48 protein-coding genes (2 of these 48 cut by a window edge) are annotated in these 57,671 nt (G+C 61.3%); 19 read left to right on the forward strand and 29 right to left on the reverse strand.

The window, feature by feature from the left end:
• Together NHF53_RS19815 and NHF53_RS19820 are read right to left on the reverse strand one after the other, a co-directional pair.
• On the reverse strand, positions 1–432 hold the start of the coding sequence (locus NHF53_RS19815; protein ID WP_252835723.1) for an alkaline phosphatase. 1,149 nt of this gene lie to the left of the window's left edge; 432 of the gene's 1,581 nt are visible here — the first part of the coding sequence; it begins with the start codon at positions 430–432; its stop codon lies off the left edge, out of view.
• Positions 433–558: 126 nt separating this feature from the next.
• A complete protein-coding gene (locus NHF53_RS19820) occupies positions 559–2,646 on the reverse strand; it encodes a M3 family metallopeptidase (protein WP_252835724.1) in 2,088 nt (695 codons plus the stop codon).
• Positions 2,647–2,917: 271 nt separating this feature from the next.
• Between NHF53_RS19820 and NHF53_RS19825 the strand changes: the two genes are divergently transcribed.
• Positions 2,918–4,111, forward strand: a complete 1,194-nt coding sequence (locus NHF53_RS19825) for a multidrug effflux MFS transporter (protein ID WP_252835725.1) — start codon at positions 2,918–2,920, stop codon at positions 4,109–4,111.
• A gap of 52 nt (positions 4,112–4,163) precedes the next feature.
• Here NHF53_RS19825 and NHF53_RS19830 read toward each other — a convergent pair whose 3' ends face one another.
• Complete coding sequence (locus NHF53_RS19830) at positions 4,164–5,387, reverse strand: argininosuccinate synthase (protein WP_252835726.1); 1,224 nt, start codon at positions 5,385–5,387, stop codon at positions 4,164–4,166.
• 203 nt (positions 5,388–5,590) lie between these two features.
• On the opposite strand from NHF53_RS19830, the gene NHF53_RS19835 reads away from it, so the two are divergent.
• Both NHF53_RS19835 and NHF53_RS19840 read left to right on the forward strand, forming a co-directional pair.
• On the forward strand, positions 5,591–6,454 hold the full coding sequence (locus tag NHF53_RS19835) for an SDR family NAD(P)-dependent oxidoreductase (protein WP_252835727.1): 864 nt from the start codon (positions 5,591–5,593) through the stop codon (positions 6,452–6,454).
• A gap of 78 nt (positions 6,455–6,532) precedes the next feature.
• Complete coding sequence (locus NHF53_RS19840; RefSeq protein ID WP_252836011.1) at positions 6,533–7,174, forward strand: LysE family translocator; 642 nt, start codon at positions 6,533–6,535, stop codon at positions 7,172–7,174.
• 65 nt (positions 7,175–7,239) lie between these two features.
• Here NHF53_RS19840 and NHF53_RS19845 read toward each other — a convergent pair whose 3' ends face one another.
• The 8 genes from NHF53_RS19845 to NHF53_RS19880 all read right to left on the reverse strand — a co-directional run bounded on the left by NHF53_RS19845 (position 7,240) and on the right by NHF53_RS19880 (position 14,290).
• On the reverse strand, positions 7,240–8,034 hold the full coding sequence (locus NHF53_RS19845; RefSeq protein ID WP_252835728.1) for an ABC transporter ATP-binding protein: 795 nt from the start codon (positions 8,032–8,034) through the stop codon (positions 7,240–7,242).
• Entirely contained in the window at positions 8,031–8,912 is an 882-nt protein-coding gene (locus NHF53_RS19850) for an ABC transporter permease (RefSeq protein WP_114362850.1), read from the reverse strand. The genes NHF53_RS19845 and NHF53_RS19850 overlap by 4 nt, the downstream gene beginning before the upstream one ends.
• Positions 8,913–8,997: 85 nt before the next feature.
• Positions 8,998–9,951 (reverse strand): ABC transporter substrate-binding protein, encoded by a 954-nt coding sequence (locus NHF53_RS19855; RefSeq protein WP_252835729.1) that lies wholly within the window; start codon positions 9,949–9,951, stop codon positions 8,998–9,000.
• 133 nt (positions 9,952–10,084) lie between these two features.
• Positions 10,085–11,323, reverse strand: a complete 1,239-nt coding sequence (rlmN, locus tag NHF53_RS19860) for a 23S rRNA (adenine(2503)-C(2))-methyltransferase RlmN (protein WP_252835730.1) — start codon at positions 11,321–11,323, stop codon at positions 10,085–10,087.
• A 279-nt stretch (positions 11,324–11,602) separates the two neighbouring features.
• The gene (locus NHF53_RS19865; protein WP_114362847.1) at positions 11,603–12,106 is read right to left on the reverse strand and encodes an invasion associated locus B family protein; all 504 of its coding nucleotides are present in this window, start codon (positions 12,104–12,106) and stop codon (positions 11,603–11,605) included.
• Between the two features lie 303 nt (positions 12,107–12,409).
• Positions 12,410–12,796, reverse strand: a complete 387-nt coding sequence (locus tag NHF53_RS19870; RefSeq protein ID WP_252835731.1) for a YkvA family protein — start codon at positions 12,794–12,796, stop codon at positions 12,410–12,412.
• A gap of 178 nt (positions 12,797–12,974) precedes the next feature.
• Positions 12,975–13,568 carry an RNA 2',3'-cyclic phosphodiesterase gene (gene thpR / locus NHF53_RS19875; protein WP_252835732.1) on the reverse strand — a complete coding sequence of 198 codons (594 nt, stop codon included), beginning with the start codon at positions 13,566–13,568 and terminating at the stop codon, positions 12,975–12,977.
• 68 nt (positions 13,569–13,636) lie between these two features.
• On the reverse strand, positions 13,637–14,290 hold the full coding sequence (locus tag NHF53_RS19880) for an arylesterase (protein ID WP_374591228.1): 654 nt from the start codon (positions 14,288–14,290) through the stop codon (positions 13,637–13,639).
• An 85-nt stretch (positions 14,291–14,375) separates the two neighbouring features.
• Between NHF53_RS19880 and NHF53_RS19885 the strand changes: the two genes are divergently transcribed.
• The 3 genes from NHF53_RS19885 to NHF53_RS19895 all read left to right on the forward strand — a co-directional run bounded on the left by NHF53_RS19885 (position 14,376) and on the right by NHF53_RS19895 (position 18,545).
• Entirely contained in the window at positions 14,376–15,086 is a 711-nt protein-coding gene (locus NHF53_RS19885) for an ABC transporter ATP-binding protein (RefSeq protein WP_252835733.1), read from the forward strand.
• Positions 15,083–17,629 carry an ABC transporter permease gene (locus tag NHF53_RS19890; RefSeq protein ID WP_252835734.1) on the forward strand — a complete coding sequence of 849 codons (2,547 nt, stop codon included), beginning with the start codon at positions 15,083–15,085 and terminating at the stop codon, positions 17,627–17,629. Before NHF53_RS19885 ends, NHF53_RS19890 begins: the two co-directional genes overlap by 4 nt.
• 175 nt (positions 17,630–17,804) lie before the next feature.
• Positions 17,805–18,545, forward strand: a complete 741-nt coding sequence (locus tag NHF53_RS19895; protein WP_252835735.1) for a Bax inhibitor-1/YccA family protein — start codon at positions 17,805–17,807, stop codon at positions 18,543–18,545.
• Between the two features lie 86 nt (positions 18,546–18,631).
• Here NHF53_RS19895 and NHF53_RS19900 read toward each other — a convergent pair whose 3' ends face one another.
• On the reverse strand, positions 18,632–19,807 hold the full coding sequence (locus NHF53_RS19900; RefSeq protein WP_252835736.1) for a capsule biosynthesis protein: 1,176 nt from the start codon (positions 19,805–19,807) through the stop codon (positions 18,632–18,634).
• Between the two features lie 226 nt (positions 19,808–20,033).
• Between NHF53_RS19900 and NHF53_RS19905 the strand changes: the two genes are divergently transcribed.
• Positions 20,034–21,332: a capsule biosynthesis protein gene (locus NHF53_RS19905; RefSeq protein WP_252835737.1), complete on the forward strand. Its 1,299-nt coding sequence runs from the start codon at positions 20,034–20,036 to the stop codon at positions 21,330–21,332.
• Here NHF53_RS19905 and NHF53_RS19910 read toward each other — a convergent pair.
• The 7 genes from NHF53_RS19910 to NHF53_RS19940 all read right to left on the reverse strand — a co-directional run bounded on the left by NHF53_RS19910 (position 21,319) and on the right by NHF53_RS19940 (position 36,237).
• Positions 21,319–22,116, reverse strand: a complete 798-nt coding sequence (locus NHF53_RS19910) for an SDR family oxidoreductase (RefSeq protein ID WP_252835738.1) — start codon at positions 22,114–22,116, stop codon at positions 21,319–21,321. The two genes, NHF53_RS19905 and NHF53_RS19910, sit on opposite strands and share 14 nt — an antisense overlap.
• A gap of 48 nt (positions 22,117–22,164) precedes the next feature.
• Positions 22,165–23,544, reverse strand: a complete 1,380-nt coding sequence (locus NHF53_RS19915; RefSeq protein ID WP_252835739.1) for an aminotransferase class I/II-fold pyridoxal phosphate-dependent enzyme — start codon at positions 23,542–23,544, stop codon at positions 22,165–22,167.
• Positions 23,545–23,586: 42 nt separating this feature from the next.
• Positions 23,587–31,104: a type I polyketide synthase gene (locus NHF53_RS19920; RefSeq protein WP_252835740.1), complete on the reverse strand. Its 7,518-nt coding sequence runs from the start codon at positions 31,102–31,104 to the stop codon at positions 23,587–23,589.
• 263 nt (positions 31,105–31,367) lie between these two features.
• The gene (locus NHF53_RS19925; RefSeq protein WP_112686364.1) at positions 31,368–31,940 is read right to left on the reverse strand and encodes a CarD family transcriptional regulator; all 573 of its coding nucleotides are present in this window, start codon (positions 31,938–31,940) and stop codon (positions 31,368–31,370) included.
• Between the two features lie 387 nt (positions 31,941–32,327).
• A complete protein-coding gene (gene fdxA, locus NHF53_RS19930; RefSeq protein WP_252835741.1) occupies positions 32,328–32,666 on the reverse strand; it encodes a ferredoxin FdxA in 339 nt (112 codons plus the stop codon).
• A gap of 198 nt (positions 32,667–32,864) precedes the next feature.
• Positions 32,865–33,281 carry an RNA-binding S4 domain-containing protein gene (locus tag NHF53_RS19935; protein ID WP_252835742.1) on the reverse strand — a complete coding sequence of 139 codons (417 nt, stop codon included), beginning with the start codon at positions 33,279–33,281 and terminating at the stop codon, positions 32,865–32,867.
• Positions 33,282–33,285: 4 nt separating this feature from the next.
• Positions 33,286–36,237, reverse strand: coding sequence for a helicase-related protein (locus tag NHF53_RS19940; RefSeq protein WP_252836013.1), 2,952 nt, complete (start codon positions 36,235–36,237; stop codon positions 33,286–33,288).
• 313 nt (positions 36,238–36,550) lie between these two features.
• On the opposite strand from NHF53_RS19940, the gene NHF53_RS19945 reads away from it, so the two are divergent.
• Both NHF53_RS19945 and NHF53_RS19950 read left to right on the forward strand, forming a co-directional pair.
• The gene (locus NHF53_RS19945) at positions 36,551–36,706 is read left to right on the forward strand and encodes a DUF3309 family protein (protein WP_114362834.1); all 156 of its coding nucleotides are present in this window, start codon (positions 36,551–36,553) and stop codon (positions 36,704–36,706) included.
• A gap of 34 nt (positions 36,707–36,740) precedes the next feature.
• Positions 36,741–36,992 carry a glycine zipper domain-containing protein gene (locus NHF53_RS19950; protein ID WP_252835743.1) on the forward strand — a complete coding sequence of 84 codons (252 nt, stop codon included), beginning with the start codon at positions 36,741–36,743 and terminating at the stop codon, positions 36,990–36,992.
• 291 nt (positions 36,993–37,283) lie between these two features.
• Here NHF53_RS19950 and NHF53_RS19955 read toward each other — a convergent pair whose 3' ends face one another.
• Positions 37,284–38,009, reverse strand: coding sequence for a beta-ketoacyl-ACP reductase (locus tag NHF53_RS19955; protein ID WP_252835744.1), 726 nt, complete (start codon positions 38,007–38,009; stop codon positions 37,284–37,286).
• A gap of 123 nt (positions 38,010–38,132) precedes the next feature.
• Positions 38,133–39,314: an acetyl-CoA C-acetyltransferase gene (locus tag NHF53_RS19960; RefSeq protein WP_252835745.1), complete on the reverse strand. Its 1,182-nt coding sequence runs from the start codon at positions 39,312–39,314 to the stop codon at positions 38,133–38,135.
• Between the two features lie 238 nt (positions 39,315–39,552).
• Here NHF53_RS19960 and phaR point away from each other — a divergent pair, with 238 nt between their 5' ends.
• On the forward strand, positions 39,553–40,128 hold the full coding sequence (phaR, locus tag NHF53_RS19965) for a polyhydroxyalkanoate synthesis repressor PhaR (protein ID WP_114363006.1): 576 nt from the start codon (positions 39,553–39,555) through the stop codon (positions 40,126–40,128).
• A 32-nt stretch (positions 40,129–40,160) separates the two neighbouring features.
• On the opposite strand, the gene NHF53_RS19970 is transcribed toward phaR, so the two are convergent.
• The 4 genes from NHF53_RS19970 to mtgA all read right to left on the reverse strand — a co-directional run bounded on the left by NHF53_RS19970 (position 40,161) and on the right by mtgA (position 42,486).
• The gene (locus NHF53_RS19970; protein ID WP_252835746.1) at positions 40,161–40,568 is read right to left on the reverse strand and encodes a hypothetical protein; all 408 of its coding nucleotides are present in this window, start codon (positions 40,566–40,568) and stop codon (positions 40,161–40,163) included.
• Positions 40,569–40,709: 141 nt separating this feature from the next.
• Positions 40,710–40,895, reverse strand: coding sequence for a 50S ribosomal protein L32 (gene rpmF / locus NHF53_RS19975; protein WP_112686348.1), 186 nt, complete (start codon positions 40,893–40,895; stop codon positions 40,710–40,712).
• A gap of 162 nt (positions 40,896–41,057) precedes the next feature.
• Positions 41,058–41,705: a glutathione S-transferase family protein gene (locus NHF53_RS19980; RefSeq protein WP_252835747.1), complete on the reverse strand. Its 648-nt coding sequence runs from the start codon at positions 41,703–41,705 to the stop codon at positions 41,058–41,060.
• Positions 41,706–41,781: 76 nt separating this feature from the next.
• On the reverse strand, positions 41,782–42,486 hold the full coding sequence (mtgA, locus tag NHF53_RS19985) for a monofunctional biosynthetic peptidoglycan transglycosylase (protein WP_252835748.1): 705 nt from the start codon (positions 42,484–42,486) through the stop codon (positions 41,782–41,784).
• Between the two features lie 169 nt (positions 42,487–42,655).
• Between mtgA and NHF53_RS19990 the strand changes: the two genes are divergently transcribed.
• From NHF53_RS19990 to NHF53_RS20000, 3 genes are all read left to right on the forward strand, one after another.
• On the forward strand, positions 42,656–43,570 hold the full coding sequence (locus tag NHF53_RS19990; RefSeq protein ID WP_252835749.1) for a polyprenyl synthetase family protein: 915 nt from the start codon (positions 42,656–42,658) through the stop codon (positions 43,568–43,570).
• Position 43,571: 1 nt separating this feature from the next.
• Positions 43,572–44,627: a histidinol-phosphate transaminase gene (gene hisC / locus NHF53_RS19995; RefSeq protein WP_252835750.1), complete on the forward strand. Its 1,056-nt coding sequence runs from the start codon at positions 43,572–43,574 to the stop codon at positions 44,625–44,627.
• Positions 44,628–44,714: 87 nt separating this feature from the next.
• Positions 44,715–45,356: a LysE family translocator gene (locus tag NHF53_RS20000; protein WP_252835751.1), complete on the forward strand. Its 642-nt coding sequence runs from the start codon at positions 44,715–44,717 to the stop codon at positions 45,354–45,356.
• 64 nt (positions 45,357–45,420) lie between these two features.
• Here the strand turns inward: NHF53_RS20000 and NHF53_RS20005 are convergent, their stop codons facing one another.
• Both NHF53_RS20005 and ispG read right to left on the reverse strand, forming a co-directional pair.
• On the reverse strand, positions 45,421–46,086 hold the full coding sequence (locus NHF53_RS20005; protein ID WP_252835752.1) for an OmpA family protein: 666 nt from the start codon (positions 46,084–46,086) through the stop codon (positions 45,421–45,423).
• 81 nt (positions 46,087–46,167) lie between these two features.
• Positions 46,168–47,418, reverse strand: a complete 1,251-nt coding sequence (gene ispG, locus NHF53_RS20010; protein ID WP_252835753.1) for a flavodoxin-dependent (E)-4-hydroxy-3-methylbut-2-enyl-diphosphate synthase — start codon at positions 47,416–47,418, stop codon at positions 46,168–46,170.
• A 218-nt stretch (positions 47,419–47,636) separates the two neighbouring features.
• On the opposite strand from ispG, the gene NHF53_RS20015 reads away from it, so the two are divergent.
• Both NHF53_RS20015 and NHF53_RS20020 read left to right on the forward strand, forming a co-directional pair.
• Complete coding sequence (locus tag NHF53_RS20015; protein ID WP_308218687.1) at positions 47,637–48,098, forward strand: 2Fe-2S iron-sulfur cluster-binding protein; 462 nt, start codon at positions 47,637–47,639, stop codon at positions 48,096–48,098.
• On the forward strand, positions 48,095–50,371 hold the full coding sequence (locus NHF53_RS20020) for a molybdopterin cofactor-binding domain-containing protein (RefSeq protein ID WP_252835754.1): 2,277 nt from the start codon (positions 48,095–48,097) through the stop codon (positions 50,369–50,371). Before NHF53_RS20015 ends, NHF53_RS20020 begins: the two co-directional genes overlap by 4 nt.
• A gap of 10 nt (positions 50,372–50,381) precedes the next feature.
• Here NHF53_RS20020 and NHF53_RS20025 read toward each other — a convergent pair whose 3' ends face one another.
• Complete coding sequence (locus tag NHF53_RS20025; RefSeq protein WP_114363003.1) at positions 50,382–51,554, reverse strand: MFS transporter; 1,173 nt, start codon at positions 51,552–51,554, stop codon at positions 50,382–50,384.
• Positions 51,555–51,813: 259 nt separating this feature from the next.
• Between NHF53_RS20025 and NHF53_RS20030 the strand changes: the two genes are divergently transcribed.
• Genes NHF53_RS20030 through NHF53_RS20040 form a run of 3 tightly spaced genes read left to right on the forward strand, consistent with a single transcriptional unit; the run spans position 51,814 to position 56,217 of the window.
• Entirely contained in the window at positions 51,814–52,014 is a 201-nt protein-coding gene (locus tag NHF53_RS20030; protein WP_112686328.1) for a DUF2892 domain-containing protein, read from the forward strand.
• Positions 52,015–52,039: 25 nt separating this feature from the next.
• Positions 52,040–53,020 (forward strand): efflux RND transporter periplasmic adaptor subunit, encoded by a 981-nt coding sequence (locus NHF53_RS20035; protein WP_252835755.1) that lies wholly within the window; start codon positions 52,040–52,042, stop codon positions 53,018–53,020.
• Positions 53,017–56,217, forward strand: a complete 3,201-nt coding sequence (locus NHF53_RS20040) for an efflux RND transporter permease subunit (protein WP_252835756.1) — start codon at positions 53,017–53,019, stop codon at positions 56,215–56,217. The genes NHF53_RS20035 and NHF53_RS20040 overlap by 4 nt, the downstream gene beginning before the upstream one ends.
• An 83-nt stretch (positions 56,218–56,300) precedes the next feature.
• Here the strand turns inward: NHF53_RS20040 and NHF53_RS20045 are convergent, their stop codons facing one another.
• Positions 56,301–57,464 carry a M20 aminoacylase family protein gene (locus NHF53_RS20045; protein ID WP_252835757.1) on the reverse strand — a complete coding sequence of 388 codons (1,164 nt, stop codon included), beginning with the start codon at positions 57,462–57,464 and terminating at the stop codon, positions 56,301–56,303.
• A 183-nt stretch (positions 57,465–57,647) separates the two neighbouring features.
• Between NHF53_RS20045 and NHF53_RS20050 the strand changes: the two genes are divergently transcribed.
• A protein-coding gene (locus NHF53_RS20050; protein WP_252835758.1) for a TetR family transcriptional regulator C-terminal domain-containing protein crosses the window boundary here: on the forward strand, positions 57,648–57,671 show its start. Its footprint extends 678 nt past the window's final position; the window shows 24 of its 702 coding nt (coding positions 1–24); the start codon lies at positions 57,648–57,650; the stop codon falls past the right edge of the window.

Raw genomic sequence — 57,671 nt, forward strand, 5'->3', positions numbered from 1 at the left:
ACGCACCGACCGCTTCGAGGCGGGCGCCGTGCGGAAGCGACCCGTAACAGGCTCGGAAAGCGTATTGATGGAAGAGAGGTCAGCCGCGACGAAACGGTAGAAGATGTCTTGATCGGAAGGCAGTTCCGTCAACAGGCGCTTCACGGCGAAGTCACTCTCCGGCAACGCGTCGAGCGGCGCCAGCTTGACGGCGTTGGAGAAGCTCTCGTTCGTCGCATACTCCATGAAGATGCGCGAGGGACGATCGACCCGGGTCCAGATCATGCCCGAGGACATGTCGACGTCGCCGGACTGGACGCCGTGGATGAAGAGCGGTCGCTCCGCGGCACGAGCATAGAACGGAAGTGACAGGCCCGACGCGGCGACGACGCCGGTCGCACCTGCGGACAGAAGAAACGAACGACGCGACAGCGCCTTCAGTGACTGTGTCATGAAACCTCTCCTCGTTTGGCTGGCGGACGACCATCGCCCGCCGGCGGAAACAATCAGAGCTTCATGTCAGTCGCTTGATCCGGATATGAAAGTTACGTCACCGTTCTGTGACACTCTCGGGGTGATCTAGGCGTCACTGCCGTGGATCTCCTCCATCATCGCCAACCCCTTCTTGCGCAGCATCGCGTCGGGGTCCGGCAGTTTGCCCCGGAAAGCCCGATAGGCGTCCTCCGGATCAACCGAACCGCCGACCGAATAGATGTTGTCCTTCAGCTTCCTGGCCATCACCGTGTCGAAGGCGTCGCCGGTCTCCTCGAAAGCCGAGAAGGCATCCGCGTCGAGAACTTCCGACCACATGTACGAGTAGTACCCGGCGGAATAGCCGCCGGCGAAGATGTGCTGAAAGTGCGGTGTGGCGTGACGCATGACGATGGAACGCGGCATGCCGATCTCCTTCAAGACTTCCTCCTGCACCGCCATCGGATCGTCGACCGAGATCCGCGTGTGAAACGCCATGTCGACCAGCGCAGAGGATGTGAACTCCACGGTGCTGAAGCCGGCATTGAAGGTGCGCGCCGCCAGCACCTTGTCGAGGAGTGCCTTCGGCATCGGCTCGCCGGTCTCGTAGTGGATCGCATAGCGTTCCAGAATAGCCGGTACGGTCAGCCAGTGCTCATAGAGCTGCGACGGCAGCTCCACGAAATCGCGCGACACGCCGGTGCCGGCGACAGAAGGATAGGTGACGTTTGACAGCATGCCATGCAGCGCGTGTCCGAATTCGTGAAACAGCGTGCGCGCGTCGTCGAGCGAAAGCAGCGCCGGCTTGCCCTCTGCAGGCTTCGCGAAGTTGCAGACATTGTAGATGATCGGCATTTCACCCGTGGTGCCGTTTTTCATCGTCAGCTTGTGCTGGGAGCGGAAGGCGCTCATCCAGGCTCCCGACCGCTTGGAGGGACGGGCGAAATAATCACCGAGGAAGAGCGCGACGAGCGTCCCGCTCCGGTCGCGGATCTCGAAGACGCGAACATCCGGATGATAGGCGGGAATGCCCTTTTTCTCGACGGCGATGATGCCGAAGAGCCGGCTGGCAACATCGAAGCAGGCATCGATGATCTTCTCGAGCTGGAGATAGGGTTTCAGCTCGGCTTCGGAGAAATCGAACTTCAGCGCCCTGATCCTTTCGGCGTAATAGCGCCAATCCCAAGGCATGACTTCGTGATTGTGACCCTCTCCGGCGATCAGGCGGGCAATGTCCGCCTCCTCTTCTCCGGCGCGGCGGACGGCCTTCTCCCAGACGGTCATCAGGAGGTGGTTCACGGCACCCGCCGTCTTCGCCATCGTATTGTCCAGCTTGAACTCGGCGAAATTCGCGTAGCCGAGCAGATCGGCCAGTTCCTGCCGAAGCGAGAGCGTCTCCCGCACGATGCCGCGATTGTCGGTTTCGCCCTCGTTCATTCCACGAGCGGTCCAAGCTCTGAAGGCCTGCTCGCGCAGGTCTCGCCGTTCGGAAAACGTGAGAAACGGCTCGATGATCGAGCGTGAAAGAGTAACGGCGTACTTGCCCTCGGCGCCGCGGTCGCGAGCGGCTGCCGCCATCGCGTCCTTGAGGAAATCCGGCAGGCCGGAAAGCTCCGCATCGGAAGAAAGCAGCAGTGACCAGTTCTTCTCGTCGGCGAGCACGTTCTGCCCGAACTTGGCCCCCATGCCCGCCAGTCGTTCGTTGATCTCGGCAAGCCTCTGCTGCTGTGGCTTCGCGAGCAAGGCACCGGACTTGACGAAACCCTTCCAATGCCGCTCTAGGACACGCATCTCCTCCACCGACAGGCCGAGCTTGTCGCGCTGCTGCCAAAGTGAATCGATGCGCGCAAAGAGTGCCGCATTCATCCCGATCTTCGAATAGTGGCGCGACAGCTTCGGCGCGATTTGCCGCTCGAGCGCCTGAATCGTTTCGTTGGTGTGGGCTCCGGCGCGATTCCAGAACAAGGCCGAAGTTCGCGACAGGCTTTCGCCGGCGATCTCCAGTGCCGAGACGGTGTTCGCAAAAGTCGGAGGCTCCGGATTACCGGCAATCGCCTCGATTTCCGCGTCATGCTCCAGGAAGGCCGCCTCGAAGGACGGCGCGAAGTCGTCCTCGGATACCGCCTCGAACCGGGGCAGCCCCTGGAAGCCGTTCCATTCGGTGAGCGCTGGGTTGAGTGTGGAAGCTGCGGCCATCTCGTATTCCCTTCATCTGGTCGCGACCGACCGGCGGGTTGGACATGGCTACCGATATGGGGCGCCGAGCGCGGACTTGGCAAGGACCGGCAGGGCAAAACTCGGCACGGTCCATGATTCTTCAAAGCCACGGCATGAATCCGGTCCCCGGGGTCGCTGCTTTGCCTCTCGTCAAATCTGGGCGGGAGGCTTATGGTCCGCGCACCTGCGCCGCACCTGCTCTTCCTCGCGGCGCGCCTCCCAGGCAGACTCGAACATCGGACAGACAACGATGGCACCACAGCGGATGAGCGAGAGCCGAACGTCATTGATCGGCGCGCTGCTGACGACCATCGGCCCCGTTTCGATGGCGATCTACACGCCGGCCATGCCTGAACTCGTGCATGCCTTCGGCACGTCGGATGCGGCCATCAAACTCAGCCTTTCGCTCTATTTCTTCGGCTTTGCCTTCGCGCAGCTTCTCGCTGGCCCGTTCTCCGACGCCTTCGGACGCCGGATCGCCACGCTGTCCTTTCTCGGCGTCTACCTGCTGGGAAGCCTGCTGGCGGCCTTTGCGCCGTCTGTCGAACTGCTTCTTGCCGGCCGCCTGGTGCAGGGTGTCGGCGCCTCGGTTGGCATTACCGTCTCCCGCGCCATCGTCCGAGACCAATTCACAGGTGCTGAGGCAGCGCGCATCCTCAACATGATCGGCATCATGCTGGCTGTCGGCCCGGCAGCCGGCCCGACGCTCGGAGGCCTCGCCCTTGCCCTTTCCGGATGGCAGGCCGTGTTTTTCGCAATGGTGGGCTTCGGTGTCTTCAGCTGGCTCGTTGTCGCCTTCCTGATGCGCGAGACGACGAAGCCCGACCACGCGCTCATCAAACCGTCACGCCTGCTTGACGCCTATGCAACGCTTGTCACCGACATGCGGGTACTTCTCGCAGCCTTCGTGCTCGCCGGCACCGTCGGGGCCCTCTACGCCCAGTCGACGATGCTGCCCTTCATCCTGATCAAGAGGGTCGGTCTGAGCCCGGCCGAATTCGGAGTTGGAATGCTGATGCAAACCGGTTCCTTCTTTTTCGGCTCGGTTGTTCTGCGGATGCTGTCGCCTCGTCTCGGTGAAAAGTGGGCGCTTCTGACCGGCCTGGCACTCGCCGGAACCGGAGGTGCATGCATTGCCCTTTCGGTCGCTTTTGTCGACCCGAGCTTCCTTTCCATCATGGTACCGGTCGCCATATGCGCCTTTGGCATGGCCTTCGTGATTCCCTACATCACGACCGCGGGGCTACAGCCGCATCCGACGATCGCCGGTTCGGCCGCGGCCCTGATCGGCTTCGTGCAGATGGGCTCCGGCTTTCTCGGTGGTCTTGCAGGAGCGTTGATCGGCGATCCGCTGCGGGCGTTCGGGATCGTCATTCCGGCAATGGAGTTTGTAGCAATCCTCGCCTATCTTGGCTTTCTCCGCGCCAGCCGCAGAATGGCATGAAAAAAGCCTGCCACGCTCCCGCGCGACAGGCTTTTCACAGAATCGGAACCTGTCAGTTGCCGAGGTTACGCTTGGCCAGCGTGCGCAGACGCAGTGCGTTGAGCTTGATGAAGCCGGCAGCATCCTTCTGGTCGTAGGCGCCCTGGTCGTCTTCGAAAGTGACGAGCTTGTCGGAATAGAGCGACTTTTCGCTCTCGCGGCCGATCACCATGACATTGCCCTTGTAGAGCTTCAGGGTTACCTCGCCCTCGACATTCTTCTGGCTGAGATCGATCGCCGCCTGCAGCATTTCGCGTTCGGGCGAGAACCAGAAGCCGTAATAGATGAGCTCGGCGTAGCGCGGCATCAGTTCGTCCTTCAGGTGCGCTGCGCCACGGTCGAGGGTGATCGATTCAATTGCGCGGTGAGCGGCCAGCAGGATCGTGCCGCCGGGCGTTTCATAAACGCCGCGCGACTTCATGCCGACAAAGCGGTTTTCGACGAGATCGATGCGTCCGATGCCGTTGTCGCGGCCGTAGTCGTTGAGCTTCGCAAGAATCGTCGCCGGGCTCATGCGCACACCGTTGATCGAGACCGCGTCGCCCTTCTCGAAGCCGATCTTGATGACGGTCGGCTTGTCCGGGGCAGCTTCCGGCGAAATCGTGCGCATATGCACGTATTCCGGTGCTTCCTGCGACGGGTCCTCGAGGACCTTCCCTTCGGAAGACGAGTGCAGCAGGTTGGCATCGACCGAGAAAGGAGCCTCGCCCTTTTTGTCCTTGGCAACCGGGATCTGGTTCTTCTCGGCGAATTCGAGAAGGTCCGTGCGGCTCTTGAACGACCAGTCGCGCCACGGCGCGATGATCTTGATGTCGGGATTGAGTGCGTAGGCCGACAGCTCGAAGCGGACCTGGTCGTTGCCCTTGCCAGTCGCGCCGTGGGCGATGGCGTCGGCGCCGGTCTTCCTGGCGATCTCGATCAGGTGCTTGGAGATCAGCGGACGGGCGATCGAGGTGCCGAGCAGATAGACACCTTCATAGACGGCATTGGCGCGGAACATCGGGAAGACGAAATCGCGGACGAATTCCTCACGGACGTCCTCGATGAAGATCTCCTTGATGCCCAGCATCTCAGCCTTCTTGCGTGCGGGCTCGAGTTCCTCACCCTGGCCGAGGTCGGCGGTGAAGGTGACGACTTCAGCGCCGAGTTCGGTCTGCAGCCATTTCAGGATGATGGAGGTGTCGAGGCCGCCGGAATAGGCGAGAACGACCTTCTTGACGTCTTTCGGAAGTGCCATGTCGAGTTCCACTTTTACAGGATAGCGGTGAGCAGAGTGCGTGTTTGGCGGCACTTTTAGCGAGATTGTCGCCGCGTGCAAGGGGAAGCGGTGCCGGAAGAGGAGTGTCAGCCTCGAACCGGACACGCGTCAAATTGGAGATTTGACCTTCCCGCCGCCATAGGCCATATCACCCCTTCACCCGATGAGCTGAGGAGATTTGCATGACAAGACTTCACCCGGCATTCAAGAAGGGGAATCTCGCTGTGGTCACCGGCGGGGCATCCGGGATCGGTTTGGCCGCCGCCAAGTACTTTGCACGCCTCGGCATGTGCGTGGTAATCGCCGATCTGGTCGGCGAGCGACTGGCCGAAGCTGAAGCCACAGTCGCCGCGCTCTCCCATAGCGGCGCAACCGACGTGGTTGCCATTCCGACGGATGTGTCGAAGCGGGAAGAGCTCGAGGCGCTGGAGCGCACCGTCGTTCAGCGTTTCGGTCGCGTCCACGTGCTGATGAACAACGCCGGAATACAGCCGGGCAGCGCCATATTCGGCCCCCAGGCCAACTGGGAAAATGTGCTCGCCGTCAACCTGATGGGTGTCGTTAATGGTAGCCGCACCTTCGGACCCGGCATGATTTCCCACGGAGAACCGGCGCTCATCATCAACACCGGCTCGAAGCAGGGCATCACCACGCCGCCCGGCGATCCAGCCTACAATGTCTCCAAGGCCGGCGTGAAGGTCTTTACCGAAGCTCTGCAGCACGAACTGCGAAATACGCCGGGCTGCCAGGTCTCGGCCCATCTACTGGTCCCTGGCTTCGTCTTCACCGCGCTTACAGCGAACGGAAGGACTGAGAAACCGGCCGGTGCCTGGACACCGGAACAGACGGTGGACTTCATGATGGAAAGCCTCTCGAAGGGCGATTTCTACATCCTGTGCCCGGACAACGAGGTTGATCGCCGCACCGACGAATTGCGCATGCTCTGGGCGACCGGAGACATCGTCGAGAACCGCCCACCGCTCTCTCGCTGGCATGCCGACTACGCTGACAGTTTCAAGGCCCACCTCGTCGAGAAGCAAGGCTGATTGGCAAGCCGTCGCAGGCCCGGTATGGATGATGCAACAGCGTCGCCCTTCCGGGCTTTCTTCATTACGGACCCCTCCATGGATTTCATCCCGAACCTTCCGGTCATCCTCGCCTTCAGCCTGGCGATTTTCCTGCTCGCCATCACGCCCGGACCCGATATGACGCTCTGGATCAGTCGTTCGTTGCGCGACGGACGAGCGACCGGATTGATGACGCTCGCCGGTACGAGCTTCGGGATTTCGATCCATACGATGCTGGTCGCCTTCGGCATTTCCGCGTTGATCGTTGCCTCGCCGACGGCGTTCACCATCCTGAAGACGGGCGGTGCGGGCTATCTGCTATGGCTTGCCATCCAGGCGGTGCGCCATGGTTCAAATTTCGTCGTTCGCGCCGACGGCCAGCGCCAGTCGGCTCCGGTACAGGCCTTTCTGAACGGGCTCTGGGTCAATTTGCTGAACCCAAAGGTCATCATTTTCTTCATGACCTTCCTGCCGCAGTTCGTCAGCGCCAGCGACCCGCATGTCACAGGCAAGCTGCTGTTTCTCGGCATATGGTCGATCATCCTGTCCTTGCCGATCGGGCTTGCGATCATCTTCATGGCCGACGGGCTGTCGGCATGGCTGCAAACGAACCGAAAGGTGCTGCGCGCCATCGACTATACTTTTGCCGGCGTCTTCTCGATCTTCGCCGTCAAAATCTTCTTTACGCAGCCGCGTTGAGGAACAAATGAAAATGGCACCGGGCGAAAGCCGGGTGCCATTTTCGGGAAAACAACTGCTGTAGATCAGCCGATCAGCAATTCATCGTCATCGAGTGTCTGCCCGCGAATCTTGCGGAACATCGCGATCAGATCTTCAACCTGCAGGTCCTTGCGGCTGTCGCCTGAGACGTCGAGCACGATCTCACCGGCATGCAGCATGATCGTCCGGGTGCCGTAGTCCAACGCCTGACGCATGGAGTGAGTAACCATCAACGTCGTGAGCTTCCGTTCCGCAACGATCGACTGGGTGAGCTCCATGATGAACTCGGCCATGCCCGGATCAAGCGCCGCCGTATGCTCGTCGAGCAATAGGACTTCCGAGCCGGCGAGCGTCGCCATGACCAGCGAGACGGCCTGCCTCTGCCCTCCGGAGAGCAGATCCATACGGTCGCCCATGCGGTTTTCCAAGCCGAGATTGAGTGCGGCGATGCGATCCCTGAACTCGGCCCGGCGATTACCACCGAGAGCGTCCGCCAATCCCCGGCGCTTCCCGCGCATGGCCGCAAGGGCCAGGTTCTCGGCAATGCTGAGTGCCCCGCAACTTCCTGCCAGCGGATCCTGAAAGACGCGTGCGACCAGCCCCGCACGCTGCGCCGTCGTTTTTCGCGTCACCTCGGTATTGCCGATCGTGACGCGGCCGCCGGTCGGAAGGACATCTCCGGCGAGCACGCCGAGAAGGGTCGACTTTCCTGCACCGTTTGAGCCGATGACGGTGACGAACGAGCCCGTCTCGATGGCGAGGCTGACGCCCGAAAGCGCCTGCTTCTGAAGCGGCGTGCCGCGACCGAAAACGACCTGGATGTTTTCGAGCGAGATCATGACGAGGCTCCTCCGCGACGCAGTCTCGGAAGAACAAGCGCGACGGCGACGAGAACGGCGGTGACGAAATTGAGGTCAGACGCCTTCAGACCAAGCACGTCGGAGGACAGCGCGAGCTGAATGGCGAGGCGGTAAGCGATCGAACCGACGATGCAGCCGATGAGGGCGATCAGCAGACCACGGTTCCCGAACAGGGTCTCGCCGATGATAACGGCAGCGAGGCCCACCACGATGGTTCCCACACCCGAGGTGACATCGGCAAAGCCGTTGGTTTGCGCGAACAGCGCTCCACCGAGCGCGACGAGCGCGTTGGAGATCGCCATGCCGAGATAGATCTGGCTACCGGTCGAGACACCCTGCGCCCGCGCCATGCGCGGATTGGCGCCTGTCGCACGCATCGCAAGTCCCGCGTCACTCTCCAGAAAACGCCAGACGAGGAAAACCGCGAGGCCGACCAAGACGAAAAGGAACAGTGGGCGAACGTGGTAGTCGGAGAGGCCGAGCCCGTAGAAGGGCGTGAGCATCGTGTCCTGATTGAGCAGCGCGACGTTCGGCTTGCCCATGACGCGCAAATTGACCGAGAACAGCGCGATCATCGTCAGGATCGAGGCAAGCAGGTTGAGGATCCTGAACCGGACGTTGAGCACCGCAGTCACCAAGCCGGCAATAGACCCGGCCACCATCGCAATGGCCGTCGCCAGCCAGGCATTCAGCCCCGCAATGATGAGAACGGCAGCGACGGCTGCCCCGAGAGGAAACGATCCGTCGACGGTAAGATCCGGAAAATCGAGGACGCGGAAGGCCAAGTACACGCCGATAGCGACAAAGGCGAAAACCAGGCCGAGCTCGACGGCACCCCAGAAGGCGATTTGGCTCACGGCAGTCAGTCCTTGTACAAACCCGGCGCCTGCGGCACGGGCAATGAGCAAGGCCGCCTTTGTGGCGGCCTTGCGTAAGATTGGCTTATTCGATGATCTTGGTCGCCCGCTTTACAATGCTTTCGGAGAACTCGACCCCCATCTTGGCGGCCGCGGACTTGTTGATGACGAGATCGGTGCCGGCCGCAACGCGAACCGGGATGTCACCAGGAGCCTCGCCCTTCAGAACACGGGCAACGATCTCGCCGGTCTGCTTGCCGACATCGAAGTAATTGAAGCCGATGGCCGCGAGGGCGCCGCGGGCGACCGAGTCGGTATCACCGGCATAGAGCGGGATCTTGGCTTCCACCGCCACACCCACCGCAGCCTCGAGTGCCGAAACGATAGTGTTGTCCGTCGGGATGTAGATTACGTCGGCGCGGCCAACGAGCGCACGGGTCGCCCCCTGCACCTCCGCCGACTTGGTGGCGACGGATTCGACGACCGCGAGGCCGGCCTTCTCGGCTTCCGTCTTCAAAGCCGCAAGCGTAGAAACGGAGTTGGCTTCGGCAGAATTATAGATGAAGCCGATCGTCTTGGCGTTGGGCGTGATTTCCTTGATCAGCGCGACGTGGTCGGCAACCGGAGACATGTCGGAAAGGCCGGTGACGTTGCCGCCCGGCTTCTGCATATCCTTGACGAGCTGCGCACCGAGCGGGTCGGACACTGCCGTAAAGACGACCGGAATGTCACGCGTAGCAGCGACGACCGCCTGTGCCGACGGCGTGGAGATCGGAACGATCACGTCCGGGCTCTCGCCGATGAACTGCCGCGCGATCTGAGCCGCGGTGCCCGGATTGCCCTGGGCGGACTCGTAGAGGAACTTGAGGTTCTCTCCTTCCTTGAAGCCGGCTTCCGCCAGCGCTTCCTTGACGCCGTCGCGAGCAGCGTCGAGCGCCGGATGCTCGACAATGGCCGTAACGGCAACCGTCACTTCATCTGCACGGACCGGCATCGCAAGGGCCGTGGCGGCTACGAGGGCAAGTACGAGAGCGCGCATGAGTTATCTCCAATCTCTGTCGCTTACTGGCGGCCTTCTTAGGCAGATGAACGCACGAAATCAATCGCGAACCAACCGCCGCAGCACGGATTCGCGCGCCAAAACGTCGCCTTTTCGGCCTGTCGGAGAGTTTTTAGTCGTCTTCGCCGTGATTGGCGATCATCATCGCCTCGAACGCCAGTCGCTCCGTCTTGCGCATGCGTTCGGACTCGGATTTGAGCTGCCCGCAGGCAGCGAGAATATCACGGCCGCGCGGCGTGCGGATGGGTGAGGCGTATCCCGCCTGATTGATAAAGTCGGCGAACTTCTCGATCTGCTCCCAGTCGGAACACTGGTAATTCGTGCCTGGCCACGGATTGAACGGGATCAGGTTGATCTTCGCGGGGATACCCTTCAGCAGTTGCACCAGTCCCTTGGCGTCCTCCAGGCTGTCGTTGACGTCCTTCAACATCACGTACTCGAACGTGATGCGACGGGCATTCGAAAGACCCGGATAGGCGCGGCAGGCTGCCATCAGCTCCTTCAGGGGATACTTCTTGTTGATCGGAACCAGCATGTCGCGGAGCTCGTCGCGCACCGCGTGCAGCGAAATCGCCAGCATGACGCCGATCTCCTCGCCCGTCCGATAGATCTCCGGAACGACGCCGGACGTCGAAAGCGTGATGCGCCGCTTGGAAAGCGAAAGTCCGTCGCCGTCGGAAGCGATCAGCAGCGCACGCTTCACCTCCTCGAAGTTGTAGAGCGGCTCGCCCATGCCCATCATCACGACATTGGTGATCTTTCGGTCGCTGGAGGGCAGCATCGCGCCGACAGGAACATTGCGGTCGGGGAAATCACCCAATCGGTCGCGCGCCAGCAGCAATTGCGAGAGAATCTCTTCGGAGGTGAGATTTCGCACCAGCTTCTGCGTTCCGGTGTGGCAGAATGAACAGGTGAGTGAACAGCCGACCTGGCTCGATATGCAGAGCGTTCCGCGACCTTCCTCAGGAATATAGACGGTCTCCACCTCGACAGGGCGGCCGGCGCCGCGTGGCGGAAAACGCAGCAGCCACTTACGGGTCCCGTCGTTCGAGACCTGCTCCTCGACGATCTCCGGCCGGGCGATCGTGAAATTCGCCTTGAGCATGTCGCGCATGTCCTTCGCGACATTGCTCATGGCGTCGAAATCGGAGATGCCGCGGACGTAGATCCAGTTCCATATCTGCGCGACACGCATCTTGACTTGCTTTTCGGGCACACCCTTGTCGCGCAGCGCCGCACCAAGCTGCTGCCGGTCGAGACCGATCAGCGACGGCTTGCCGGAGATCGCGTCCTCGACCGGCGCGAGCGCGGCCTTGGGTTTGCCTGAAATCACAGCGTCGAGAGAAGCCATACCGTTTCACCTCACGCGCCACGCATCACCCGCGATCATGTCGTTGCGGGCGTGCTGGCCGCCTAGTTTCCGTAGAGTACCACCGGAGGAATTGGATTTATCCGGACCATATAGGTTTTCCGGCGGCCCTTTACCACCGAACAGCGCCGACGTCATCCGGAATATGGGACAACGCCTGAATACGCCGACGGATGACGTCGTGGGAGGTCAGTTGCGGCCTCTGCCTCTGCCTCTGCCGCCGTCGCGGGCGAAGCGGTCAGGGCACGTGTCGTGCCCAATTTACTTGCAGTTTTCGATCTTGCTGAGCGCCGCCGAGATGCCTGAAAGGGAGTAGGTGTAGGACGTCGCGGTCCCCCGGGCAGAGGTCGCCTTGACCGTCATCGACGAGCCGCCCTTCATAGCGGCGACGAGGGCCGGTTCCTCAGCGGCGTTCTCGACCCAGGCCGCTTTGTCCTTGGTGAACATCACGAAGTTCTTGCTGTCGATGGTGACGTTCACCTTCGAGCCGTCCTTGAGCTTGTAGCCCACCATCGCCTGCGGCTCATAGGAGATGTTCTGGCCGGGACGCTGCGAGACGATGAAGAAAATGTCACCATGGTCGACCGCCGCGGGTTCCTTGGCGGTCGGGACCGACAGTACGTAACAAACCGTTCCGCCGTTCGCCTTGTAGGAATACGCCCCCCATGCCTTGAACTGCTCGATGCGGGTCGGCGCCTGAGCGGTGGCTGTCCCGTAGCCTGCCAGCACGATTGCCAATGCGGTTGCGATACGTCTTACAAACATGTTGTCCTGCCGCTTACGTTTCCGTCCAAGGCCCGACCGTGCGCCGAGCCATTATCTTAAAACCTGATTCAGTTTGACTTAATTTAGGTTACCAAACCGTCAACAAGGCATCCGATCTCGTCGCCGAAGGCAGCATTTCCAGCCAACCAGACCGAATCTGGACCGTCCGCATCATCTGACGGTGAGTACTACCCCAGCACTCTGATCACAACAGAACAAATCCGGCGAGAGTTTGTCCTTTCCCGCCAACGGCACGGTCGAGCCCACGACGCGGGCATCGGCACCCGACCGTTGCTCGGGTTATCACCCGACGGCGACGCCCGGTTCGTCGGCGAGCGCGCGATCTGCCGCTTCGTAATGCTGCTCCCGGATGTGACTGCTTATCAGCGCAAGCGCCGTCGTCAATACCGCAATGTCGTCAGTGAAGCCCACGACTGCCAGCATGTCGGGGATCGCATCGAAGGGGAGTACGAAATAGCCGAGAGCCGCCAAAAGTATGCCACGCACCCGCAACGGGGTCTGTCGGTCGGTGGCGCAGTAATAGGCAGCGACGACATCACGTCCGAACGGCAGTTGGCGTATGGCCTTGCGCATGGTCGGCCAGAACCTTGCTCTGACGGTCTTTTCCTGGCGTTCCTGGGCTTCTTCGTCGCCTGGCAGCAGGATCTCGCCGATCTTGATATCGTCCATTGTCCGTCCTCGCATTCTGCCAACGATATGGGAAAGGGTGCGCGGAATTCAATTCCCCTCGCCATCGCGGCAGGCGACCCGCTCACGGCTATCCGGTCGCATGGCGGCACGCAAACGCAGCCGACCTCGGCTGACGATGGTCCGAGTCCATGTCGCGGAAACAACGGCCTCCGGCCGACTAAAACATGCTCTTTGCCGGCTGCGAGTCCCTGCCAGAAAAGGTTGCGACCGAATGGGCTTCATGAAGCGGGAATACTTCTTCGGTCAGATACGGTCCACCTCCGACGGATTCCTTCGAGGAGAGCAGGACAAAGCGCGAGACGAGGAAGGGTCCGGTGTGGAAATCGCCCCGCCCGGAAAGGTAGTGAACGACGTCGTCTACCCTCGACGACTTGAGCCGGGCCAGCGTCACGTGCGGACTGAACTTTCTCGGATCCGGCGGCAGGCCGATACGCTGGCAGATGCGCTCGATCTCCGCCTGCAGCGCATACATTTCGGGCGCTGGAGAAACGCCGGCCCAAATCGAATGCGGCTTCTTCGAGCCGAACGAACCGATGCCGCTCAGGCTCAAGAGGAATTCCGGCCGATCGATACGGTCCAGCCGGTCGACGATCTCGTCCGCCGTCCGTCCGTCGACGTCCCCGATGAAGCGCAAGGTGATGTGGTAGTTCTCCACGTCAATCCAGCGAGCCCCGGGGAGCCCGCCACGCAACAGGGAAAGGCTGAGAGCCGCATTACGCGGAATTTCGAGGGCAGTGAACAGTCTCGGCATGGCGAGCTCTCCCCGAATCTCTTGCAGATAACAATAGCGAATCACGCAATGCCGATCCGCGCAACCCCCTAATTTGTGTCTGAGGCAATGCGATCGAGGAAGCGCTCCACGGCGGGCAGCATCCGCCGGGTGATGACCGCAATCCCTTTGGCGTTGGGGTGCATTCCGTCGTCTATCTTCAGACCGGCCTCAGTCACTACCCCATCGAGGAGGAACGGATAGAATTCCAGTCCGTACTTGTCGGCCAATCGCCTGTAGATCGGATCGAACCGTTCCCGATACTCCGTCCCCATGTTCGGCGGAGCAAGCATGCCGACGAGAAGAACCTCGATCCCGCGCTTGCGCAACCGGCTCACGATCTCGTCGAGGTTCCTCTCCGTCTCTTCCGGCGCTATGCCGCGTAAGGCGTCGTTGGCGCCCAACTCCAGAATGACGCCTTCAGTCCCGTCAGGAACGGACCAATCCACGCGCGCCAGTCCCGCAGCGGACGTATCGCCGGATACGCCGGCATTCGTAATGACGATCTTGCGGCCAGCAACAGCCAGGGCCTTTTCGAGCTGCGCGGGAAGCGCGTCTTCTGGAGGCAATTGATAGCCGGCCATGAGGCTGTCGCCGAAGCCGACGATCTGCACCGGATCATCCTCCGCCTCGAGGGGGCTGGACATCAGCGTGACAACGAAGGCCAGAGCGGCAAAAAGGGGGATCGCTGCTTTAAATCTCATATTGCCTTCCCTAAATTGACCAGAGCCCGCGGCAGAACGGCAGACCGGTCCTGCAGGTGATACTCAACATATAGGGCGAGCGCGCGTGGGAAAAACAATCATCGAAGTAAAGAAGGCCGACCTGACGCTCGGAAGCGCGGCAGCGGCAGTCCATGTGCTGAAGGGGATCGATCTCGTCATCGACCGCGGTGAGGCAGTCGGGATCGTCGGCCCGTCCGGATCGGGGAAATCGACGCTTCTCATGGTGCTCGCCGGCCTCGAGCGGCTCGATCGGGGTGAAATCTTCATCAACGGTGCGGCGCTCCATGCTTTGAACGAGGATGCGCTGGCGGATTTCCGTGGCCGGAACATCGGCATCGTTTTTCAGTCGTTTCACCTGATCGCCAACATGACGGCGCTCGAGAACGTCGCGGTGCCGCTCGAACTCGCAAACGTCCGCAACGCCTTCGACATAGCCCGGCGTGAGCTTCAGGCGGTCGGCCTCGGCGAGCGTCTGAGTCACTATCCGGGGCAGCTCTCCGGCGGAGAACAGCAGCGCGTCGCCATTGCCAGAGCGCTCGCACCGTCGCCGGCGGTACTGATCGCCGACGAGCCGACAGGCAACCTCGATACCGAGACCGGTCGCCAGATCGCCGATCTCCTTTTCGCCAAACAGGCCGAGCGGGCCATGACGTTGCTGCTCGTAACGCACGATCCGCTGCTGGCGGCGCGCTGCTCGCGGCAGGTCAAGGTGATGTCGGGTATGATCGTCGAGGACCGGTCACGCGAGCGGCTTGAAGAGCGGCTGCCGGCATGAAAGTCTTTCTTCCTCGGCTTCGCGTGGCTTTCAGGATTGCAGTCCGCGAGTTGCGCGGCGGGTTGCGAGGTTTCTATATCTTTCTAGCCTGCATCGCGCTGGGCACGGGGGCGATCGCGGCCGTCAATTCCGTCTCCACCGCGATCACGGACGCCATCGCCTCGCAAGGCCAGGCGCTGCTTGCAGGAGACGCGCGCTTCGAACTGAACAACCGCGAAGCCACACCGGAGGAACGACGTTTTCTGGACGAACTCGGGACAGTCGCGGTGTCGACCGTCCTGCGTTCGATGGCGCGATTGCCCGACGGCTCTGACCAATCGCTGGTCGAAGTGAAGGCCGTCGACCAACTCTATCCGCTTTACGGCACCTTCGCATCCAACCCGCCGATGCCTCTCGCCGAGGCGCTCGCAGAAAGGGACGGCGTCTTCGGAGCGCTGGCGGCACCTCTCCTGCTCGAACGCCTCGGCCTTGCACCCGGCGACGAACTTCTGGTCGGCAAGGCCCGCTTTCGCATCAACGGCGTGATTGCGGCGGAACCGGATGCCATCTCCGACGGCATGGGATTTGCACCCCGTCTGCTGACGAGCCTCGACGGTCTCGGCGCGTCCGGCCTTGTGGAGACTGGCAGTCTGGTCGAGCATGCCTACAAGATCCGGCTGCATGACACCCAGCTCTCACCCGCGGATCTGCGGGAAAAGGCCCAGAAGACGCTGCCGAATGCCGGCTGGTCGATCCGCACCAGCGACCGGGCCGCTCCGGCACTGAGCGAGAACATCGCGCGCTTTTCGCAGTTCCTCACTCTGGTCGGCCTCACCGCCCTGATCGTCGGCGGTGTTGGTGTCGCCAATGCCGTCCGTGCATTCCTCGACAGCAAGCGCGTGGTGATCGCCACCCTGAAGTGCCTCGGGGCTCCGGCGACGGTCGTCGTTTTGGTCTATTTCATCCAGATCGCCATCATCGCGGCCTTCGGCATCGCCGGTGGACTCGTCGTCGGGATCGTGGCGCCGATGATCGCCGCACAGTATCTCGCACAGGTACTGCCGATCCCCGTAGCTCCGACACTCTATCCAGGTGCACTCGCGCTCGCATCGCTGTTCGGCATGCTGGTCACGCTTGCCTTTTCCATCCTGCCCCTCGGTCACGTCCGCGAGATACCGGCAACCGCTCTCTTTCGGGAACAGGGCCTGGAGGCCGGCGGCTGGCCCTCGCGCGCCTACGTCTTCGCGGCCGCGCTTCTATTTGCCGCCCTCGCGGCGCTGGCGATCGGCGTCTCCGAAGATCGCTGGATTGCGGCCCTCTTCCTGGTTTCGATGGCCGTCGGCTTCGTCGTCCTGCGCTTCGTGGCGCTCTTGATCGCGCTGGCAGCGCGGCGTGCCCCTCGTCCGTCGTCTGCGGCCCTGCGTCTTGCGATCGGCAACATCTATCGCCCGGGAGCCCTCACGCCCTCCGTGGTTCTTTCCCTCGGGCTTGGCCTTACGCTCCTCGTCGCGCTGGCGCTCATCGACGGAAACCTGCGCCGAGAACTAACCAGCAGTCTCCCGGAACGGGCGCCGAACTTCTTCTTCGTCGACATCCAGAAGACCGAGTTGGAGGACTTCCGTCGTCTTCTCGCCACTCGCTCGCCGGCGGGCCGCGTCGAGGAGGTTCCTATGCTGCGTGGTCGCATTCTCGCTTTCAACGGCACGGACGTGACGAAGATGGAGGTACCGCCTGCCGGGCGATGGGTGCTTCGTGGCGACCGCGGCATCACGTATGCGGAGGCGTTGCCCGGAAATGCAACGGTGACTGCCGGCGATTGGTGGCCGGCAAACTACACGGGCGAACCTTTGGTGTCCTTTTCTGCGGAAGAGGCGGAACAGCTTGGACTGAAGATCGGCGATACGGTGACCGTCAACGTCCTTGGACGAAGCATCACCGCCCGGATCGCCAATTTCCGCAAGGTCGACTGGGAATCGCTTTCCATCAATTTCGTGATGATCTTCTCTCCGAACACCTTTGCCGGTGCACCGCACACGTGGTTGGCGACGCTCACGCTGCCCGACGCAACGAGCGCAGAGGAAGCTGCCATATTGAAAGCGGTAACCCGCAGTTATCCGACCATCACAAGTGTGCGGGTCAAGGACGCGCTGGACGTCGTGGAACGGCTGGTCGGCCAGTTGGCGACGGCAATCCGGGCAGCGGCCGGAATTGCGCTCGTCACCTCGGTCCTTGTTCTGTCGGGGGCTCTGGCGGCCGGAAATCGCGCGCGGACCCATGACGCGGTCGTATTGAAAACCCTCGGCGCCACGCGAGGCCTGCTGATCCGCGCGTTCACCTACGAGTACCTTCTCCTCGGCGCGACAACCGCCGCTTTCGCGCTCGCAGGCGGCGGCGCGGCGGCCTGGTACGTCACCGCCCGGATCATGAATCTCCCGTCATCGTTCCTTCCTGCCGTGGCTCTGACGACACTCGCACTTTCTCTCCTGATTACGGTCGGCGTCGGATTGACCGGAACCTGGCGAATACTGGGACAGACGGCCGCTCCCGTGCTGCGAGAACTCTGAAAGCCTTCATCCTCGTATCGCGCGCGATCGAAGCTCCCCGTTTTTTGAGGACGCCTGCTCTTGTAGCAAAGCCCGGAAAACCTCATATTGTCCACAGGCATGCTGAGCTTCGCAGCGGCGCCTCGGGATCATGACCCGACACCGTATCCATTCCGAAGCTTAAAAAGAGGAAACAATGGCTGAACTTCGTAACTACCAAAGCCGGACGAGCGGCAACGCTCAGTCGGCCACGATGATCGACGAAGGCCTTCGCGCCTATATGCTGAAGGTCTACAACCTGATGGCACTCGGCCTGGCGATCACGGGAGTTGCAGCGTATCTGAGCTTCAATCTCGCCGTTGATAACGGTCAGCTGACGGCATTTGGTCAGGCGATCTATGTCAGCGGCCTGAAGTGGGTTGTCATCTTCGCGCCGGTCGCGCTTGTCTTCTTCATGAGCTTCCGCATTCATGCGATGAGCGTCGCGGCCGCACAGCTTACCTTCTGGATCTACGCCGCCCTTATGGGCCTGTCGCTGTCCTCGATCTTTCTGATCTACACCGGACAGAGCATCGTACAGACCTTCTTCGTGACGGCCGCATCTTTCGGCGCACTGTCGCTCTATGGCTACACGACCAAGCGTAATCTCTCCGCGATGGGTTCGTTCCTGATCATGGGGCTGTTCGGCCTCATCATCGCGAGCCTCGTAAACCTGTTCCTGGCCTCCTCGGCTCTCGACTTCGCGATCTCGGTCATCGGCGTGCTGATTTTCGCAGGCCTCACCGCCTGGGACACGCAGCGGATCAAGGAATCCTATTACGAAGCCGACAGCAGCGATGCCGCAGGCCGCAAGGCGATCATGGGTGCGCTGCAGCTCTACCTCGACTTCATCAACCTGTTCCTGTTCCTGCTGCGCTTCCTCGGTAACCGCGAGTAACGGCGGGTATAGGCTGTGACAGACAAAACCCGCTGGTTGCGCCAGCGGGTTTTTCATTGTCGAACGATGTCGGCCTCAGGACGACCTTACCGCGGCGGCGATGCTTTTGGTGAGCCAATACGAGGCGCCGGCTCGATCAAGGCGCCCGGTTCGTTGACCCTGGCTTCGGTTATCCGCTGCACGATCTCAGCCGCTCCGATGTGCCGGCCTTCCTTGTTGTAGAAGCTTCCCTTGACCTGAATTGTAGCGGCCAAGGCGGCTATGAAATCGTGAAGGAGCTGCTCGTCGACCGGTTCAGGATTGGTCCAGAACGCATCGAGACTTCCTTGATGTGTCAGTCCCGGGATGTCGTACACGGCACAGCCGAGGGCAATCGTCGGCTTCAGTTTTCTGATGCTGTGAATGCCAACCGTCGAGTTGACGACGACGGTACCCGACGACTGCCGGAGGATCGCATCCAGATTGCCTTGTTCGATGAACATGACCCGTTCGGAGACGCCATACTTTTCGGCGATCCGCGCGATCCTTTTGCCCCACCGCTCCAGCCCGTTGTCGAGCGGATGCTGCTTGAATACGAGAGCATGACCGACAGCGGCGTGCGCCGCGAATGACGCGATGACCTCATCCAGCATCTCCTCCATATGTCTGTAGGGGGAGTTCGCCCGGATTTGATAGTCGCTCTGCAGCTGAAGGGCGACGATGAAGAACGGCACATGACCGTTCTCGAAGAGCTCGGGTGGGGTCGTGCGGGGTCGATGAACCCACCGCACGAGCCAGGGCAGATAGTCGATCAGCGCCGAGTAGTACTTGTCCGCCGTGTAGAGAGGGAAGAAGACGCGACCGAAGAATGCCGTAAGGTTGTAGAAGACCTCATTGAACGCCTCCTGCCCGAACGTGTGTGGATAGCGGACATGGAGGTCGGGCGCATTGACCTTTTCCGCGATCGCTCTCACCGCGGCTGGATCATTGGGAAAATGGGAGAGATGGCCCATACCGTCGCGTTCGAGCGTGATCCAGTCGGGTCTCAGGTAGCCGAACTCCACCGCGTGACAGCGGACGCCGAGCCTCGCTCCAACTTCGCAGGCGACCTTGTGATAAGGCAGCTGGTCTGCGTAGTAGAGAATGTCGGTGACATTCTCCCGGCGGATCAACGCTTCGAGGAAGGCCGGCCAATGCTTCAACGAGCGGCGGTAGTTGATCGCGCCTCGCTTCAGCCAATAGACCTGATCGCCGAGCGAAAAGTTGACGCGGTGCGTCGGCACGCCCGCCTTCTCGAAGGCTTCGGCCAATTCTCGCCAAAAGACTGAAGGGGGACCCTGCAGAAATAAGACAACGGGCCCATTAACCGACCGCTGCATCAGACGGCAGGTCCGAGGCTGGAAATATGCGATACCATTACGTCTTATCCGCTGAAACCGAGCTTTTATCGCTCTCGTTAGGTGACTATAAGAGGCCGGTCAAGGACGAACAAGCTTGCAGGTCGGGATCATGCACCGTTTGACACTCCTCATTCTGCAGGGACCTGCCTCACCGTTCCTCAAGGGGGTCGCTAGACAGGCGGAAGCTCTCGGCGCGCGCGTCTTCAAGATCAATTTCTGCCTGGGAGACGCTGTCTTCTGGTGGCCACGAAAGGCTGACTGGTTTACCGGCCCGAGCGAGGATTGGCCTGGCTTCCTTCGTGACTATCTTCGTCGTAACGGCATCACCGATATACTGATGCTCGGGGATGGCCGCCCGAAGCACGCCGCCGCGGTGGAGGCCGCACGCGAGGCGGGTGCCAGGGTGCACATTCTGGAACACGGCTATCTCCGCCCCGACTGGCTCACCATAGAGCCGGAAGGCATGTCCGGACGCTCCTGGTTTCCGCGTGACGCCTCCGCGCTTCGTGCACTTGCCGATGGCATGCCAGCCGTGGACCTGCGCAGCCACTTCAGCAGCAGTTTTCTCACCTATGCGCTCTACGACCTTGCCTACCATATCCCCAACGTCCTGCTGGGTTGGCTGCTTCATCCCCATTACCGGACGCACGGGCCTGTCCACCCGGCGGTGGAATACGCCGGTTGGATCAGAAAGGGACTGACCTCCGGCCGTCGGCGCAGGCAGGCACAGGAAGTGCAGCGGGGCTATCTGCCAAAGGAAACGTCGCCACCTCGGTATTTCCTGTTTCCGCTACAACTGCCCGGGGACTACCAGATCCGAATCCATGCCCCGTTCGGCGACCATTTCGAGATCGTAGCCGCAACGATCGCATCTTTCGCGCGTGAGGCGCCACTTGAAGCACGGCTGCTGTTCAAGATCCATCCGATCGACAACGGACTGAGCGGATGGACCGGGTTCATCGCCGGAGAAGCCAAGCGTTATGGTGTCGACAATCGCGTCGACGTCATCGATGGCGGTGACCTCGAAAAGCTGATTACCAGCGCGGCCGGAATTGTGACGGTGAATTCGACCGTCGGCCTTTCGGCTGTCATGGCAGGCAAGCCAGTGATTACTCTCGGTGCCGCGATCTACGACATTGCCGGCGTCACCCATCAGGACAGCCTAGCAAGCTTCTGGCAAGCACCGCAGGCGCCGCAAGCCGGAATGCCTGAGGTGCTTGCAAAAGCACTCGTCGCGACAACCCAGGTTCGCGGCGGTTTTCTCGACGCGGAAGCAATCGCTATCGGAGCGCGCAATGTCGTGGAGCGCATTCTTGCGCCCTCCCCCGCCCTCGAGCGGCCATCTGCAATCGCAAACGCCTACCGCTACCAGCCGGAACTGGAACGGGCGCCGGTCACCGCACCCTGACTCGCTTGCGCTCGAACCACCAGTAAACGAACGGTCGCACGACCGAGCCGAAACGGCCGAGCAGGAAGATGGTCGTGGTGAAATAGACCGTACGCTCATTTCGGTCCAGCGCCCGGACGATCCTCGCGGCGACGGCCTCCGCACTCCAGGCACCGCCGGCCTTCATCATCGCTTCTGCCTCAGCGGGACGCACCAGGCGCTCGGCGGCAAGTTGGGGCGTATCGGTGTCTGGCGGAAAGCAGATCGAGACGTCGATCCCGTGAGCCGCAGCCTCAAGGCGCAACGCCTCGACGAAGCCGAGGAGGGCCGCCTTTGAAGCACAATAGGCGGCATAGCCGAAGATGCCGATGAGTGCAGCTCCAGAGGACACCAGAAGGATCTTGCCCTGCCCGCGCGCCTTCATCCCGGCATAGACCGCCCTGACGGCGTTGACCGCCCCGACCAGGTTCGTGTCGATCTGCCGTCGGAAATCCTGCGCCTCTTGCAGGTGGAACTCCGCCGGCGCGACGACACCCGCCGACGCAACCAGGATATCGCACGCACCGTGTGTTGCCTCTGCCGCCGCGATCACGTTCTCAAGCTGGATTTCGTCGGCAACATCCGCCTGCCCCAGATGAATGCACTCGTGCGGGCAACCGGTTTCGGCGCATAGACGCTCCCGCGCTGCGGTCAGTCTGGCGGCATCTCGACCGACAAGGGTGACGGCACTCCCCCGCTGCAGATAGCAGCGCGCGACGGCAAGCCCTATGCCACTCGATCCACCTGTTATGATGACGTGAACCATCGGCCTTTCGATCCTCAAGCCTGCCAAACGCGGCCCCGAGATGCAGCGTCAGGCTTTGCCGAGCTTCGCCATCAACTGGCCGACATCCACCGACGCTAGCCCGAAATTCTGCTGCTTCAGTCTCTCGAGGATGGTCGCCGTCAGATCAACTGAACGGGCGATCTGATCTTCTGTGTGTGCGCTTGTGATGAAGAAGCGCAGCCGAGCCAATCCTTCGGGCACCGCCGGATGAATGATGGGCAAGACATTGACGCCGGCTTCATACAGCTCATTCGACAGCTGTACGGCACGAAGCGAATCCGCAACCAACACAGGAACCACCGAATAGCCTTGGCTCAACCCCGTATCGAGCCCGCGCTTTCGGGCCAGTTCGAGGAACAGCTGGCTGTTCCGTCGAAGATCCCGCGTTCGTTGCGGTTCGGCCCTCAGGACCCCGAGGCTGGCGATGGCCGCACCGGCAAGAACCGGAGCAAGGCCGACACTGTAGACGAAGCCACCGGCCTGGGCCTTGAGCAGGGTGACCAAAGCCTCGCTGCCTGCAATGTAACCACCGCAGCTGCATGTCGTCTTCGAGAGCGTTCCCATCCAGATGTCGACGGAAGTCGGGTCGACGCCATAGTGCTCGAACACGCCTCGACCACGGTCCCCGAGCACACCGAGCGAATGGGCCTCGTCGAGCATCAGCCAGAAACCGTATTGTTCCTTGAGGCGCAAGAGACCGGGAAGGTCCGCGACGTCGCCATCCATCGAGTAGATGCCTTCGGCGATCACGAGTATCCGTTCATACTGGTCGGCGAGCGACTTCAGGACACGCTCCAGGTCGGCAACGTCGTTGTGCTTGAAGAAGCGACGAGTCGCCCCCGACAGCTTCACGCCTGCGAGCCCACTGTTGTGCATGAACTCGTCATGGATCACCAGATCGCGCGGCCCCATGAGGCAGCTGATGGCCGCCACGTTAGTGAGATAACCACTCACGAAGCAAATTGCGGCTTCCGTGCCGTAATTCTCGGCAATAGCCGTCTCCAGCTCATGGTGGATCGTGCGCTCTCCGGCCACCAGCCGGCTTGCCGACGCGGAAATGCCGAATTGCCGGATCGAACGTTCGGCCGCACCGAGCACATCCGCATGCCGGTTAAGACCGAGATAATCATAGGAGGCAAAATTATCGAACGTACGCCCGCCGATGCTCGCCGTCGCACCGCTCGCGCCCTCGTGGGCCCGATAGAACGGATTCTCCATCCCGAGATATTCGCTGGCACGCTGCTGCATGACGACCTGCTTGTACTCCGGCAAGTCAACGAACCCAGGTTGCTTGCGGCGAGGCAGCGAACTGAGGGCTTGTTCCGTTCGGGAAACGCGCCCCTGGTCAACGTTCTTCTGCAGGCTTTTCATCCTGTTGAGGATATTCTGCCGCTTGCTTTCGTCCATCAGTCCATAACTCCACGCACTCGACCGGCGGCCGGCTCGCCGCTATTCCGCTCCGGCGTGCCGGCGGCTCAGTTCATCGACAATACGTGTCTCCGCCGAGACGTCCACATCGGCCTCTTCCGTTCCGTTTCGTGCCTTCACCTTCTCGTAAAGGCGGCGCGTGATGTCGCCAACAGTGGCATTGTCGGCTAGGCTGCTGAGCGGCATGTCGAAGCCGGTATTCTGTTCGAAGTTCAAACCGAGTTCAACGGCCATCAGGCTATCGAGGCCGATATCCTTGAGGACGCTCTCCTTGAGGACGCTCTCGCGCGAGACTCTGAGAATCGTGGCGATCTCAGAAGCGAGAATATCGAACAGCAGATCCTGTGCTTCAGCAGGCGATTTGCCTTCGATCATCGCGACGAGATCGATATCACCACCCTCGGTCCCGCTCGCGTGATGAGCGGCCTTGCGCATGACCACGTCGAAGAGAGCTTCATTGACCACCGCGAGATTATGCGCGGCGGCCCAGTCGAATTCGGAGATCATGACCACGGCAGCGTCGACCGTATCGGGAGCGCTGCCGATGTATTCCTCGACCGCGTTCAGGGCGTCACGCGCGTTGATCGCCGTCTTGCCGAGCCGCCGGTCCAGCCGCTGGCCGACATCGGTATTGCGCGCCAAGTAACCAGCGTCCGCAATTGCGCCGAAACCGACGGCGAGTGCCGGCAGTCCTTCCGCCCGACGTGCCCGCGCAAGCCCCTCCAGGAAGCCGTTGGCCGCAACGTAGTTCGCCTGGCCGGGATTTCCGACAAGGGTCGTCACGGAGGAGAACAGGATGAAGTTGTCAAGCGTGTCCGATCGGGTCTCGACATCAAGAATCGCCGCACCCTTTGCCTTCACGTCGATGACAGGACGGTTCCGCTCTTCGTTGAGATTGCCGATGAGAGCATCGTCCAGCACCATTGCGGCATGGATGACCGTCTTCAGCGGGGCAGTCTGGCGCAAATCAGTGAGCATCGCCCGCACATCGGCCTCACGGGTAACGTCGCAGGCGAAAAGCCTGACATCGACACCGTTCCGTTCCCAACGAGAGATAGCGGCCGCTGTAGCGTCGTCGGCCGTCCCCCTGCGCGAGCAGAGCGCGATTGTCCGTGCGCCCTTTTCCACCAGCCATTCGGCTGCGACGAGGCCGAAACCACCAATGCCGCCGACGACGAGGTGAACGCCTTGCGGATCGACCTTCATCGTCCTCGGTGGCTTCGCGGCGACCTGGTCAACACCTGCTTTCGGCGGAAGCACGACAATCTTGCCGATATGTCCGGCGTTCTGCATCAAGCGGAACGCGTCGCCGATCTCATCGTGATCGAAGGCGCGATATGGAAGCGGCGAGAAGACACCCTCCTCGAAGAGCGCGCCGATCTCCGTCAACATACGGCGAGAAAGCTCCGGATGAAGGACCAGCAACTGGTCCGCATCGATGCCGAAATAGCTGACGTTGCGCCGGAAGGGGCGAAGACCGATCTTGCTGTCGGAATAGTAGTCACGCTTGCCGAGCTCGAGGAACCGCCCGAATGGCTTGACGAGCGACAGGCTCTTTTCCATCGCCTCGCCGAAGAGCGAGTTCAGAACGAGATCCACCCCCTCCCCGCCGGTCACATCGAGAACTTCGCCGACAAAGCTCAGGGTGCGTGAATCAAAGACGTGGTCGGCGCCGAGCATCTCGACGAACCGACGCTTCTCCTCGGTTCCCGCGGTTGCGATCACCTTGAGGCCGGCATGCTTGGCGACCTGCAAAGCTGCAAGGCCAACGCCGCCGGCAGCGCCATGGATCAGGATCGTTTCACCAGGCCGTGCGCGGCCGAGCTCGATAATCGCGTAATAGGCGGTAAGGAAGACCACCGGAATGGATGCCGCAGCAACCGGGTCGATACCCGCCGGCAGTTTTGCAACACCAGTCCGCTTCACCGGGACGTGAGTAGAGAATGCCGACGCGGCAATCGCCATCACCGGGTCGCCGATCGCAAGATCGTCCACCGCGCTGCCAACCCCGACCACCCGGCCGGAGAACTCCATCCCGATCGAAGCGCCGGCAAAGCCGTCTTCCAGCGCCTCCTCCGGCAACAGGCCCATCGCCCACATGACATCGCGGAAGTTGAGTCCCGTCGCAGCAACTTCGACAAGCACCTCGTCCGGCCGGACTTCCGGCCGCTCACAGCTTTCCCACCGTATGCTCGCAACCTGTGAGGGTACTTGCTGACGGATCATCGCTGCACGGAAATCACTTGTAACGCCGAAGACATGGGGTGCGGCGCCCGGCACGGCACGAATCTCCGAGAACCTACCGTCAACTTCGATTCTCCATTCCCTGTTGCGTCCGCTGCTCTCGGATACCCGGTGCGCAGCCTCGAGCATCGCCCCCAACTCATCACTTCCGGCGATCGTGTCGACACACTCCACATCAAGGAAGTCGAATTCGTTACGCAGGACACGCAGGAACACCCACAGGCCGGCATTGACCGGATCGGCCGGCCGATCGCCGGACGACGACCCAACCGCCGGCGAGCCGCCCGGCGCAGCGACGACCAGACGGAACCTTTGGCCTTGCGGCGCGGTATTTCGGTATTCCGCCTGCGCCAGCGCGAGTGCGCTCAACACCAGCACGCGGCGCTGCAACTCGCGAGAAGCATCCTCGGCCGGCAGATGCCGCGGGCTCAGGAACACGATCTTTTCGGTAGCCCCGCCGTCGCGGACGAATATGTCCAGGAAGGCTGCCTTGTCGATTGCCAGATCCCCGGTCGCACCAAATGGCTGCGTGCGCGAGAAGCCCGCCGCCTTGGCGGCATCGGTGAGCATGCTGCCGTCTACGTCACCGCCATGAACCAGCACGATCGGCCGGAAGGGCTCGACCACTGCCGAAGCCTCGATGACGGGTTCCGCGAACGCCCCCTGGCCGGCGCGCGCCTCGATCAGGATGAGGCTGCCCCCGGTCAGGTCACATTGGCGAACGTTGGCGTTGGCATAGCCATGCTGCTCGAGGAGCTCCGACCACTCGGGCGTCGAAGGAAGGGAGCTGACGGGGAATTCTTCCGACTTGCTTCGGGAGAACCAGCCTTCGCTCAGGCCGTAGACGAAATCCTGAAAAACGCCCGGCGCGCTGACGGCCGCCAGGAGGATGCCGGAACTCGCCAGCCACGTCGACGGAAGTTTACTCACATCGTTTTCAATGAGCTCGCGCAGCCGATCGCTCGCACTCACGACAATGTCGGCCGCAAGCTCTGTTTCCAGCCTATCAAGGACCGTCACACGGGGATCATTTTCGAAGGCGAGCTCAAGGCGGTGCCGCAGACCATTGTCCGGCTCGCAAACGACGAGCATCGCATTCTTCGCTTCCGCAATCTCGGCGAGTCTGCGCGTCAGATGCGGCGAGGTGCTTCCAAGCTCCAGAATGCGCGCGGCGCTGCCGTCGCCTGCCAGGGCATTTTGCAGGGCATCAACGAGCATAGCGGTGCGGTTTCGCGCCGCAACCGAATGGATCGCCAAATGCTCAAGCGTCGCTTCGCTGATGAAGCGGTCTGCTTTTCCGGCTTCGTCGCCGGAGACTTCCCGCGCCGCGCCGAGGCGATCGAGAGCTTCGCGATAGCAGTCGTTGATCAGCACGGCCTCGACCGCACGATCCGGCGCGCTCGCATAGAGCTCACCCAGAATTTCACTGACCGGCGGCAAGGAGCACTCGTTGGCAAGCTGCCATCCGTCTTCTCCCTGTTCCGCAAAGCCGGCATCAGTAAGCAGATGCAGGCCATTGAACAAGAACGGACGAAGACACGAGTCCTCCGGCAAATCGGACGCGACGATCCTTTGCTTTCCCTTGCCAACAATCGACAGAATGTCGTGCATGGCGCGGAAGACGGCCGCGTTGAAAAGGAATGTCTCGTTATCGAGAGCACTGTCGACTGCGTCGGCAAAGAAGGCCTTGCCGGTCATTGTCTCGGCGAATGCCGGCAGACCCTGTCGCCCTTCCGCAGGGAGGGTTTCGTAATGGAAGGACAGCGCATTCAGCGTCTTGCGCTGCTTCAGATAGGTGCGCCGGAAACGGCAATCCTCGAAAGTCGCGATGCGTCCGCCGTCCTCATCGAACAAGTGGAACTTCGCCTTAATCGACGTCGGGCTCAATCGCTCGATTTCGATGACGGCCCGGCGAAGCGGCTTTTCGGTTGCCGTCACGCGGATCGCTCCGAAACGGACCGGAATGTATGGCGCGCCACCGTGATCTCCGCTGAACCGGTCGAAGAGTGCGACCAGACCGTGGAAGACTGCATCGACCGATACCGGATTCAAGTTGTAGCGCAAACACGGGTGCGCCGGCTTTACGGCCTCCTTGAGGGTAACCTCGATCAGGCGCTCGCCGTGGCAGACGGCCTGTGCCATGAGCTGGAAAGTCGGACCGTAGTCGAGCCCGAAGTTGGAGGCGATGCGATAAGCCTTGGCCGGTTCGATCTCGACAGTCGCCGCGCCGATTTCAAACCCCGGCGCTGGCGTCAGTTCGGCTGCTGTAAGTTTACGACTGCGCGCCACGGCGTGCACCGACCAGTCGTCCTCGCTCAGCCGCTCCCGTGAGCGAATTTCGAGATCGCCGGTTTCCGGCGATATGATCGTCGACAATTCGAGCAGACGGTGCCGGCTGAGTTCGAGCGGACGCACGATCTCCAGGTTGGAGATCTCCACTTGATCGTGATGGTAGAATTGCCGTGCGGCAGAAAGCGCAATTTCTATGAAACCGCTTCCGGGCATGATTGCGCGGCCGTCTACGACATGCTCGGCAAGGTCGGGGAAGAGATGAGCGTCAACGTGGTTCTTCCAGGAACCTCCGTTGAGATCGATGCGCCAGCCGGCGAGCGTATAGCCATATTCGCTATCACGACCGTAGATATCCGCACGGTCGCTGGTCCGGTCGGGACGAAGCTCAATCTTTTCGAAGGGAAGAGCCGGGAGAGAGACAAATGCATTTCGCCGTCCGAAAACGCGTTCTTCATCGAAAGCGGCTCCACTCGCTATCGCACGCGCCATCGACTGGAAGACCGGATCGGCGTCGAGTTCGTGATCATCGCGCGAAAGTGTCGGGACGATGCTCACCGAAGCCGATCGGTTCTTGGCAATGTCACCGACATAGCCGCCGAGAATAGCGCGCGGCGAAACCTCAACGAACACGGTACAGCCCTGCGCAGTCGCCTCCTCGACGGCATGCATGAACTTCACCGGCTGGCGAACGTTGCGCCACCAGTATTCCGGCGTGAGCGAGGCACCGTCCAGGACCGTTCCTGTCACGGTCGAGATGAACGCCGTCGCCGACGACCGGGGAGAGATCGCCGGCATGTCTGCGAGAAACGCATCGCGCGCACGGTCGATGAGCGGGTGGTGGAAGGGGTAGTTGATATCGAGTGGTTGAACCGCGACCTTGCGCTTGCGCGCCTTTTCTCTCAGGGTCTTCACCTGCTCATAGGTGCCGGATACGGTCACTGAGTTGTGAGCGTTGACAGCAGCCACGGTAATGCCGTCAAGCTCCAGGGATTCAATGAGGTCGAACGTAGCCTGTTCGCCGAGTTTCACGGCCGCCATTGTGCCTTCGCCCGCCAGCACGTCCTGATGAAGCGAACGCTTGGCAATGACCGTGACGGCATCCTCGATCGTCAAGGCACCCGCCGCGTAAGCCGCCGCCACCTCGCCGACGGAGTGGCCGAGCACGGCCTTTGCATCCAGGCCAAGAGCGGCCAGCGCATCGAACAGCGCGACCTGAATTGCAAACAGCAATGGCTGGGCGATCTTGGTGTCACCCAGCTTGTCTGCAAGCGCCGGATCGGAAAGCACGTCGAGCAGGTCGACCTGCGAATAGGCGTGGAACAATCGTGAGACTGTCGAGAATGTGTTACGGAACACCTCGTTGCGCCGCAACGCCTCAAGGCCCATGCCCGCCCACTGAGCACCGTTGCCCGAAAACACCAATGCGACTTTCGGGTCGCGCGACGTCGTTTCGCCGATTTCAGCCAGACCGCGACCGGCGCCCGCCAGATAGGAGGAGATCGTCGTCGAAACGCTTTCGGGGGAGCCACGCATGACGAAGCGGTGCCGCATCGCGCTCCTGTTCGCACCCGCGGCAGCGATAATTGCCTTCTTCTCCGCCGCGCTCGGGGCCTCGTCAAGCCGTTCGCGGTAACCTTCAAGGAGACCTCTCAGGCTCTCGACCGTATGGGCTGAGGCCATAAAGACGGGACTCTCGTGCTGATCGCCACTCGCACGCTGTTCCGCGACGGTCTGGGGGTCCGAAATGACGACATGGGCGTTCGCACCGCCGAAGCCGAATGAATTGACGCCGGCGAGACGCGGACGGTCACTCTTCTCGAGCAGAATCGGCTCTTTGGCCACCCGAACGTTCAATCCCTCAAAGTCGATGTCCTCGTTCGGCTTGTTGAAATGCAACGAGGCCGGAAGATAGTTGTTCTCCAGCGCCAGCATCGCCTTCATCATGCCAAGGAGACCGGAGGCCGGTTCAGTATGACCAATGTTGGACTTGATCGATCCGATCGGGATCGGCTGCCGGCGACGCTTGCCAATGACCTGGCCGAGGGACCAGACTTCTGCCGGGTCGCCGACCTTTGTGCCGGTGCCGTGCCCCTCGATGAAGACGACGTCGTTCGGATCGATGCCATTGTCGTCGTAGACCGCCTTCAGCAGTTCGACCTGCGCCTCCCGCGACGGAAGAGAGATCCCATTGGTGCGACCGGCGGCATTGGTGCCTGTTGCCACGATGGTGGCGTGGCTGCGGTCACCTTCCCTGCGCACCCTGTCGGACCGCCTCAGGACGACGGCGGCGGCCCCCTCGGCACGGACGTAGCCGATTCCGTCGTCGTCATAGGCCTTGCAGAGACCGTCCATCGCCAACATGCGTGCCTGCGCAAAGCCAACGAAGGGCAAAGGATGAACGAGAACATTGACCCCGCCGACGATCGCCGTGTCGACCTCACCCAATTCAAGCGCTTTGACCGCCTGATCGAGAGCCACCAGCGACGACGAACAGGCGGTATCGACCGAGAGGCTCGGTCCGTTCAGGCCGAATACGTGAGAGATACGGTTGGCGACGACCGAAAGCGTATTGCCGGTCATGAAGTAGGGGCCGGGAGCCGCCGGATCCTCGACAGAAAGATTGGCGTGGTCGAGACTGGATGCACCAACGAAGACGGCGACCCTCTCTCCCTGAATCTTGCTCACGGGGATATTGGCATCCTCCAAAGCTCGCCATGTGACCTCAAGCAGCAGCCGCTGCTGCGGATCCATGAAAACTGCTTCGCGCTTGGAGATGCCAAACAGTGTCGGGTCGAAGTTGTAGATGTCGTCGAGGACGCCGGCGGCAAACGTGTAGGACTTGCCAGCCATGCCCATTTCAGGATGCCAAAAGCGCGCGATATCCCAGCGGTCGCCCGGTATGCTCGTCACGGAGCATGTCTTGGCGCGCATCAACTCGAATAGTTCCTCAGGCGAATTTGCCCCAGGTGCGGCGCATGCACGCCCGATTACTTCTACCGTCATCTAAACATCGCAGATCTGATAGTTTCAGCACAACTGCCCGTGGCACTTGGCACGGGATTTTCCCTAGCACTTAGACAAGCGAGGAAAGGGCGTCAATCCGCCATTGCCTCTGAAGGTCAATTGACGAAGCAAGTAGTGGCCTAACCAGTCCATCCGGCCGTTTTCCCCGCAAAACCAACCTCGACCTCCATCAGCAACAAAAAAACCTCCGGTTGATACCGGAGGTTCTTGTCGACAGAGCATGCTCCGCAAAGCGTTGCGGATCAAGCAGCCTCTTCTTCCTGGGCGTCCTCGTCATCCACGACCTTGCCACGCTTCGGACCCTTGGCCAGGTTGACCTCGACGAGGCGCACCGCCTCAGTCTCCGACATCTTGTTGACTGCAGCGATCTCGCGAGCCATCCGATCGAGCGCAGCCTCGTAAAGCTGCCGCTCGGAGTAGGACTGCTCCGGCTGGTTTTCGGCACGATAAAGATCGCGCACGACCTCCGCGATCGAGATCAGGTCGCCCGAGTTGATCTTGGCATCATACTCCTGCGCGCGGCGCGACCACATGGTACGCTTTACACGAGCCTTGCCCTGCACGACCTTCAACGCACGATCAACGAAATCCGTCTCCGACAGCTTGCGCATGCCGATGCTGACAGCCTTGCCGACAGGCACCTTCAGCCGCATCTTATCCTTCTCGAAATCGATCACAAAAAGCTCGAGCTTCATGCCGGCGACTTCTTGCTCTTCGATTGCGGTGATGGTACCGACGCCATGCGCGGGATAGACGATCGACTCGCCGGTCTTGAAACCCTGGCGCGTTGAAGATTTTTTCTGCTGGATTGTCATTCGAATCAAAAACTCCCTGTTGAGCTCCCGGCAATGCCGGAGCCGGGTCGGTCAGGCCCGGATGAGACGGGGGAAGCCGTCGGGTCATTCCACACCAATCCTGTGGGCCAAGGCGCAAACAAAACCCTCCATCGCGACTGCGACGCGGCAAACAAACTGCCGCTTATGTCACGGGAACCGCGCTTGATTTGGTGTTTGCTTTCGTGATGGCTCAGGGCATAGCAATGCCGCAACATGGATCAGTGTGCGGAAACTAACACAAAAAGATGAATAAATCAATATTTTGCTGCAGCCGCTCTGCAATAGCTGCAAAGGGAAAGTTTTCCTTTCCCTCGAATGCCTTAGCTCAGCGGAAGAAAGCCTTCCGGTAGAGGCCTGCGAAGTGGGTCAGTCACCCTGACCTGGCTTCGGAGAAAAGTACTTTTCGTACTTTCCAGGAACGCCATCCATTTCCTTCGCCTCAGGCAAGGGGTCACGCTTGCTGGTGATGTTCGGCCAGATCTGCGCGAACTCCGTATTGATCTTCAGCCAGTGATCGAGCCCTGGCTCGGTGTCCGGCTTAATGGCCTCGGCGGGACATTCGGGCTCGCAAACGCCGCAGTCGATGCATTCGTCCGGATGGATGACCAGGAAGTTCTCACCCTCGTAGAAGCAGTCCACAGGGCAGACCTCGACGCAATCGGTATATTTGCAGCGGATACAATTGTCGGTGACAATGTATGTCATTGCGGCACTCCAGAAATCTTTCGTTCTCGATGCCGTGGAGGGCTGCGGCCGACCACAGGTACGAACAGGCAAAACACGGGAGACAGACCGAGGGAATGCCCTCATGGTGTCTGCGGGACTGGCAAGTCAGCTAATGGGTAATTTCGGCGAATGCAAGAATAAACCTTCCGACAATATGCCGCATCGGGGATCGATCTTCTAATCGCTCCACCAGTCGCCGTCCGAACGCAACTCGTCGAGCACCCGACGTTCCTTCTTGGTCGGGCGACCCGTTCCTGCCCTGCGGACGGCCTGGTCGAACGAGTTCGAAAGCTGGGACTCCGGCTCGGCAGGTGTGACATCGTCGTAGAGTTGCCGGGCCTCCTCATAGGGTCCACGCCGGACCCCGGCAGCCTTCACCACAAGGATCCGGCTGCGCGCGCCAGCGACCAGAACGACCCGATCACCGGCTCTCACCGTATGGCTCGCCTGAAGTATCTTCTGGTCGTTCACGCGGACGTCTCCGGCCGCGATTCGACGCTGGGCGATCGAGCGAGATTTCGCCATACGTGCGAAAAACAGCCACTTGTCGAGGCGCTGACGCGAATCCGACGGCGGCTGTTTTTCCTCAGTCATCGCCTTATTTCTTCATCTGCTCCTTGAGCGCTGCCAGTTTGGCGAAGGGCGAGTCGGGATCGATCGGCTTCTCCTTGCGAGGAGGCTTCGCCTCAAACCGTGCAGTCTGCGGCTTACCGTCCCGTTCACCCCTTTGCGGACGCTCCTTGCGTTCACCGCGGTCCTGGCGATCCCCGCGTTTCGCTCCGTTGCCGTGGTTCTTGCCCTCGGCCGATGCTCCCGGGCGGCGACCGTCGCGGCGCTCTTCAGACGCGGCGCGACCACCCTTCGGACGGGCATTCTGCTGGTTCTCGTTTCGACCGCCGGGCCGCCACAGCAACACATTCTTTGGTTCGGCCGCATCAGCGCCCTCAATCGTGGTTTCCGAAGAGGCCTCCGTCGTAATGGCGACGGGCTCGGCGCCTTCCGGCGTCGGCTCCTCACCCGAGGCTTCTTCTTCGGCCGAGGATTCCGTCGCGCCTGCATCTTCGCCCGCAGCCGGGGTCGCGCTCACGTCCTGGCCTGAGAGGAAGGCCTTGGCCTCCTCGGCGGGGACACTGTCGGCACGATAGCCGAGACCCTTCAGTATCTCTTCCATGTCGTCCGGCGTCGCGCCGAGAATCGACAACATTGCCGTCGTCGTCGTGAAGCGTCGGCCATCATAGGCGCCTTCCGGACGCGGAGACGAGCCGGGTTTCCACTGGAGGAGAGGACGAATCAGATCCGCAAGTCTTTCCAGAATGTCGATACGTACCGCCCGCTTGCCGAGAAACCGGAAACCGGCGAGCTTGTAGAATGTCCTGTCAAAGCCCGGATCAGTGACCACCGAGGTCCGACCTGCCGCGAGCACGGGAATGAGATCACCGTATCCTGATTTGTCCATCCCGTCGTTCTGCAGCGCCCAGAGGAGCGTGATGAGTTCCGCCGGAGAAGGCTTCAGGAGCGCCGGCATGAAAATATGATAGGCCCCGAAGCGGACACCGTAGCGGCGGATCGACGCGCGCGCATCCTGATCGAGCGACTTTACATCGTCAGAGACGTCGCGGCGGAAGAGAACGCCAAGATTCTCGACCAGCTGGAACGCCAGTCCCTTGGCGAGACCCTGCAGATCCTCTGCACGCGACAAGTCGTCCAGCGGCTTCAGCACCGTCGAGATGTGATGGTTGACGAAACGCTCGATGCGAGCCGCAACGTGGTCCCGGGCAATCCCAGTGAGTTGCTCGTCCGCCAGCAGGATGACACACGGGTGCAACACATGATCACCGGCAGCGAGCCGGGCCACGGGATCGCCGACCCAGCGCACGACGCCATCCGACCCGATCGCCAGATCACTGTTACCGCACGCGTGCAGTCGCGCAGCCCGTGCCTCGAATTCGAGGGCGAGAGCTTTCTGCGTCGCCGCCTGAACAGCCTTCGCATCGGAGCCCTCCATGCCCGCCAAGGGCGTAAAGCGGAACCCTGCGAGTTGTCCCGTGTGATGCCCCTCAACGAAGACATCGCCATTCACACTGATTTCAGCTTCCAGCATCGCATTCTCTCTCAAGCGCTTCATGAGCACAGATGTCCTGCGATCAACAAAGCGTTTCGTCAACCTTTCATGTAGCGCGTCCGACAGTCGGTCTTCGATTTCGCGCGTCTTTTCTTGCCAGTGTGTCGGATCGGCAAGCCATCCCGGCCGGTTCGACACATAGGTCCATGTTCTGATTTGCGCAATCCGTGCGGAAAGCGTGTCGATCTCGCCGTCGGTATGATCGGCCCGGCGGACCTGTTCCGCCATGAAGTTCTCGTCCACCGTGCCATAGCGGACCAGATCGGAAAAGAGGCTCGCGACAAGATCGGCGTGCTGAGCCGGCGCGATACGCCGGTAGTCGGGAAGAGCGCAAACCTCCCATAGCTGCTCCACCCGCGCAGGAGTGGTCGCGAGATCGTTGATCTCGGGGTACCGTGCAAGATGCTCGAGTGCCTGTTGATCGACCGCCGGAAGAGCCCGCGTAAGTCCCGCTACGCGCGGTGCTGCGTCCAGACTGCGTCGCAGCGCGTCGATTGACGCAAAATCGAAATCCGGCGTACGCCACTGCAGGATCTTGACCGGCTCGAACTCGTGGCTTTCCAGACGTTCCACCAAATCGTCGTCGAGGGGGTCCACACGCCCTGTCACACCGAAGGTGCCATCTTTCAGATGGCGGCCGGCACGACCGGCGATCTGTCCGAGTTCTCCGGGATTGAGATTGCGAAACTGATAGCCGTCGAACTTTCGGTCCTGGGCGAAAGCGACGTGATCGACGTCGAGATTGAGGCCCATGCCGATGGCATCCGTCGCGACGAGGTATTCGACCTCTCCCTCCTGGTAGAGCGCGACCTGCGCGTTGCGGGTGCGCGGACTGAGCGCCCCGAGAACGACTGCGGCGCCGCCACGCTGGCGTCGGATCAGTTCGGCAATGGCATAAACCTCGTCGGCCGAAAACGCGACGATCGCCGTCCGCTCCGGCAGGCGCGTGATCTTCTTCTGTCCCGCATAGAAGAGCTGAGAAAGCCGCGGCCGTTCGACGACCGTGATGCCGGGAAGAAGCTGCAGCAGGATCGGCTTCATGGTTCCAGAGCCGAGGAGGAGCGTCTCGTCCCGACCACGCAGATGAAGTAACCTGTCAGTGAATATGTGACCGCGCTCGAGATCGCCGGCAAGCTGCACCTCGTCAATCGCGACGAAGGACGCTCGCGTTTCCCGCGGCATTGCCTCGACGGTACAGACGGAGAAGCGCGCGCCCGGCGGTGCGATCTTTTCTTCTCCAGTGACAAGCGCGACCTGGGCGGCGCCGACACGTTCGACGACCCTGCCATAGACTTCTCGCGCCAACAGCCGGAGCGGCAGGCCGATAATCCCGGAACCATGCGCAAGCATGCGCTCGATTGCGTAATGCGTCTTGCCGGTATTGGTGGGTCCCAACACCGCGGTCACACCGCGGCCGCTGAGGATCATGGGTTGCGAAGTCACTTTCCTGCTCCATAGGGGGAAGACGTCGCCGATGGAGGCGATCAGCCGAAGCGGTCTGGCCCACACATGGCGATGATCTCCGGCAAACGCAAGCCGCTAAATCGCAGGCGGCACAGAGGCCCCTGGAGTTCCCCTTGTGCCTTCTCCGCAGCCTTTTCCGTCCCTGTGCGCGCTGCCGTGGTCGGCAGGCCTGCCGGACGGCCGTCCTTGACCGGTGTTTTGGGCAGGTGGAACCAATCCGCAGCGAAGGCGTTGGAAAGCCCGGATGTGACTATGAAGCTGAGACGGAGAGGCCATCATGCTGAGCACAATTCTCATCATTGTCGTCATCTTGCTGCTGATTGGGGCCTTGCCCAATTGGGGTTACAGCCGCAGCTGGGGGTACGGACCCTCGGGCGGCCTCGGTCTGATTGTCATCATCCTCATCATACTGATGCTCATGAACAAGATCTGACTATTCCGGATCGACACAGCAAAGGAACCTGACGATGAACAAGACATTGCTCGCCCTTGCGCTAATCGCGCCTCTCGCGTCCTGTACCGCGACGGAACGGGGTGCCGGTATCGGAGCTGCCACCGGCGCTGTGATCGGAGGAGTTGCGACCAATTCGGTTGGAGGGGCGGCGGCCGGTGCAGTGATCGGCGGTGTGGCCGGCGTTCTGATCGCCCAAGCGGATCGCCAAGGCTACTGCATCTACCGTGACCGCTACGGTCGTCGTTACGAAGCGCGGTGCCGTTGAACGACCCGAGAGGTTCCCGACGGCCGGCAGGCGCCTGCCGGCCTCTTCTTTGCGTTCTTCTGACCCGTCGAATGAATCCGGAACGAATCGGCTACGAATCGCTGACTCGCGGAGATTTCCGTTTTGTTCACGGCTACATATTGTAGCTCCGGAGGTGAAACGCACACAGCGGGTTCTGGATACCAGAGCCTTCGGCCGACGAAGGATGCCGGTGGCGGAAGGCTGATCCGGCAAGAGCAAGGATCGGTCGCGAAGACCGATCCTTCCGGTTTTGCCAAAGGCAGAAAAGCTCTAGACGAAGAACTGCCCGCCGTTGGCAGAGATCGTGGACCCTGTAATGAAACCTGCTTCGTCGGAGGCGAGGAAGACGACGACTCTGGCAATTTCCTCCGGTTGCCCGAGACGGCCGACAGGAATCTGCGGGATAATCCTCTCGTTCAACACCTTCTCCGGGACGGCCAGTACCATTTCGGTCGCGATATAACCGGGGCAAATCGCATTCACCGTGATGCCTTTTGCTGCACCTTCCTGCGCAAGAGCCTTGGTGAAACCGAGGTCGCCAGCCTTGGCCGCCGAGTAATTGGCCTGGCCCATTTGTCCCTTCTGGCCGTTGATGGAGGAGATCGTGATGACACGCCCGAAGTTCCGGTCGCGCATGCCGGACCACACCGGATGGGTCATGTTGAAGACGCCGGTGAGATTGGTACTGATCACCTCGTTCCACTGCTGCGGCGTCATCTTGTGGAACATCGCGTCGCGGGTGATCCCGGCGTTGTTCACAAGTATCTCAATCGGACCGATCTTCGCCTCGACGTCCGCGATCCCGTCCACACAAGCCTGGTAGTTGGAGACGTCCCAACGAAACACCGGTATTCCCGTTTCGTCAGCGAACGCCTTGGCTTTCTCTTCGTTGCCCGCGTAGTTCGCCGCAACGCGATACCCCGCCCCCTTGAGGGCGACCGAGATCGCCGCACCAATTCCCCTCGTACCACCGGTGACCAACGCAACTCTGCTCATGCTCTCTCTCCTCTGAGGTCATTTGATCGTACACCGGTCCTTCTGTCGGGACCGTTGTGGCATGTGACTATTGCTAGACGTGTACGTGATCGCCGCGATCGGTCTCCTCTCGAATCGCTCGCCTCAGAAGGCTTCCAGGCACATGGCAATGCCCATGCCGCCGCCAATGCAGAGCGTGGCAAGCCCCTTCTTCGCGCCACGCCGCTTCATCTCGAAGACAAGCGTATTCAGGATGCGGGCGCCGGAGGCGCCGATCGGATGGCCGATCGCAATCGCACCGCCATTGACGTTGACGATCGAAGTATCCCAGCCGAGATCCTTGTTGACCGCACAAGCCTGGGCTGCAAAGGCTTCATTCGCCTCGACCAGATCCAGATCGGAAACGCTCCAACCGGCCTTCTGCAGGGCCTTGCGTGAGGCAGGGATCGGTCCGGTGCCCATGACCTGCGGATCGACGCCCGCCGTTGCCCAGGACGCAATGCGCACAAGTGGCGTGATTCCGCGGCGGGTCGCTTCCGCCTCCGTCATCAGAAGCGCTGCAGCGGCACCGTCATTGATGCCGGAGGCATTGCCCGCCGTCACCGAACCTTCCTTGTCGAAGGCCGGCTTCAGCTTGGCCATACCGTCGAGGGTCGCTCCCATACGGATGTACTCGTCGGCGTCGACGACGACATCGCCCTTGCGTGACGACACCGTCACCGGAACGATTTCGTCGGCGAAGCGTCCGGCCTTCTGCGCGGCTTCCGCCTTGTTCTGCGATGCAACCGCAAAGTGGTCCTGTTCATCACGCGAGAGCTGCCACTGACGGGCGACATTCTCCGCAGTGTTACCCATGTGATAGCCGTAGAAGGCATCGGTGAGGCCGTCCTTGATCATCGTGTCGATCATCTTCATGTCGCCCATCTTCACGCCCCCTCTAAGATGGGCGCAGTGGGGTGCCATGGACATAGACTCCTGGCCGCCGGCAACGATGATGGTCGCGTCGCCGGTGACGATCTGCTGCATGCCGACGGCAACCGCACGCAAGCCAGAGCCGCAAAGTTGATTGAGTCCCCAAGCCGTTGCTTCCTGAGGAATTCCCGCCTTCATGGCTGCCTGGCGCGCCGGATTCTGGCCCTGGCCTGCCGAGAGAACCTGACCGAGGATGACTTCGTCGATCTCCTTGGGGTCGACGCCGGCACGTTCAAGCGCACCTTTGATTGCGACGGCGCCGAGCTCGTGCGCCGGCACGTTCGCAAATGCACCGTTGAAGGAACCAACGGCGGTCCGAGCTGCACTGGCAATGACGACTGACGAACTGCTCATGGATGTGTCCTCGCTTATGTTCCGGTTTGTGACCAAACTGGCAAAGCTATCGACCGGAGTCAAACGGCAAGCATGCCTTCCTCGATCTTCCATTGAAGACACGCATAAAGTGAAACTCCGCCAGGGACGCGGGGTGTCGCTTCTGCAACGCACAAAGAGATTGTCACCGCCCTTCTTTTGGGCTTAGATTTGCTTCGGGAAGAGAAATCTGCGCATGTTCAATGGGGTGGAGAACGAAATGGCTAAAGCCGACGGCGAAGTCACCATCAAGAAATACGCCAATCGACGTCTCTACAACACCGGAACCAGCACCTATGTGACGCTGGACGATCTGGCGAAGATGGTGAAGCGAGGCGAGGAATTCGTCGTCCAGGACGCCAAGACAGGAGAGGACATCACCCACTCCGTCCTGACCCAGATAATCTTCGAACAGGAGTCAAAAACCGGCAATACCCTGCTGCCGATTTCGTTCCTGCGCCAACTGATCTCCTACTACGGCGATCAGATGCAAATGGTGGTTCCAAGCTTTCTGGAACATTCGATGAAGGCTTTCAGCGAACAGCAGACTCAGATGCGCGAGCAGATGACGCGCGCTTTCGGTGAAAGTCCGCTGTCGAAGAACCTGCAGGCTCCGATGCAACTGATGGAGGAACAGGTGAAGCGCAACACCGAAATGTTCCACCAGGCCATGCAGATGTTCTCGCCGTTCCTGTCACCACAGCCGCCGAAGGAAACGAAAAAAGCCGAGTCGAAGGACATCGACGAGCTGAAGGAACAGCTCCGTAACCTCCAGAACAAGCTGGACAGCCTCTGACGGCTTGAGCAGCGACAGAATTCGTCTGCGGCTTACAGCCCGATGGACACGTCGCGACCGGCAGACCGGACGGAAATCACAAATCCACCGACGACGTCGATGAAGGCGATCGTCAGGAGAACGAAAAAAACCTGCGTGGCGGCATCGCGCACCAGCAGAAATTCCACCAGGAAGGCCACGAAGACCAGCATCGACAGGATGTGGTTGAGGAGCGCGCCCGACCCATTGCGTGTCGACTTGAGGATTTCCGCGAATAGAAGCACCAGTGCCACCAGGATGAGAATATCCGCCGCCGACATAATCCATGTCGCGCCGGAGAGCATGGGCAACGCCAGCACCACCTGCGAAAGGCCTGCTACCCCTCCGCCGCCGAAGGTTCCGAGCAGTGCGAGATTATAGAGTGCGAGAGGCACGATCATCAGCGGAATGGCAGTCAGCATCTCGGCACCTCGAAAATAAAGCCGCATCGGCATCGTTCAACGATGTCATAGACGATCAGAGGTTCTGACAAAATACGCCCCTTCACAAAAGCAAAAGGCCGGCTTTCGCCGGCCTTCGTCAAAGCACATAAATGCTATGGCTTATGCGTTTTCCTTCGGCGTCAGAACCTGACGACCGCGATACATACCGGTCTTCAGATCGATATGGTGCGGACGGCGCAGTTCGCCGGAGTTCTTGTCTTCAACATAGGTCGGGGCCTTGATCGCGTCGGCAGAACGGCGCATACCGCGCTTCGACGGGCTTGTTTTTCTTTTCGGTACAGCCATTTCAACTACTCCACTTGACGGGCAAGACATGCAGGTCGGCTGGAACCGGAGCCGAAGATCACACGTCTCAGTATCGGAATTTGGGCGGCTTATACATGTCAAGCGCGCCCTTGACCAGTCCCCGAATTCATTTTTTCCTGCGGTAGCCGGGGGAACCGTCTTTCAGACCTCGTCTTCGGCGACCACCCACGGCTCCGAGACGGCAGCCGTTTGCCACTCTACCCATGCCGGATGGGATTTGACGGTCGCCATGTAGGCAAGCGTATCCTTGTCATGCACCAGATCATAAGTGTCGAAGCGATTGACGACCGGCGCAAACATCGCGTCTGCCGCCGAGAAGGCCCCGAAGAGGAACGGCCCACCGGAGACCGTACACAATTCGCGCCAGATCGTTTCGATCCGTTCGACATCGGCGCGAACGTCGTCGGAAACGTGCAACGCCGCCTGTTTGCGCCGCATGTTCATCGGACAGGCATTTCGCAAGGCACGAAAACCGGACAGCATCTCCATGGAAACCGAGCGCGCGACCGCCCGGTCCCGGCGAGCCGTTGGCCAAATTCCGGCATCCGGGAAGATTTCGGCGGCGTATTCGATGATCGCCAGCGATTCCCAAACACAGATGTCGCCGTGATAGAGAACGGGAACCCGGCCGGTCGGGGAAATCTCGCGGATTCTGGGGTTGCCGGCGTCGAAATCGAACGGGATGAGCCGCTCCTCGAAATCGATGCCGCATCCAGTCAGGGCCATCCACGGACGGAAGGACCAGGACGAGTAATTCTTGTTGCCGATGTAGAGAATGAACCTGTCCATACGCTAACTCCGCCAGATTGTGACCGGCGGGACCTTAAAGACCATCACGGACACGCACCAACGAATCTTTGGAAAGTCAGTCATAAAGACAAGTGATATATGCACCCGAACGCTTGGCGCGACGATCGACCACCGCCGCAAGGCGTTTCATGCTGCCGCTCGGGCGGCTGGCGACGCGATCGATGGGATTTGGCAGGGAGACGGCCAGCAGCGCCGATTGGCGGGCCGAGAGCTTCGATGCCGGCACCTTGAAGTGATGCCGTGCGGCGGCACCGATCCCGTAGATCCCTGGACCCCACTCGGCGATGTTCAGATAGATCTCCATAACCCGCTTCTTCGACCAGAGATAATCCGCCGTGATCGCAAGCGGCACCTCGAGACCTTTGCGCACGAAGGAGCGGCTGTTCCACAGGAACAGGTTCTTGACGGTCTGCATCGGGATTGTGCTGGCGCCACGGGTCGCTTCGCCGGAGAGTGCGTCGTCCACGACTGCCTTCATCTGCCCCCAGTCGACGCCGTAATGCGAGCAGAACTGCCCGTCTTCGGACATCATGACGGCCCGCACCAGGTTCGGTGAGATGTCGTCGAAAGCCACCCATTCACGGTCATAGCCGCGCAGGAGAAAAAGGTCCGCAAGCATAAGCGTGGAAACAGGATGCACGACGCTTGGGCGATAGAGCAGGATGAGAAGATACGGCAGCAGCAAAAGCCCGACGAGAACCGCGGCGATCTTCTTTGCGACAGACAGACCGGAGCGATCGCGTTCGCGCGCATCCGCCATAATTTCTCCGATGTCGCTCTGTTCCACCAAAAGTGACTGTGCCCAAGACTGCAAGAGCCTTTTCTCTTAGCTTCCCTCTTGGAAATTGGCCAGTCCGCGCGCGCCATTCACGCGTATTTTCCGCGCAAAAGCCGTTGCCACCTACGGGCTTGCGTGCCAAAGAACCGCCATGGCTCTCTCGACCTCTACGTTCGAAACACATCTGCGCGAAATCGCCGTCGAAACGGAACGTCTGCTGTCCTCACTGCTAGAGGAGCAGCCGCTTGCCGGCGAGGTCGCACGCCCCCTTCATCTGCTTGAGGCGATGCGTCACGCGGTGCTGAACGGTGGAAAGCGCCTCCGGCCCTTCCTGGTGACCGCGAGTGCCGCACTCTTCGGCGGTCAGAGCGAGGCAGCGCTACGCGTCGGCGCGGCCCTCGAATGCTTGCACTGCTACTCGCTGGTTCACGATGATCTGCCGGCGATGGACGACGACGACATGCGGCGCGGTCAGCCGACGGTGCACATCGCCTTCGATGAAGCGACGGCCATCTTGGCGGGCGACAGTCTCCTCACCTACGCCTTCGACATCATCGCCGCACCGGAAACGGCGCTGCCTGATCGCGCAAAAACCGAACTTGTCCTGGCACTTGCCCGCGCCGCCGGGTTGGGCGGCATGGCCGGCGGTCAGGCGCTCGATCTCGCCGCGGAAAGGCAAAGACCAGATGAGGATGGCATCGTCACTCTGCAGGCAATGAAGACGGGCGCACTCCTGCGCTTCGCGTGTGAGGCCGGTGCTATCCTTTCCGGTGCATCCCAGACCGATCGCCGGCAAATCCGTCGCTTCGGCGAAGTGATCGGCCGCGCATTCCAGATCGCCGACGACCTGCTCGATCTCACCGCCGATGCCGCAACCATGGGCAAGGCGACCGGCAAGGATGCAGCGCGAGGCAAGGCGACGCTTGCGAGCCTCAAAGGGCAAGCCTGGGCAGAGGCAGAGCTTGAACGACTGGTGAGCGAAGCCGAAGCCCTGCTTGCACCCTATGGAGCCCGCGCCGCCATGCTGATCGAAGCAGCACGCTTCGTAGCCAACAGGAAGAGCTGAAATGAGCAAGTACTGGTCGCCGATCGTCTCGGTACTCGAACCTTATTTGGCCGGCGAACAGCCGGCCATTCCTAACCTCGTCAAGCTGAACACCAACGAGAACCCCTACGGTCCCTCGCCGAAAGCTCTGGAGGCGATCAGACACGCGGCGACCGCGGATCTGCGTCGCTATCCCGATCCGACCGCCCGTCGGCTTCGTGAGAGCATCGCCCGTCATAACGGCGTGGCCGCAGACGAGGTTTTCGTCGGCAACGGTTCGGACGAGGTCCTCGCGTTCGTTTTCGCTAGTCTGCTGAAACACGATGCGCCGCTGCTTTTCCCGGACATCACCTACAGCTTCTATCCGACCTATGCGAAGCTTTACGACATCGAGACCCGCATCATTCCCGTGCGCGAGAAATTCGACGTCGTCATCGAGGATTACGATGTCCCCTGCGGGGCAATCATCCTTCCCAATCCGAATGCCCCGACGGGTATCGGCCTTCCGCTCCCGGAGATTGAACGCCTCCTCGCAGCGCATCCGGACCAGGTGGTGGTGATCGATGAGGCCTATATCGACTTCGGCGGTGAAAGCGCCGTATCGCTCGTGCCGCACTTCGAGAACCTCCTGGTCGTTCAGACGTTTTCAAAATCGCGGGCGCTTGCCGGGCTCCGCATCGGCTTTGCGATCGGGCAGCGCCCCCTGATCGAAGCGCTCGAACGAATGAAAGACAGTTTCAACTCCTATCCGCTGGACACGCTCGCCCAGGCTGCCGCCTGTGCCGCGATCGATGATGAGGCATGGTTCGAGGAAAGCCGCGGCAAGGTGATGGCAAACCGTGCCACGCTGACAAGGCAGCTGCAGGAACGCGGTTTCGAGGTATTGTCGTCGCAGGCGAATTTTGTATTCGCCCGCCTGCCCGGACGCAGAGGCGCCGAGCTTGCCGCAGGGCTCCGGGAAAGAGCAGTCCTCGTCCGGCACTTCGCCAAGCCGCGCATCGCCGATTTCCTGCGGATATCGATCGGCACGGAGGAGGAATGCCGACGCCTGATCGAAGCGATCGACGGCCTCCTCTGATCTTCAGATCAACCATCCCCGGATTGCTTTGCAAGCGTTTTCTGTAATGATCGCCAACCGGTGCGCTATAGCATACAGGGAGGCGTCATGGATCTCGTCTTGCAGCATTGGTCGCAGGTTGCGGCCGCCTACACCATCTATCTCGTTGCGGTGATCAGCCCCGGCCCCGCGGTCATGGCCATCATCGCCGCCTCGATCAGCGGCGGCAGAAAGACGGGCCTCACGCTCGCCGCCGGAGTCTTCGCGGGTTCATTCACGTGGGCTGTCGCTGCCGCGCTAGGACTGGCGGCCGTCCTTCAGACCTACGCTGAACTTCTCTACGCCTTGAAGATCGCCGGCGGCTTCTATCTTCTCTATCTTGGCTACAAGGCTTTGCGCTCCGCCCTCCGAAAAGAGGAAACGCCGAGCACCCGGGCGATGAACAAGCAGCAGAACTCGAGACAGGTATTCCTGCGGGGCTACGCCATACACCTCACGAACCCCAAGGCAATCTTTGCCTGGGTCGCGATCATCTCGCTTGGGCTGCCGGCAAATGCTCCTGCAAGCGCCGTTGCGATCATTGTCGGCGGTTGCCTGCTGACAGGTCTGACGGTGTTTACGGGCTATGCCCTGCTTTTCTCGACCGAAGGCGCACTCTACGCCTACAGGGCGGCACGCCGCTGGATCGACGGCGCCATGGCGGCACTCTTCTGTGCCGCCGGCGTTAAACTGCTGACCGCACGCCTGTGACTGAAAACGAGAAAGGCGCCGTCCGGTCCGGAAGCGGCGCCTTGAACGACAAAATGCCCGCCAATCAACCCGCTGTGATCGGCGCGATCTGGATCTCAACACGACGGTTTTGGGCACGGCCATCCGGCGTCGCGTTCGAGGCGATCGGCTGGCTCGGGCCGAAGCCCAACGCCGACACGCGACGCGGGTCGATCCCTTGCGAGTTCAGGTAACTCGCAACCGACATGGCACGACGTTCGGACAGTGCCTGATTGTGGGCAAGGCTGCCGGTTGAATCGGTATGGCCGTTGACGTCGATCAGCGTACGGTCGAACTTGCGCAGCACGATCGCGACCGAATTGAGCGTCGGGTAGAACTGCGGCATCACCGCGTCCTGATCCGTCGCAAACGTGATGTTCGACGGCATGTTCAGGATGATCCGGTCACCCATGCGGGTCACCGAAATGCCGGTGCCCTGAAGCTGCGCCCGAAGCTCGGCTTCCTGGCGATCCATATAGTTGCCGATCGCGCCACCCGCGAGGGCGCCGATGCCCGCGCCGATCAGCGCGGCATTCCGGCCTTCGCGACCACCGCCGCCGATGGCAAGGCCGCCGAGGGCTCCGGCCGCGGCACCCAACATCGCACCGCCGGCGGTGTTCGACATCTTCTGTTCGCCGGTGTACGGATCGGTCGTGGTGCAGGCAGAAAGATAGGTCGCCGCGAGGGCCAGAACGGCAATTTTCTTGAGCATCGTCGGAATCACTCCAAAGGTTTCCTAAAAGGCCTCAACAGATCAATTGCGGCAATATGAAGTTGCAACCCTGTGCGGGGCTCACTCCGCCGCGCTTTTATGTCCGTAACGCTTCTCGATATAGTCGATCACCAGCGCCTCGAAGTCGGCAGCGATGTTGGGACCGCGAAGCGTCATCGCCTTCTGCCCATCGATGAAGACGGGGGCGGCCGGGCTTTCGCCGGTGCCGGGCAGTGAAATGCCGATATCGGCATGCTTGCTCTCGCCCGGCCCGTTGACGATGCAGCCCATGACTGCAACGTTCAGGCCCTCGACGCCCGGATACTTCTCCCGCCAGACGGGCATGTTCTTGCGAATATCCTCCTGGATACGCTGCGCGAGCTCCTGGAAGACGGTGGAGGTTGTTCGCCCGCAACCGGGGCAGGCGGCAACGACCGGAACGAACTGCCGGAACCCCATCACTTGCAGAAGCTCCTGTGCCACCTGAACCTCGCGGGTGCGGTCGCCGTTCGGCTCCGGCGTCAACGAGACACGGATCGTGTCGCCGATCCCCTGCTGCAGCACATAGCCCATGGCGGCCGACGAGGCGACGATGCCCTTCGAACCCATGCCCGCCTCGGTAAGGCCGAGATGCAGCGCATGATCCGAGCGCGCGGCGAGCATCGAATAGACGGCAATCAGATCCTGCACCTGGCTGACCTTCGCCGAGAGAATGATGCGGTTGCGCGGCAGGCCGATCTCTTCGGCAAGTTCGGCCGAAAGCAGCGCCGACTGTACGATCGCCTCGCGCGTCACCTGCCGGGCGGAAAGCGGAAATCCGTTCGCCTGGTTCTCGTCCATCAGCCGGGTCAGCAGTTCCTGGTCGAGCGATCCCCAATTGACACCGATGCGGACTGGCTTGTCATAGCGGATCGCGATCTCGACGATCTCGGAAAACTGCTTGTCCTTCTTGTCCTTGAACCCGACATTGCCCGGATTGATGCGATACTTGGCGAGCGCCTCCGCACAGGTCGGATGATCGGCAAGCAGCTTGTGCCCGATGTAGTGGAAGTCACCGACCAGCGGCACGTCCAGGCCGATCCGCAACAGCCGCTCCCGGATTCTCGGCACGGCTGCCGCACTTTCGTCGCGGTCGACAGTGATGCGGACGATTTCGGATCCTGCACGAAAGAGAGCCGCCACCTGGGCGACCGTCGCATCGACATCGGCCGTGTCCGTGTTGGTCATGGATTGAACGACAACCGGCGCACCACCACCGACAATCACTCCGCCGACATCCACGGCGACGGAGGCGCGACGCGGTTTGGGATCAAATTCTTCTGCCGAGGCCATTACCTGCTCGCAATCTGCGGGAAACCCTGTGTTTCAGGTGGATCAAACATGGCTTCTTGTCAACTCTGCGGCCGTTCCCACACCATGGCGAGCGGTCCGACCACCGGTCGGGACGCGAGAGCCACATGTCCTGCGCTATGTCATCCGTCGTTGACGCTTTGGCATTTGCCGATAGTTTGTCAAAGCCCCTTTTTCTTCCGGCCTCGAGGAGGACCGACGTGAAGCTGACTGTGAATGGAACAGACCATACACTCGAGGCAGAGGCAGACATGCCGCTCCTCTGGGCACTCCGCGACATCCTTGACATCAAGGGCCCGAAATTCGGCTGCGGCGCGGGTCTGTGTGGCGCTTGCACGGTGATAGTCGGCGGGGAGGCGGTCCGCTCCTGTCAGATTGCCACAGGCGACGTCGATAAACCGGTCTTGACTATCGAGGGACTTGCCGGCGACGAGCTTCATCCAGTTCAGCAGGCCTGGATCGAGGAACAGGTCGCGCAATGCGGCTATTGCCAAGCCGGTCAGATCATGAATGCGGTGGCGCTGCTCCAGTCCAATCCTGCGCCCAGCGATGACGAGATCGACGCGGCGATGGCCGGCAATCTCTGCCGCTGCGGCACCTACCCGCGCATCAGGGCGGCCATTCACAAGGCCGCGGCAAAGCTGGCGGGAGCACGGCCATGAGCAGAATCGGCAAGATCACTCGCCGCACATTGCTCGTCGGCGCTGCCGCCGTCGCAGGTGGCGTGGCATTCGGCTACTATCAGTACAGGAAACCCTATCCGAATCCGCTCCGCGATGGACTTGAGAAGGGCGAGGTTGCCTTCAATCCTTATGTCAAGATCGGCACGGACAATCGGATTTCGATCATCGCGCCACGTGCCGAGATGGGCCAGGGGGTGTATACGACGCTGGCAGCACTCGTCGCGGAGGAGTTGGACGTCACTCTGGAGCAGGTCGCGATCGAGCACGGGCCGGTGTCTCCGGCTTATTTCAACGAAGCGGCATTTCGCGACGGCGCGCCATTCCCGCAATTCGACGACGGCTTTCTCGCGGAAAGTCTTCGCGATGTCATGGGGGTCGTCGCCAAATTCGCCGGCCTGCAGTTCACCGGAGCGTCGACCTCCATGGCCGACGGCTTCGAGAAGATGCGCCTCGCAGGGGCGACTGCGCGTGAAATGCTGAAGACAGCGGCTGCGGCGAAACTGGGTGTGCCGCGCGACAGCTTGACGACTGCCGAGGGCTTCGTGTCCGATCCCAAGTCCGGCAAGCGCGTTGCCTACGGCGCCCTCGCCGTCGATGCCGCAAAGCTCGATCCGCCCTCCGAGGTCACGTTTCGTGACCGGTCGCAGTGGAAGATCCTCGGCAAGCCGCAGCCGCGCCAGGACATGGTGCGCAAGGTCACCGGTGCCCCGATCTTCGGGATCGATCTGAGCCTGCCCGGCATGCTTTACGGGACCGTGCGCATGAACCCAAAACCGGGCGGACGACTGAAGCGGTTCGACGCCAAAGCCGCGATGGCCATGCCGGGCGTGCAGAAAATCATTGAGATCGACAGTCCCTATGGCCATGGGATCGGGGTGATCGCGGACAATACGTGGCGGGCGTTCAAGGCCGCCGAAGCTGTCGAGATCGAATGGGCGAGCGGACCCGGCCCTGAGAGTTCCGCGGACGTCGACACGGCGCTGGAGGCTGCGCTGAACGGCACTGGCTCGTTCTCTCTCAGGACGATCGGGGACCCCGACGTCGTTTTTGCCGATGCCCCGCGCGAAAGAGTATTGGAGGCCGCCTACAAGGTCCCGTTCCTCTCCCACGTCGCCATGGAGCCGATGAACGCGACCGCCTACATCCGGGACGGACTTGTCGACATATGGGCGCCGAACCAGAGCCCCTCCCTGGTGAAGATCACCGCAAGCCGGGTGACCGGGGCCTCAGAAGACCGCATCGCGGTTCACACGACGTTTCTCGGCGGCGGCTTCGGCCGGCGCATCGAACCGGATTTCTCAGACTATGCGCTCCGTCTGGCTAAGGAAGCGGATGGCCGGCCGATCAAGGTCACCTGGACCCGCGAAGAAGACATAAGCCACGGGCCCTATAGGCCGGCGGCCATGGGGCGCTATAAGGCCGTTCTTGATGACGACGGCGTCCCGAAGGCACTGGTCGGGTCGATTGCCGCTCCATCGGTTGTCGCCAGCGCGCTCGGACGCTATTTCCCGGTTCTCCCCACCGGCGGACCGGACAGTACTCTCGTCGACGGAGCTTACAACCAGCCCTATGGCATCGCGAACTACCGCGTGGACGGCAGGAAGGTCGACATTGCCGTCCCGGTCGGTTTCTGGCGATCGGTCGGGTTTTCCTACAACACCTTCATGCATGAGAGCTTCATCGACGAGATCGCCCATGCCGGCGGCACCGATCCGCTCGAATTGCGGCGCAAACTCATGCGGGAATATCCAGTGGCCCTGGCTGTCCTCGAAAAAGTGGCGTCGATGTCTGGCTGGGGCACAACACCGGAACCCGGCAAGGCGCGCGGCCTTGCCTTCGCCCTCTCGTTCGGGACATGGGTCGCTCAGGTGGTCGAGGTTGCCGAGACCGCCGGCAACATCCGGATCGAACGGGTGTTGTGCGCTGCGGATCCCGGGATCCTACTCGATCCCTTGAACTTCAAGGCGCAGATGATGTCGGGCATCATCTTCGGTTTGTCGGCGGCAGTCGGACAGCAGATCACCTTCGCAGACGGAATGGTCGAGCAGTCGAACTTTCACGACTACGATTCCTTGCGCATCAATCAATGTCCGGTGATCGAGGTGGAGTTGCTCGAGAATGCACCGCGGCTCGGTGGCGCCGGCGAGCCAGGTACGCCGCCGGCGATGCCGGCGCTCGGCAACGCGATTTTCGCACTGACTGGCAAGCGCCTCCGACGCCTGCCGTTTTCCGAAGACGTGACGTTTGCCTGAACAGCGCTGCTTAGCCGCCGCTCGCGCGGTCGGCGTAACGGGCCAGACTTGAAAGTGCGAAGACGACGACGTTCAGGAACGAGACGGCGATGAATACCGCCGAGAGCGAGGTGTGCTCCGCGACAAAGCCGATTATTGACGGCGCAAAGAGGATCCCCGAGTAGCCGAGAGTGGTCACCACCGACAGGCCGATCCCCGGAGCAAGCCCGGGAATATTGCCGCCTGCGGAAAAGGCAATCGGCACCATATTGGAGATACCAATGCCGGCAACGGCGAAACCGACCAGCGCGATCGTCAAGTTGGGTGCGAGGCCCGCAGTCACCAATCCGATGAACGATGCCGCGGTGCAAAGGCGCAAGGTTCGGACGGCACCAAGGCGATCGCGTACTAGGTCTCCGGCAAACCGCATCCCGGCCATCGCGAGCGAGAAGGCCGCGAATGCGAAGCCGGAGAAGGAGACCGACGCACCGAGCTCCGTGCGCAGGTAGAGAGCGCCCCAGTCGAGCGTCGTGCCTTCCGGTATCATCGAAAAGAGCGCGACGAGCCCGACCAGCCACGGCAGTGGCGTCAAGGGCAACCGCGCCTTCGCCCGCTGCTCCGAGGCGTGAGGCCGGTCCGCGAGAATACTCGGCCGGGCGATCAGGAACAACGCCAGCGCCACAGTCGCCGCGAGAACGGAGTGCGCGAGATCGCCAACCAAGGCGATCAGGTATCCTCCGAGCGCCGAGCCGACCAGGCCGCCGAGGCTCCAGAATGCATGACAGGACGACATGATCGAACGCCGCATCGTCCGCTCGACCTCCACCGCGTTTGCATTCATCGCAACGTCCATCGCGCCGGTCAGACCGCCGAACAGAAAGATCGCAGCGACACCGGTCCAGATGTCACCGACGAGAGATATGCCCACGATGGTCGGAAGGAACAGAATGGTTGCGACCTGGACCACCTGCCGCGACCCGAAGCGGGCAATCTGAAACCCGGCGATCGGCATCATCAGCAGAGAACCCGCGCCGAAGACGAAGAGCATCACACCGAGGCCTCCCTCGGAAAGACCGAGAGCGCCCGCGAAGAGCGGGATCTTGGGTGCCCAAGACCCCATCATCATTCCGTTGAGAAAAAAGAGCAGGGACACGGCCCAGCGCGTGGCCGGGAAGAAGGAGGGTGCTGCGGCTCCAATTACCATCTCACATCGGGTTTCGGTCATGATCTCCTCCACTGCAAGCGCTTGCAATCTATTTAAATCGATTGAATTCGCAAGCGATGTGCCCCACATCGATGCTCACATTTTGTTTCCTGCGGAAACGTCGATGGACGGCAAGTGCCCGCACGGTGGGCGTAGGCGCTCGTCGCGATGCGTACGACTCACGCAAATCTTTGTTGCACGCGGGTCAACCATCGTATATACGAATATTTGTAGATAAAAGTTTCACGGAGGTTTCCCAATGTCTCTCGATCGTGCCGTGCTCGCCTTCGCCGGCGTGATGGTTCTCCTGTCCGTCGTCCTGACGGTTTACGTCCATCCGCTTTTCGTCTGGTTTACCGTCTTCATCGGCGTCAATATGTTCCAATCCGCATTCACCGGCTTCTGCCCCGCCGCCATGATCTTCAAAAAGCTCGGCTTCCGTCCGGGAACGGCTTTCTGACGCAGTCCTGAAAAGGAAAAGCAAAATGTATCGCCCGCCGCTCGCACGCCTGGTAGCGTTCGCTCTGATCTTCTCCGCCTCCGCCGCGGCCGCAGAAACCCTGCGGGTCCAACCAGTGACCATTCCCGAATGGAAGGCCGTCTACGGGCGCGTCGAAGCTCGCGACAGCGTGCCGGCACGCGCGCGGATCGGCGGCACTGTCGTCGACCTCAAGGTCACGGAAGGCGACAGCGTCTCGACCGGCGATGTCATCGCGACCGTTCGAGACGACAAGATCGAATTTCAGATCGCGGCGATCGACGCGCAGCTCCTCGGTCTCAAGGCATCGCTCGACAACGCCCAGGCCGAGCTGGCGCGCGGTGAAGAGCTGATCAAGCGCGGCGTGACCACCGCCCAGCGGCTCGATGCGCTGCGCACGCAGGTGGACGTCGTCCGTAACCAGATCGCGGCGGCCGAAGCGCAGCGTTCGGTGATCGTCCAGCAGGGCAAGGAAGGCTCGGTGCTCGCACCGACCACCGGGACGGTCCTAACGGTTCCCGTGACCCGCGACACCGTCATCATGGCCGGCGAGACGGTCGCGACCATCGGCGGCGGCGGGTTTTTCCTGCGACTTGCCGTACCTGAACGCCACGCCGACCTCCTCAAGGAAGGCGCCACGATCGAGATCGACGGAACGACCGGCGATCATCGGACGGGCCGGCTCGCAAAGATCTATCCCGAAATAGACAATGGCCGCGTCATCGCAGACGTGGAAGTCGATGCGCTGCCGACCAGCTTCGTCAACAAGCGCCTGCTGATCCGTCTGCCCGTCGGAGAGCGGCAGGCTCTGCTGGTTCCGCAAGCCGCAGTCACCAGCCGCTACGGCGTCGACTACGTCACCGTGAAGAGCGGAGAGGTGACCGCGGAACGCACTGTCGTCACAGCCAAGCCGATCACCTACGAAGGCGCGCCGATGACGGAAATCCTGACCGGCATCCGGGCCGGTGACGAGGTTGTACTGCCATGAAAATCCAGAATCTGGGTATCGCGGGCGGGTTGACGAAAACCTTCATCACGTCACCACTCACTCCTCTCTTTCTGCTTGCCGCCTTTGCGCTCGGCGTCGTCGCCCTCTTGACCTTGCCGCGCGAAGAGGAGCCGCAGATTTCGGTCCCCATGGTGGACATCATGGTCCGCGCCGACGGCCTGAAGGCGGAGGATGCGGTCAAGCTCGTCACGGAGCCCTTGGAGACGATCGTCAAGGGGATCAACGACGTCGAGCATGTCTATTCGCAAACCGCCGATGATCAGGTGATGGTCACGGCGCGGTTCGTGGTTGGCACGTCGGGCGATTCGGCCGTCTTGCGCGTCCATGACAAGATCCGCGCGAATATGGGCTCCATCCCCGTCGGCATTCCGGAGCCGCTTGTCGTCGGTCGAACGATCGATGACGTCGCAATCGTATCACTCACCCTGACACCGTCCCTCGAAAAAGGTGCGAACGTTACGGCCAACGACCTGACGCGCATCGCCCGCGAGCTTCGGGTCGAGCTGGCGAAGATCGAGAACGTCGGCCTGAGCTATCTTGTCGGTGAGACCGGCGAGGCGATCCGCGTCGCGCCGGATCCGGAAAAGCTTGCACTCTATGGCATGACGCTCCAGCAGCTTTCCGGCAAGGTGACGGCGGCCAACCGGTCGTTCTCGACCGGCCGCGTTCGCGACGGCGGGCAGCAGATCGAGGTCGTGGCGGGAGAGACGCTCTCTACGCCCGCCGATATCGGTAACCTGCTACTGACCACCCGCGACAACCGTCCGGTTTATGTCCGCGACGTCGCGGACGTATCTTTCGTCACCGACACCGCCGAGGCGCGCGCTTCCACCGTGACCCGTGGAGAGAACGGGGAACTGAAGCGGGTTCCGGCCGTGACGCTGGCGATCGCCAAGCGCGCCGGAGCAAACGCCGTCCTTGTATCGGAAGAGATCCTTCATCGCGTTGAGGAACTGAAAGGAACTCTTATCCCGAATTCCATGGATGTCGAGGTAACCCGAGACTACGGCGACACGGCGAACGAGAAGGCGAACGAACTGCTTTTCCACCTCGGCCTCGCCACGCTCTCGATCATCGCGTTGGTTTGGGTCGCGATCGGCCGCCGCGAAGCCCTCGTGGTCGCAATCGTCATCCCGATCACGATCCTGCTGACGCTGTTTGCCGCCAATCTCATGGGCTACACGCTGAACCGCGTCTCGCTCTTCGCGCTCATCTTCTCGATCGGCATTCTCGTCGACGACGCCATCGTCGTAATCGAGAACATCGCCCGCCATTGGGGTATGTCCGATGGGACAGACCGGCGAGAGTCGGCGATTGAAGCCGTCGCCGAAGTCGGCAATCCGACGATCGTCGCGACTCTCACGGTCGTGGTTGCCCTGCTTCCCATGATGTTCGTTTCAGGCATGATGGGCCCTTACATGAGCCCTATTCCGGCCAACGCCTCGGCTGCGATGATTTTCTCCTTCTTCGTCGCGGTGGTAGTGACGCCCTGGCTGATGCTGAAGATCGCTGGTAAGGCAAAGCTGCATCACGATGCGGACCACGGATCGGGAGGCACGCTCGGACGAGCATATGCGGCTGTCGCGAGACCCATCCTCGCGACCAAGAAGAAGAGTTGGATCTTCCTGCTTCTCGTCGGCGTGGCGACGCTCGGCTCACTGGCGCTCTTCTACACGAAGGACGTCACGGTGAAGCTGCTCCCCTTCGACAACAAATCGGAACTACAGGTCATGATAGACCTGCCGGAAGGTTCCTCCGTCGAAACGACGGATGCAGTCGCGCAGGCCGTCGCCAAGGTCGTGCTGGACACGCCGGAGGTGATCTCGGTGCAGACCCATGCCGCGACCGCAGCACCATTCAACTTCAACGGTCTCGTCCGGCACGCCTATCTGCGATCCAGCCCCGAAATGGGCGACGTCCAGATCAACCTGCTGCCTAAGGGGGAACGGGATCGCTCCAGCCACGAGATCGCTCTCGATCTGCGGCAGCGCCTCATCTCACAAGTGAACGTCCCCGAGGGCAGCTCACTCAAGGTCGTCGAGCCACCGCCCGGTCCGCCGGTTATGGCAACGCTGCTTGCTGAAATCTACGGCCCTGATGCCGACACCCGCCGCGCGACTGCGGAGAAGGTAAAGACAGCGTTCCGTTCGGTTCCCTTCATCGTCGACGTCGACGACAGTTACGGCCAACCCGCGAGACGCCTGCGTGCGACGATCTCGACCGACGATCTCGATTTCTACGGCGTCTCGGAGAGCGATGTGTTCGATACGTTGTCGATCCTCAACGGCACGACGACGATCGGTTACAGCCACCGCGGCGATGGACGCGCGCCGATCCCGATCGAGATCACCCGACCAAAGGGTACGAAGGTTCTCGACGAGACCTTCCTCGCAACGCCAATCCCGGCGAACCTCCTGCCGGGCTCCCGATCGGTGGTCGAACTCGGCGACGTCATCCGCGTCAAGGAGGAACAGGCTTCCTTCCCGATCTTCCGCCACAACGGCCGTTACGCCGAGATGGTGACGGCAGAGCTTGCCGGGGACTTCGAAGCGCCGCTTTACGGCATGCTGGCCGTTCAGGATGCGCTGGATGCCCAGGACTGGACCGGATTGCAGAAACCCGAGATCGCCCTGCACGGCCAGCCGACCGACCAGAGCAAGCCTGTCTTGCTGTGGGACGGCGAGTGGGAAGTGACGTGGGTCACGTTCCGCGACATGGGCGCCGCCTTCATGGTGGCGCTGCTCGGGATCTATATCCTGGTTGTCGCGCAGTTCGGCTCGTTCAAGGTGCCGCTGGTGATTCTCACCCCGATTCCGCTGACTTTCATCGGCATTCTCGGCGGTCACTGGCTGTTCGGTGCTCCGTTCACTGCGACATCGATGATCGGCTTTATCGCGCTTGCCGGCATCATCGTGCGCAACTCGATCCTGCTGGTCGACTTCATCCGCCACGCCCGCACACCGGAGCGTCCGCTGACGGACGTCCTGATCGAGGCCGGCTCGATCCGCTTCAAGCCGATCCTGCTGACCGCGCTTGCGGCGATGATCGGCGCCGCCGTGATCCTCACCGACCCGATCTTCCAGGGGCTGGCGATTTCGCTGCTCTTCGGGCTCGCGTCATCGACGCTGCTGACGGTCCTCGTCATTCCGGCGATCTACCGCGTCCTCCGCACCTGAGACGCCCGGACGATAAAAGCAGACGCCCGCAAAACGACTGTTTTGCGGGCGTTTTCTTATTCAACGGCTCGATCAGACGCAGGTCATTTGGCCGGAAGCCAAGCCTCCGCAAGCTCGACCCAGAAGCTCGTGCCGATCGGCAGAATGTCGTCGTTGAAGTCGTAACGGGGATGATGCAGCGGAGGATCATCGGGGGTCCGCTGAGTACCCACGAAGAAATAAGTGCCCGGCCTCGCCTGCAGCATGTAGGCGAAGTCTTCGCTGCCCATGGTCGGTCGCTCCATCTCGATGATCTTCTCAGCTCCCGCAAAGCGTGTCGCGAGCGCCCGGACGAAATCGGTTTCGGCCTTGTGGTTTATGGTGGCGTTGTAACCGCGCTCGTAGACAACGGTCGCCGTCATGCCGTAGCTGGCCGCCTGACCCTCCGCGATCCCGCGAACCCGCTGTTCGAGCTGGTCTCGCACCTTGGCATCGAAGGATCGGATGCTGAGCAGCATTTCGGCACGCTCCGGGATGACGTTGCTGGCACCGCCGGCGTGGAACGCGCCGACTGTCACGACAGTCGGATCAAGCGGATGGACATTGCGGGAAACGATCGTCTGCAGCGCCATGATGATACTGGCGCCGGCGACGACGGGATCGGCCGTGTCTTGCGGTTCGGCGCCGTGGCCGCCGCGACCGTTGACCGTGATCTTGCACTCGTCGACAGCCGCCATGATCGGCCCGTCACGAAAAGCGAAGTGGCCGAAAGGGATCGTGGGGTCATTGTGGAGAGCGAAGACCGCATCGCACGGAAATCTATCGAAGAGACCATCTTCGATCATCAGCCTGGCTCCGCCGAAATTTTCCTCGGCCGGCTGGAAGATCAGATGCACCACACCGTCGAAATTCTTCCGCTCCGCGAGAATCTTCGCGGCACCGAGCAGCATGGCCGTATGGCCGTCATGTCCGCAGGCGTGCATTACACCGGGATTCCTGCTTTGGTATTCGGCGCCGGTCTCTTCGAGGATCGGCAGCGCATCGAAATCGGCGCGTATGCCAATGCTCCTGCCACTGCTCCCGTTGCGAAGCGTCGCGACGATGCCGGTCTTCGCGAGCCCACGCGTAACCTCATAGCCCATGGCAACAAGCTGAGCCGCGACATAATTGGACGTCTCGAACTCGGAAAGGCCGATTTCGGGATGCTGGTGCAGATAGCGTCGCGTTGCCACGATCTCGGGCATATAGTTCGAAAAGCGTATCGTCATCGTTTCACCGGCTGTTGATCGAAGGGGGAAATCCGGACGCATGCGGCGTTTCCGGGCGACGAGGTGGTGGTTTCCGGGCGCGAAAAATCGACCGGAGAGGAGCGGCAAGTTTTGCACTTGTTCTGTCATTCTTCAAGCGTATAACCGGCTTCCGAAGCCAGTCGGAGCCCGAGGATTCTTCAAATGGCGGAGAAAGAGCCTACCCAT

It is taken from the genome of Ciceribacter sp. RN22 (assembly GCF_024054295.1).
Classification (GTDB): Bacteria; Pseudomonadota; Alphaproteobacteria; order Rhizobiales; family Rhizobiaceae; genus Allorhizobium; species Allorhizobium lividum.

Excerpts from the sequence above, each read along its gene's own strand:
- NHF53_RS19820 (WP_252835724.1), bottom strand. The coding sequence starts at position 2,646 with ATGGCCGCAGCTTCCACACTCAACCCAGCGCTCACCGAATGGAACGGC.
- NHF53_RS19825 (WP_252835725.1), top strand. The coding sequence starts at position 2,918 with ATGGCACCACAGCGGATGAGCGAGAGCCGAACGTCATTGATCGGCGCG.
- NHF53_RS19830 (WP_252835726.1), bottom strand. The coding sequence starts at position 5,387 with ATGGCACTTCCGAAAGACGTCAAGAAGGTCGTTCTCGCCTATTCCGGC.
- NHF53_RS19835 (WP_252835727.1), top strand. The coding sequence starts at position 5,591 with ATGACAAGACTTCACCCGGCATTCAAGAAGGGGAATCTCGCTGTGGTC.
- NHF53_RS19840 (WP_252836011.1), top strand. The coding sequence starts at position 6,533 with ATGGATTTCATCCCGAACCTTCCGGTCATCCTCGCCTTCAGCCTGGCG.
- NHF53_RS19845 (WP_252835728.1), bottom strand. The coding sequence starts at position 8,034 with ATGATCTCGCTCGAAAACATCCAGGTCGTTTTCGGTCGCGGCACGCCG.
- NHF53_RS19855 (WP_252835729.1), bottom strand. The coding sequence starts at position 9,951 with ATGCGCGCTCTCGTACTTGCCCTCGTAGCCGCCACGGCCCTTGCGATG.
- rlmN (WP_252835730.1), bottom strand. The coding sequence starts at position 11,323 with ATGGCTTCTCTCGACGCTGTGATTTCAGGCAAACCCAAGGCCGCGCTC.
- NHF53_RS19865 (WP_114362847.1), bottom strand. The coding sequence starts at position 12,106 with ATGTTTGTAAGACGTATCGCAACCGCATTGGCAATCGTGCTGGCAGGC.
- NHF53_RS19870 (WP_252835731.1), bottom strand. The coding sequence starts at position 12,796 with ATGGACGATATCAAGATCGGCGAGATCCTGCTGCCAGGCGACGAAGAA.
- thpR (WP_252835732.1), bottom strand. The coding sequence starts at position 13,568 with ATGCCGAGACTGTTCACTGCCCTCGAAATTCCGCGTAATGCGGCTCTC.
- NHF53_RS19880 (WP_374591228.1), bottom strand. The coding sequence starts at position 14,290 with ATGAGATTTAAAGCAGCGATCCCCCTTTTTGCCGCTCTGGCCTTCGTT.
- NHF53_RS19890 (WP_252835734.1), top strand. The coding sequence starts at position 15,083 with ATGAAAGTCTTTCTTCCTCGGCTTCGCGTGGCTTTCAGGATTGCAGTC.
- NHF53_RS19895 (WP_252835735.1), top strand. The coding sequence starts at position 17,805 with ATGGCTGAACTTCGTAACTACCAAAGCCGGACGAGCGGCAACGCTCAG.
- NHF53_RS19905 (WP_252835737.1), top strand. The coding sequence starts at position 20,034 with ATGCACCGTTTGACACTCCTCATTCTGCAGGGACCTGCCTCACCGTTC.
- NHF53_RS19910 (WP_252835738.1), bottom strand. The coding sequence starts at position 22,116 with ATGGTTCACGTCATCATAACAGGTGGATCGAGTGGCATAGGGCTTGCC.
- NHF53_RS19915 (WP_252835739.1), bottom strand. The coding sequence starts at position 23,544 with ATGGACGAAAGCAAGCGGCAGAATATCCTCAACAGGATGAAAAGCCTG.
- NHF53_RS19920 (WP_252835740.1), bottom strand. The coding sequence starts at position 31,104 with ATGACGGTAGAAGTAATCGGGCGTGCATGCGCCGCACCTGGGGCAAAT.
- NHF53_RS19925 (WP_112686364.1), bottom strand. The coding sequence starts at position 31,940 with ATGACAATCCAGCAGAAAAAATCTTCAACGCGCCAGGGTTTCAAGACC.
- fdxA (WP_252835741.1), bottom strand. The coding sequence starts at position 32,666 with ATGACATACATTGTCACCGACAATTGTATCCGCTGCAAATATACCGAT.
- NHF53_RS19935 (WP_252835742.1), bottom strand. The coding sequence starts at position 33,281 with ATGACTGAGGAAAAACAGCCGCCGTCGGATTCGCGTCAGCGCCTCGAC.
- NHF53_RS19940 (WP_252836013.1), bottom strand. The coding sequence starts at position 36,237 with ATGATCCTCAGCGGCCGCGGTGTGACCGCGGTGTTGGGACCCACCAAT.
- NHF53_RS19945 (WP_114362834.1), top strand. The coding sequence starts at position 36,551 with ATGCTGAGCACAATTCTCATCATTGTCGTCATCTTGCTGCTGATTGGG.
- NHF53_RS19950 (WP_252835743.1), top strand. The coding sequence starts at position 36,741 with ATGAACAAGACATTGCTCGCCCTTGCGCTAATCGCGCCTCTCGCGTCC.
- NHF53_RS19955 (WP_252835744.1), bottom strand. The coding sequence starts at position 38,009 with ATGAGCAGAGTTGCGTTGGTCACCGGTGGTACGAGGGGAATTGGTGCG.
- NHF53_RS19960 (WP_252835745.1), bottom strand. The coding sequence starts at position 39,314 with ATGAGCAGTTCGTCAGTCGTCATTGCCAGTGCAGCTCGGACCGCCGTT.
- phaR (WP_114363006.1), top strand. The coding sequence starts at position 39,553 with ATGGCTAAAGCCGACGGCGAAGTCACCATCAAGAAATACGCCAATCGA.
- NHF53_RS19970 (WP_252835746.1), bottom strand. The coding sequence starts at position 40,568 with ATGCTGACTGCCATTCCGCTGATGATCGTGCCTCTCGCACTCTATAAT.
- rpmF (WP_112686348.1), bottom strand. The coding sequence starts at position 40,895 with ATGGCTGTACCGAAAAGAAAAACAAGCCCGTCGAAGCGCGGTATGCGC.
- NHF53_RS19980 (WP_252835747.1), bottom strand. The coding sequence starts at position 41,705 with ATGGACAGGTTCATTCTCTACATCGGCAACAAGAATTACTCGTCCTGG.
- mtgA (WP_252835748.1), bottom strand. The coding sequence starts at position 42,486 with ATGGCGGATGCGCGCGAACGCGATCGCTCCGGTCTGTCTGTCGCAAAG.
- NHF53_RS19990 (WP_252835749.1), top strand. The coding sequence starts at position 42,656 with ATGGCTCTCTCGACCTCTACGTTCGAAACACATCTGCGCGAAATCGCC.
- hisC (WP_252835750.1), top strand. The coding sequence starts at position 43,572 with ATGAGCAAGTACTGGTCGCCGATCGTCTCGGTACTCGAACCTTATTTG.
- NHF53_RS20000 (WP_252835751.1), top strand. The coding sequence starts at position 44,715 with ATGGATCTCGTCTTGCAGCATTGGTCGCAGGTTGCGGCCGCCTACACC.
- NHF53_RS20005 (WP_252835752.1), bottom strand. The coding sequence starts at position 46,086 with ATGCTCAAGAAAATTGCCGTTCTGGCCCTCGCGGCGACCTATCTTTCT.
- ispG (WP_252835753.1), bottom strand. The coding sequence starts at position 47,418 with ATGGCCTCGGCAGAAGAATTTGATCCCAAACCGCGTCGCGCCTCCGTC.
- NHF53_RS20020 (WP_252835754.1), top strand. The coding sequence starts at position 48,095 with ATGAGCAGAATCGGCAAGATCACTCGCCGCACATTGCTCGTCGGCGCT.
- NHF53_RS20025 (WP_114363003.1), bottom strand. The coding sequence starts at position 51,554 with ATGGTAATTGGAGCCGCAGCACCCTCCTTCTTCCCGGCCACGCGCTGG.
- NHF53_RS20030 (WP_112686328.1), top strand. The coding sequence starts at position 51,814 with ATGTCTCTCGATCGTGCCGTGCTCGCCTTCGCCGGCGTGATGGTTCTC.
- NHF53_RS20035 (WP_252835755.1), top strand. The coding sequence starts at position 52,040 with ATGTATCGCCCGCCGCTCGCACGCCTGGTAGCGTTCGCTCTGATCTTC.
- NHF53_RS20040 (WP_252835756.1), top strand. The coding sequence starts at position 53,017 with ATGAAAATCCAGAATCTGGGTATCGCGGGCGGGTTGACGAAAACCTTC.
- NHF53_RS20045 (WP_252835757.1), bottom strand. The coding sequence starts at position 57,464 with ATGACGATACGCTTTTCGAACTATATGCCCGAGATCGTGGCAACGCGA.